We start from the raw sequence: 57,671 nt of genomic DNA, 5'->3' as shown, positions 1-57,671 counted from the left end.
TCAGCGCTAATTGTTTAATTGTCATTGGTGATGATACTGCCACCATACCTGCTGGCGAGTCTGTGTTTATTCAACCCTTTGCTGATTTACTGTAAGTGCTGATATGAGCCAACTTATCGACAGTTTTCAGCGAAAAGTAGATTATTTACGCTTATCGGTAACCGATCGTTGCGATTTTCGCTGTGTATATTGCATGAGCGAAGATCCGACTTTTTTACCTAAGTCACATGTACTTAGTTTGGAAGAGTTGTCGTGGATAGCCCAAGCTTTTACTGAGCTTGGGGTAAAAAAAATACGCCTCACCGGTGGTGAGCCACTAGTGCAATCCGACTGTGACAAACTGGTCAAATTATTGAGAAAATTGCCTCAATTGGAAGAACTCTCAATGACCACTAATGGGTCTCGATTATCTAAGCTAGCGCAGCCACTGTTTGATAATGGCCTTAGCCGATTGAATATCAGCCTTGATACCTTAAACCCCGATGTATTTGCGCAGCTAACCCGTAACGGAAAACTAGCGCGTGTCATCGCTGGCATTGATGCCGCAATAGCGGCTGGCTTTCGTAACATCAAAATTAATGCGGTCATTCTGCGTGGACGAAACGATCATGAAGTATTAGATTTAGTTGAGTTCTGCCGCCAACGTCAACTCGATATTGCTTTTATTGAAGAAATGCCAATTGGACTCATGGATGATCGCCATCGTCACCGTCATTGCTCAAGTGACGAAGTCCGAAACATTATAGAAACGCGCTATCCCTTAATCGCTTCATCTAAACGCACAGGCGGCCCCTCTCGATATGTAAAGATGGCCGACAGCACGATTCGTATCGGATTTATATCGCCACACAGCAATGACTTTTGTCATGAATGTAATCGCGTAAGAGTAACCGTTGAAGGGCAATTACTGTTGTGCTTAGGTAATGAGAATGCCATTGATTTAAAATCAATTGTGCGACAATTCCCCGCCGACATTGAACGTCTTAAACAAGCCATTACCGATGGAATGCAATACAAGCCGCAGTCTCACCACTTTAACCTCAACGCTGCGCCACAAATACTACGCTTTATGAATGCCACTGGCGGCTAATTGTTTTTGCTATCGTCAATGGTACACTTATGCCATGATTTGCCACTTCAAACTTGCGCGTTACATTACCAGTTTGAGATAGTTTTTATCCACATGAAGGTGATTTATGGCTCTGTCACGTAAAAGTTGGAACTATATTATTATTGGTGCCAGTGTATTTATGATTGCGGTATTGTCTTTTATCAATGATAAAACCGCCGATGTCCCAGATGATACAGTGCCTTTATTTGATCCGCAGCTGCCGTTGAAACAATTACAACTTGATGGTATTTGGCTAAGCCAACAAGACGGACAGTGGCAGTGTCATTCGCAGGTGCTCAATTGTCAGCAATGGGCTTTATCATGGCAAAATATTAGTGTATCACCATTAAAAAATCAGCCTGAACATAGCCTTAAAGAGCAAACTCTGTCTATTGCCATCGATAATATGCAAACGACACAATTATGGCGCTATTTCCCAAATGAAGGTTTGTTGCATTCATCTAGTCAAAATTGGTATCTAGTACCGCCGAGTTTACGAGCTGGGTTACAACCTATATTAGCCATACCTCCTCAATCAAAATAATGAGTCATTATGCCCGAATTACCAGAAGTTGAAGTGACCCGTCTAGGGATCAGTCCATATCTTATTGAGCAAACGGTAAGTGAATTGATTGTGCGCAATGCCTCACTTCGTTGGCCTGTACCGGCCATAGCTCAAAACATTGTTGGTCAGCGTATTACCAATGTCCGCAGACGAGCTAAATACTTACTCATTGATACCGATGCAGGAATGACAATAGTGCATTTAGGCATGTCAGGCAGCTTACGTATTTTACCGCGCAATACCCCAATCGAAAAACATGACCATATTGATTTAGTACTCGAAAATGGGCGCATGTTACGTTTTAACGATCCACGTCGCTTTGGTGCTTGGTTATGGTATGAGTTACCAGAAGAAGCCCATCCACTGCTATCAAAGCTTGGCCCAGAGCCACTAAGTCCTCATTTTACGCCATTGCAATTGCAAGCAGCACTTGCGGGCAAGAAAAAGGCGATTAAACTGTGCTTAATGGATAATCACATCGTGGTTGGAGCCGGTAATATTTACGCCAACGAAGCTTTATTTGCTGCCGGGATCCATCCTGAAGCCGCGGCGGGAAGCATTGATTTAGAACGGTTAACGATTCTAGTCAGCGAGGTTAAGCAAATTTTGGCTCACGCCATTGAACAAGGTGGGACAACATTAAAAGATTTTACTAATGCCGATGGTAAGCCAGGATATTTTGCGCAAAAACTGCATGTTTATGGTCGTGGTGGCGAAACCTGTACAGCCTGTGGCAATTTATTAAGTGAGATAAAACTTGGCCAACGTACCACGGTTTTCTGTGGTTTATGCCAACAACGTTAGTCGGATAAATAACGCCTAAATTTACACATAAAAAAGGGAGCCATTTGGCTCCCTCATATCATCAACCTCAACTCGGGTTAATCAACCATAGCGCTTAAAACTTATATTCGTAAGTCGAAAACACAGTACCTTGAGTGTCATCATCTTGTACTTCGAACTCTGAATTAGCCACACTGCCACCTAAGGTCAACATGCCATTAAACATCGGCAAACGATACGACAATTCCAGCATCATGATATCTTCTTTTAATGGCTGTGGAGCCCATACACCACCGCGATTAGCACCGTCTTTATTCAGTTGAGCATAACGGAGTATTGAGGTAAAGCCATGACTATTATCGAACTGCCCAATTAAGCCTAATGCATAAACATTGGCATCACTGTCATAGGTACTGCCAAAAGCACGACCATAATAACGTGAGCCACTGAGGTAGGTGTCATGTTCATAAAAACAGTTAGAGCTAGTATCAGCTTCATTTTTAAGGCAATAAACCAGAGTGTCGCTGTATTCGAAAAATAACTTATATTGTTGTTTGGCAAGATTAAAACGCGTATCTACACCGACCATTTTAGCACAATCAGTTATCTCCCACGGTTGGCCTGTCGAATCCTCACAGGTTCGTTCCAGATATAAGCCCACAGGTACATCAAACCAGGTATCTGCATAACGGACATCAAAGCCCGCCATCTGGTTACCATAGTTTGAACAACCTTCACCTTGACCTGTATCCGCTCGACAATCACGCTGACCAGTAATGGATTTAACTGCGGTATTGAAGCTACATTCTTGGCCTTCACCGCAAAACTGTGTGGTCCACGATAAGCCAATTTCTAACTGCTTAAGTGGCTTAATTGCCCCTCGTAGACTCCACAGCAGCACATTAGGAATATACCGATCTTTCTCCGTCATACTCACACCAGCAGTTAAATTCCAATCACCAAACCATGATAACCAAGGCGTTTCAAATGCTTGAGAATTATTACGACTGACCATTAAAGATGGCATTGGGCGAGCATTATTTGATTTATGGAGTGAGGAATCAAATCCAGGTCCCCACCATTGGCCGACGCTGCCAGCTGTGACAATCCAATTGCCTAGCACTACCGCAATATAAGAATCATCTAAACGGATTTCCTCGTCGTCCGCAGGGTTATAATTTGCCGATGCAGAAATCTTATAAGAAAATCGCTCTCCAGTGTATTCATGTGAGCCTTGTAACTGGCCCTTTTCACGATAATCTGAGCCAAAATGTTGAAAGCGTGCCTCATCAGATGCGGCAGCCACTTTTATACTGGTGTTACCACGATTACCAACAGCATTTTGGTAGTAAAAATTAACTCGTGCAAAAGCATCAACTAAATCAAGCGTTAACAAAGCAGGTTCAGTTTGAGCCAAATCAGTCCCAATACCAGACCACATTAATGGGAATGTATTAATAGGTGCACTAATCACTCCGGCATCAGCTAACGCTTGAATATCTGCACGCAAATAGATATCGGAGGTATCGACCCATGGTGCGGCTTGAGCACTATCCGCTGTGATAATCATAGTACTTAAGCCAAGCGTGACGGCAACCTTGATCAAACTAAATCCCTTTATCATACGACTACTTACCTTTATTTTCGGCTTGAATTTGTGCCACTTTCTGTTTCAATGCAGCTGCAATCTGTGGATGAACGAATTGACTTACATCCCCTCCATGTAATGCGACCTCCTTGACTAACGTTGACGAAATAAATGAATTTTCTTCCGCTGGGGTTAAAAACACACTTTCAAGATCAGGGCTCAAACGGCGATTCATATTTGCCAACTGAAACTCGTATTCGAAATCAGATACCGCTCGCAATCCACGCACCAAGACACTAGCATGTTGCTCTTTAGCAAAATCAACTAATAGACCAGTAAAGCCAACAACTTCAACATTATCTAAATGTGCAGTAACTAAATTGACTTGAGCGACGCGCTCCTCGAGAGTGAAACGAGGTTGCTTAGAAGGATTTGAAGCAATACCGATAATCACATGCTTAAATAAGCGTGCAGCACGTTCAATTAAATCGGCATGACCATTGGTCACTGGGTCAAACGTACCAGGATAAATCGCTCTTCTATGCATAAAACAAAGCCATGATGAAAAATTTATAACGATTTTAGCAGCTCATTGAGTATCAACACACTTGATATCGATATTAATTAAATATTTTTGCCAAAAACACCCATTAATAAACTGTCAACCTAATATTTATGAATAAATTTTAAACAATTATGTAGAATTTAAGATAGAAGTTAATAGATTCTATGCTAACCTATAATTAGTTTGTTTGGATATTTTACGGGAATACTTTGAATATGAAAAAATTAGCTATAGCGTTAACAACTGCTTTATTAATGGTTAGTTCAGCTCAAGCGGCTGAAGAAACTACAGGTACAGGTACTGGAGCTGGTGCTGGTGCTGGTGCTGGTGGCCTTGGTGCTGTAACTGTAGGTACTATTGCAGTTGCTACTGGGGTTCTTGTTAGCGTAGTCGCTGTGTCTGTGAATGATAGTAATTCTGAGAGTGGCGCAGGTACTGGTACTGGCACGGGTACAACTACAACGAGCACTGGAACAGGTACTACTACAACTTCAGTTACAAACTAAAGTTGTTAGTAAAATAAAAAAGCACATTTTTAATGTGCTTTTTTTATTTCCCATAAATATTATAAAGCTTAAGGAATTGAGCTAGTATGCCTTTTATTTTAAATAGCAAAACTCTATTTATTATCTCTTTGATCACCTTATCTGGTTGCAGTAACACTTCATCCCAAATTTCTAATATGGTTAAAGACAGTATCATCGGGCCGCCTGATTCGGTTATTTCAGCAAGCAAAGTTAAAAGTAGTCCATATGCAAGTATCTACGTTAAAGTAAATAAGTCTTCGCAAGCCTATGTATTACTTGCTTTTGCAGAAGCACCACAGACAATTCCTGTTACGCCATTTTCAAAAAAAAATGCTGAATTAAAGTGGGTATCATCTGATGCTGCAATGCTGGTTACTCGTAATGGTCGCTTACTGAAAACAGTTAATCTGTTTGATGGCAATCTTGTCACTCTTAGTAGCGAACAAATCGATCCAATTTCATTAGGACTTCATTTAACCAGCACACCAATGCAATGGCAAAGTACTATTGATTGGCAACCCGGTTACCATTTTAGTTACAAACAGCAATCAACCTTTACCTTTATTGCTGATGAGACAGTTATCATCAATGAGAGTCCAGTGCTATTGAAAAAGTTTGATGAACATATATTCATTCCCAAATTAGGTATCGAATACAATAACCAGTTTTGGATTGATGCCACTTCTGGTGTGGTCTTTAAAAGCAACCAAAAAATTGCTCCCAATCTCCCTTATATTGATATCACGCTGTTAAAGCCTTATACATTTGAGGATATAAAATGACGCTGTTTATTAGATTTCTACCGCTTTTATTAATTTTTCTTACCTGGAGTGTCAACGCTGAAACAACAATTACCGTCACACAATCAGCATCAGCAACTAAAACATTAACGCTTGAATATCAAAAGCCTGTACGCTTAGTACAAGTTGTTGAAGACAGTTTGGCAAACATTAGTAAATTAGTTTCTCAAAATGACATCCAGCCACAACCTATCTATTGGTTATCTGCTGGACTTTATGATCTATCCACCGCCACGGCAGTAGAAAACCAGCAACAACAAGTTTTACATTTACTGAATATCCAAGATTCCAATAAAAATAAGCCACAAAATATTCAAGCAATAAAAGCATTATCAGATTGGATAACGGTTAATAAATTCGCAAAACGTGAAGCAATTGTTTTGGACTTTGATTCAGTAAGACTTAAAGAAGAACTAAATCCACTTATTTCAGAACATTATTTATTCTCATTACCAACCAAACCTGGGTATGTAATGGTATTAGGTGCAGTTGAGAAAAATGGTAAACAACCGTTTAGAGTCAGACAAAATGCAACAAAATACCTCGATTGGGCTTTACCAATAGATGATTCAAACAACAGTTTTGCATGGTTGATTCAACCTGATGGAAAAGTTGAACATTACCCTATTGCTTATTGGAATAATCATCAAATTGACATTGCGCCGGGGGCAATTATTTACCTTGAATTTCAAGGTGCTCAAGAAAATGAACAAGTATTAAATCAACAAGTGATTGAATTATTAAAATATTGGATACGTTAACCATGAGTAATGTCAAGCAGAATGTTAGTTACCTTTTCGCCATTCCTTTTATGTTTAGCAGTGTACTTGTATCCGAAAAAGCGCTAAGTGATGAGTTATCTAAACAAAAAGTTACTCCTTCACAATATGACTTTGGCGGTGTCGGTCTGATTCAAATGCCTACAGGTAGAATGGCCGCAGAAGGTGAATTTAGTGTTAACGCCACCTTTAACGAAGATTATTATCACGGTGCATTATCAATCCAACTTTTTCCTTGGTTAGAAACCACTATTCGCTACACTCAAGTTCCTGATGTGCTTTACAGTAATGATCCTGAATTTAGCGGTGATACCTATTACACCGACAAAGGCATTGATGTAAAACTGCGCTTATTAGAAGAAAGCTATTGGATACCAGAAACGTCTATCGGTGTACGTGATATTGGTGGTACCGGCTTATTTGATAGCGAATATATCGCCATGACTAAAGCTTTTGGGCCGTTCGATGCAACTATTGGTATGGGTTGGGGTTATATAGGTAACCGTGGTAATTTAACCGACGCTAACAAATCATCATCTGTCGATTGTAATCGGAATACCGGCTACAAAGGCAAAGGCGGCAATGTTGACTTTGAACGTTGGTTTAAAGGCTGTAGTGCAGTTTTCGCTGGTATTGAATATCAAACGCCTTGGGACCCTTTGCGCATAAAGGTTGAGTATGATGGTAATGATTATAAGTCTGACTTTGCCGCTTTGCGTACTGGTAATGAACTGAAACAAAGTAGCCCAATAAACTACGGCTTATTATATAAAGTCAGTAACTGGGGCGACTTTAAATTAAGTTATGAGCGTGGTAATACTTGGACATTAGGTTTTAGTTTAGCCACTAATTTTAATACCTTAAAATCGAACTGGCGTGACACTCCCAAGCAGGCAATTGAAGATAAGTCTGATAAGACCGACCGTAAAGTTGATCTACCAGAACTTAATAAGCAGCTTGCTTATGATGCCGGCTATAAGGGCGCTAAGATTTATATCAAAAATGATGAAGTCACCGTTGTTGCAACCCAAACTAAATATCGTGATAGAAAGTTCGCTCATGATCAAGCAGGACGCATTTTATCTAATCAGTTTCCGAATGTGAGTACCTTCAAAATTATTGAAAATACTGCGCACCTTCCAACAACTGAAACTCACATTGATACTAAACAGTTTAAAGATGCTGTGCAGCATAATTACCTCAATGCGAAAATTGAAGATAGCACTAAAGTAATCGAACCAACACTGCCAACAGAAAAGCCCGATTGGGAGGTTTCTGACCAATGGAGTTATGGCTTTGCACCTAAGCTTGCCCAATCATTTGGCGGATCAGAAAATTTTTACCTCTTTAATGTAGGTATTAATGGTTCAGCAGGCCGTTGGTTAACCGATAATCTTGAGATTAGTGGTGCGATGTATATCAACTTGTTTGATAACTATGATCAATTTAAATACAAAACACCACCAGACGGTACCGACTTAAAACGTGTTCGAACTCTGGTTAGGCAATATGTGTCAGACAATCCTGTTCGTATTGATAACCTGCAGCTCACTTGGTTAGATAAGCTCAGTGAAAATATCTATGCTCAAGCCTATGTAGGCTATCTAGAAATGATGTTTGGTGGTGTTGGCGCAGAAGTGCTTTACCGCCCAATGAATAGCGAATGGGCATTTGGTGTTGATGCTAACTACGTTAAGCAGCGCGACCCAGATAACCTTGTGGGTTTCTTTGATCAAGAACTAAATTTTGATCCTGATTCAGGCCGTTATTTCCGAGCTCAAACTGGTACATTCACAGGCCATGCTAGCGTATATTATCAACCAAGCTGGTTCGATGATGTACTGCTTAAGGTCAGCTATGGTCAATACTTAGCAGAAGATCGCGGTGTTACTGTGGACTTTTCTAAGCAATTTGATAGTGGTGTAATTGTGGGTGCTTTCGCCTCCAAGACAAACTTATCTGCCGACCAATTTGGTGAGGGTAGTTTTACTAAAGGGTTTTATATTTCAATCCCGTTTGATGCAATACTACCAACGCCAGTAACTAATCGCGGTAACCTTGCTTGGCAACCACTGACTCGTGATGGTGGTCAGAAGTTAGGTCGTAAATTTGAACTGTATGGCGGTACCGATGCAAGAGCACCTTGGCTAAACAAACCTTCAACAACAAAATAAATACAAATGGCGGGACGATATGAATAACTTCACATCGTCCCCATTAAAATAGAAAAAGCAATCATTACTCGTTATTTCACCAGAGCTAAGAATACAAGATGAAAAATCATTCCGCATTCTCAAGTTCAATATTACAGTAAAAAATCACATGCGATTCCGAATGCTGATAAACAAAAGAAATTAACACTGCTCCCTCAGTGGTGAATCAATTACCATTGAATGAAACCAACTGAGCTAGTGCTATAAAACAACCTTATGGAGGGTCACTTATCTAAAGTTCGGTTACTTATCTTGAAAAAGCATTATGGCTTGTTACTGTTGAATCGTGGAAGTGATGGCAATTGTTGTTTATATTTCAATAAATTCAATTCGAACTTCACTTTTTGCCAAATACGCAATAAATGATGACGTTCAACATTAGTACGTCTACCTTGTCGATTAATATCACTGTCTAAATCGGTTCCAATCACAGGAAAAGGTCTTACAACAAAGCAACGTAATTGTTTTTCGAACCAAAATTGAATATCGATATCAACAGGACGGGCAATAGGGTATGCCGTTGCTAATAATTTTTGTGCTCCAGCCAATGACACGCATTGGCCGCGGGTAGAAGCTGGCAATTTTAAACACGTCGATAAGCTAAAGCGATCATCAAGCATTATCGATTTAACAATACCTTTTTGCTTACGTCCATGACACAGTTTGATGTAATCCCAATCAGCAGAAAGATTATTAATATGTTGTATCACCGTCATTAACGCAGGATCTAGGATTGAGTCATCCTCAAGAATTAAAGCGTAATCTAACTGTTGTTCAATAATCATTTGCCAACATTGGACATGGCTTAGGTAGCAGCCAATTTCACCCAAATTAAGCTTTTTGTCGTATTTTTGAAGGTTTGTTTGCGGATCATACACTTTCGCAATCTCGGTATCGTGCAAATCTTTACCGTAAACGGCGGAAATACGTTGGTATTCGACACCTAATTGTTTTAGTTGTTCATCCATGAACGTAAATCGTTCAGTACTGTTATCTAAATTAATGAGAAAAACTTTAAATTTCATATATTACTAACCCAAACACCCAATTTAATCATGTTCAACTACTGATATTTAACCCTAGAATATTCAGTAATGGCGACATCTGCTGAATAAAATGGTTGATGCTACAGTTAGGTTACTTTTACTAGTGACATTTGATTTAATCCATTGAATAAATTTAAAACAACCCTTATGAAAACCGTGGTTGTTTTGCGTCCTTTCACTCACATGCATTTCACCATTTTTACAGTGAGAGGTTTGGGAGTATATCATTAATATTCTGGCTTTAGCTTGTTGTCAAAAAATTCATAACAATGGCTAGATTAGTTAACAATAGCAACCGATATTTGTTAACCCTTGACACAATTCCGCATGCAAACGATGAACAAACGGTCTTGAGTTGATATACTCTGTGACAGCTCTTGCGCCAATCATCATGGTCGTTGAGAAAATCGTTAAAAGTCACAATACAATAAGCCCCATCATCTGATGGAATTAAGTTAATATTTTATCTTTCAGACAGTCATATGAAAAAAATCTTAGTCATCAAACACGATAAAATTGGCGATTTTGTACTGACATGGCCAGCACTTTACTTACTCAGAAAAGCAATGCCCGAAGCGACTATTGATGTATTTGTCGCACCGGTTGTTAAGTCCTTTGCTGAAGCCTGTCCATATGTAGACAACACTATTATCGACTCAAAAGATGATGCAGACATTGCTGAGCAAATTACGAAGCAAAATTACGATGCAGTGATCGTGCTGTTATCAGAATTTCGAATTTATAAAATCCTTAGCAAAAGCAATATTCCATATAAATTAGTACCTAAACATAATTGGTATCAATATTTATATAAACATCGGGCAAGCAATGAATACTTAAACAGTGAAGGTTGCTGGCGAGGTGCATGTATGCTGGTAGAGCACTTCTTAACTCATCACGGTTATGCCATCCCTAAACTACCTGATAGATTTTGGGATATGAGTGATCGCAAAGAATATTGGCAACAACACTACCAAAAGTTAACCAACGAAAAGCTAATTTTTATTCATCCAGGTACCGGCGGCTCTTCTGGTTGCGTACCTGTAGAAAAGTTAGTTCAGTTAATGATAAATGTTGATAAACTGACTCAATCACCATGTCATTTTATTTTAACATTTAACGGAAGTGAACTGGAGCTAGCAAAAGAAATTCAAACTTTGCTGGCCAATACCTCAATTAAAATATCGCTGGCTAAGCCGTTAGACCGTTTGATTGATTTTTCCGAATCATTGGTTGCAGCAGACATGTTTATTGCAGGTTCAACAGGGCCTCTGCATATCGCGGGCTTACATAATGTGCCTACTGTTGGATTTTACGCAGGAAGACGCTCAACACCCCATATTAGATGGGGAACATTATCTGAACCAAGCAAACGATTTGCTTATACGCCTCCAGTAGGAAAAAGAACGGGTCGTAATATGGCGTTAATCAATTTTGATCAGGTATCGAATGAAATAACCGACTTTTTGAACAAACAATCTTAGATTGTCGCAGTGTGTTAAATTAGCTCATCGCGAGCAACAATAATGGAAATACAAATATGATAGTTGTGACAGGCGCAGCCGGGTTTATTGGTAGTAATTTAGTAAAACAACTTAATGCCATGGGCCGAAATGACATTATTGCGGTAGACGACTTAACCGACGGCACCCAGATGTTCAATTTAGCCGATTGTGAAATTGCTGATTATCTTGATAAAGATGATTTCATTAAGCAAATCAAAGCGGGCGATTTTGATAACAAACTTGAAGTCATTTTCCATCAAGGCGCTTGCTCATCGACCACCGAGTGGGATGGCAAGTTTATGATGGCCAATAACTTCGAGTATTCAAAAACATTATTGCATTACAGCCAAGCTAATAACTGCCAATTTATTTATGCTTCTTCTGCATCTGTCTATGGTGGCAGCGAAAAGTTTATTGAGCAACGTGAACTTGAAAAGCCACTCAATGTCTACGCTTACTCTAAGTTCTTATTCGATCAGTATGTAAGACAGCAAAAACTCACTGGTCAAGTGGCAGGATTACGTTATTTCAACGTCTATGGTCCGCGTGAACAACACAAAGGCGGCATGGCCAGTGTGGCTTTCCACTTTAACAATCAAATTAACACTAATGGCGTGTGTCGTTTGTTTGAAGGTGTTGATGGTTATGAAAATGGTCAGCAACTTCGTGATTTTGTGTTTGTCGAAGATGTGGTTAAAGTCAATTTATGGCTATGGCAGAATCCATCTGTATCGGGCATATATAACTGCGGAACAGGCCAAGCGCAAAGCTTTAATGATGTTGCCAATGCTGTGATTGCTTATCATGGTAAAGGGCATATTGAATACATTCCTTTCCCAGACAAATTGAAAGGCGCTTATCAAAGTTATACCCAAGCAGATTTAACTCAATTAAGATCGGCTGGTTATCAAGCTGAGTTTAAAACGGTTGAGCAAGCTGTACCTGAATATTTAGATTGGCTTAAAACCCAACATTTTATTGGTCAATAACGGTTTATAGCTCTTACGAAGCGAAAACTAGCTTAACAGGAACATGCTATGGCGTTTTTTATCCATAGCATGTTCCTGTTTCATAGAAATGATTAACTCACTATCTAATTTCTTTAACGATCTCAATTAACATTGTTGTTGAAATCGCGGGGGTTCTTGGTAAATATACTACTTTACATAGATGAGATAGATGATCAAAACGTCCCTCCCAATCATCCCCCATCACTAAATAATCAGCTTGATACTTTTGAATGTACTCTGCTTTAAGCTCTAATGACTCTTCAAGAAAAACTTGATCTACACAGGATAGAGCCGCGACAATTCTCATTCGATCGATTTCATCGCAAATAGGGTTTCGTTGTTTTTTACTAAAATTAAGAGCATCAGATGACACCCCAACAACCAGCTTACCGCCTAACTCTTTCGCTCTTTCTAAAATATTTAAATGACCAATATGAAACATGTCAAAAGTACCGAATGTAATAATGTTCATCTAAATCCTTATTCTAATAAATAATCAGTAATTCTTTGGCTACAAAGGCCATCAACAACACCCACTAGCTCTGCCGTATATTGCGTCCGTTGAGGCGCAAACAACTCTGGATGTGTTATCTGTTGATCAACAACTTGCTTTAAATCTTTATATGTTCTGGCATGCGCAGCAATGTCTGCGTAGCGGTATAAATCTTGATCGACACGATTCTTAAACCTGAATTTAAAAATCCCACGATAAGACCAACGTAAGTGATAAAAATCACACCATACAACAGGTTTATTTAATGCGGCAAATTCAAATAAGGCAGATGAAGCATCACTAATTAATACATCGGCAGAGACCATAAAAGGTAATAAATTTGCTTCTTCAGCAGGCGCTAAATAAACATTGTCGAAACTAGCCCAGTGAGTTAGCAGCGCTTTTTGTTTTTTATAATTTGATTTACTCAATGAAAAATAATGTGGTTTGAGCAATATATTATATTCAGAAAATTGAGATGGCCAATTTTTAGCCATTTCTTCAATGCTGCTTGGATAAAATGTCGGCGCATATAACAAGGTTTTTTTATTAGTATCTAATCCTAGAGAGGCTAAATCTAAACCCTGTTCAACTCCTTGGATAATTGGATCTAGCTTGGCATAACCTGTATCAATGAACACTTTTTCAGGAAACATCTCCTGTAATCGCTTTAAACGATATTGGCCTTCCACAAAGCGAACTTCAATATCGCCTTTTGAAACAGTATAATATACCGACTTTGGCCCGACACCATGCTGCATCAAAGCAGTCTGACTGATCCCTTGTAATCGTGACGCTGAAGCAAATGCATTACCGAACACAACCCATTTAGGCTTGTTCAACAAATAAAATTCAAGCGCTTCTGATTCATCATTAACCCAGACAACATTTAGTTGATGCTTACTTACAAGCGCTTCCAATACCGACTGCTGATCAACACTCTTGTAGATAACATATGTCACAGGAACCGAACGCTTCTGTAGCTCTGCAGCGACAGGAAAGTATTGTGGTAAATAATAGGGATGTAAAACATCAAAACAAATCATCGCAAGTCAATTCCTATTAATAATTCCGCATCAGAATTTGCAAAGAGCACTAGTATAAATGATAACACGCCTCAATTTACATCTAATCCTCTCAACCGACCAATCTGATATCAAATGAAATCAATACATCTATTCGCTTTTCTCAAGGTATTGATTCAAAAAGCCCTCTTTTCAAGGTATTATTTCAAGTATAACTATCAACAAAGCTGTCTATTCATATGCCAATAGTGTCTATAAAGCAATTGCAAACATGTCAACGCTTACTGTTTATTTCGCCAGTTGCGTTAGGTGACTTTCTTTACTTAAAAACCTTTCTTATCGCTTTAAAAAAGCAATATGCTCATATTGAAATCGACATATGGTTAGATGATATTCGTTGTAATAGTGATAGCTGGCGCTTATCTAGAAGCAAAATTTTGCAACAATGGATGGATACAGAGGGTGCCTTTAAGCTCACTTACGGCTGCACTGATTCAAAATTAGCAATGCAAAGCCATGTGGAGCAAGCCAAACTGCGTAAGTATGACATTATTTTTTGTCATTCTGTCAGTAAAAGTCGACAATATTCACAAATCGCTCGCAGCATAAACGACAAAGCGTTTATCGTGTCGAGTATCCCTAAAAGTGCTTCATTTGGATGGTTAAACAAGATATTTTTTCGCCATTCAGACCATACTTTTATTTTAGATGAGAGTAACTTACCTAAGTCGCACCACATTACTGACAGATACAATATGATATTTAGTGAAGTTTTGGGGCTTACCTTAACTTCCGAGCAATTAATGCCGACGTTAAAGACCCCAGACGCAATTGAACCCATTACTCAGTCGTGGTTAAACTCCAAATTTAGTGACCCAGAAAAACAAGGGAAACTCATATTTTTAAATCACTTATCAACCAATGAGAAAAAAGATTGGAAATTATCACAATTATTCTCCCTCATTGAAAAAATATCAGCAATTGATTCTAGCCAACGTTTCATTATTAATGTCACTCAAGAAAACTTTGACGCTGTTAGTATTGAAACTGAAAAATTTACGGCTCGAACAAATACGCAAACGGCTGTTTTCACCGTTAACGAACATTTTTTTGAACTACCATCACTCATTGCACACTCCGATTTTGTGATAACAGTCGATACGGCAATATTGCACTTTGCTTTTGCTGCTCAACGTCCTTTATTAGCAATGATGCGTGAGAAAAAGCCTTATTGGGCACCACCAGAAAGTGAGGTATCGCATGTCATGTATGCAACAGAAGGTAGAGGCCACATTGAAGACATCAGCGTTGACCGAGTATTCCAACAATATAAAAAAATGAACTCTCTCGGTTAAAGACTTAACACCCAATACATAAATATACGCAAGGTGAACGGATGAAGAAGGCTATTTTTACACTCGCTATTGGCGATAACCCAATGTATCGCGCTGCCATTGCCAGCTTTAAAGCTTATGGTAAAAGAATTGGGGCTGATGTCATCGTTTCAGATCAACTGCATTATAAAATTCATGTCAGTAACCCTAAATTTGACTCAAGCCCGGCATGGTCTGAAAAGCTATATATTTCAGAGATACTCAAAGAATATGATCGAGTACTGTATCTAGACGCAGATATTATCGTGACACCATGGGCACGAGATATATTTGAACTATATTCAGACCTTGATACAGTTTATATGTTCAATGAGGGACGTCATCGCGATCGAAGTGAGCAAGCGGTGCAAATCAATAATATCTTAGGCGAAGTAGATTGGCCAAAAGAGGACGATCGGATAGTTTATTACAACTCTGGAATGTTTCTGCTATCGAAAGAAACCGGCCTATTTGATAAAGCAAATATTGAAGAAATGCAGGCCATTTGTAACAACGTTAAATTTTACGATCAAACCTATATTAACTATCTCATCAGGAGAGATAATATAAAAAACATAGGTGTAGAAGCTAACTTTAATCGTATGCAACTTTTAGGACATGATGATTATCAAAAAGCAGATTTCATTCATTATTCAGGTAGAGGTTATCGCCAAGATATCCCTATGAGAGAATTGAAATACATCATCGATTTCTGCGATATGTTCAACGATACATTAACAAATGAACAAATTCTTGAGTATAAAAAACAAGCTTGGAATTGGTACATACTCAAACAACATCGAAAAACAAAGCTACCTGTAGCACTTCTAAGTGCGATATTTGGTTTATTCCGCGGCAAGTATAAATATTAAACCCGAATTCAGATAATGACAGCTCGCTTAAAGGCGAGCTTTTTACTGCTTAATGAATTGATCAAGCTGAGCCTTTACCTGATCAACTTCTATCATCACCATTAAATGCTCACCTTTAGCACGCGTGCCCCATTTAACAGGTGCATCAAATTGCTTGGCGATCACTTGTGGGTAAACACTGACAGTGTACTGGCGATAAAGGTAAGGTCCAGTTCGCCCTGGGTTTGAGTGAGCATATAGACCAATCACTGGCGTACCTTGAGTAACAGCCATATGCAAGGGTCCGGTGTCAGGTGCGAGCACTAGCTTGGCTTGTTTTAACACTGCAAGTAGCTGAGTCAAAGATGTCTTGCCTACTTGGTTGTCCAATGGCTGTTGGCTATGAGATTGAATCACATCCGCTAGATTTTTTTCTAACGCGGTTGGGCCGCCGCACAACATTACTCTGAATCCCTGCGTAATAGCATAATCAGCAACGGCAGCGTAACGCTCTGGCAGCCAGTTGCGTTCGGCCTTACTGGCTGCTGCGCAAATCACCATGACTTTATCATCGCCCACCAGTTGTTTGGCAAAGTCGGTATCGGCTTGTGGTACAGGAATATTCCAGCTTGGCGTTAAGTCTTCTACACCAATGGCTTTAGCAAACCCCATAAAACCATCTAATACATGCGGTGTGGCCAATGGCTCAACGGCGTGATTGGTCACCAACCACTGGCCTTCTTTGGCTCTGGCCTTATCAAATCCGACCCGAATTCGCGCCTTGATCATTAATGAGGCTATGGTGGCACGAAGTGCAACTTGCATATGTAGCAGCACATCAAAACGTTGGCCTTGTAAATCACGACGTAACTGAATATAGCTACGCCAGCCCTTGGACTTGTCGAAAATAACAAACTGGATCCCAGGCAAATGCTTGAGTAATTGATATTCAACCTTACCAATAATCCACGTAATACTCAGGTCTGGATACTGTTTTTGAATAGCCTGCACCATTGCTACTGCGTGGCAAACATCACCAATGGCAGACAAACGCAGTAAACATAATGAACGTATCGCACTAAAGTCAGCTTTCATTGATTATCCAATATGCTTGAGTGAAGAATTAAGGCGGTGAAGGCAAGTTAGTGATCTTAAGGTATAATGTTATTTCGATCCACAATCTAACCAATGCTATTGATAATTAGATGCAAATAAAAAACACCCAACTTGGCCATATTGCATGGTGTGAAACCACTGCCCAACACATAGCACCGCAAGACTTCGCGGTTGATGGTTGGCGAGAAAAAAATGCAGTGGTGGGTCAGTCCAAAGGCCGTTACACCACATGGTTTGTCAAAACCGATAACTCGGACAGCCCGCAAACATGGGTGTTACGCCATTATTGGCGCGGTGGAATGATGGAAAAATTCAGCCGAGATGCCTACTTCTATACCGGCCTACAACGAACCCGTGCTGTGGCAGAGTTAGCGATCCTTGAAGTTTTGTATCAAGAAGGATTTGCGGTTCCACGCCCTATTGCGGCGAATGTTGAACGTTTTGGTTTATGGTATCGAGCCGATATAATTATTGAACATGTTGCTGGAGCAAATGATTTAGTGGCTTACTTAAGCCATAACCCAATGACAGAATCGCAATGGTATTTATTAGGCGAAACCATTGCCAAATTTCATCAGCGTGGGGTATATCACGCCGATTTAAATGCCAAAAACATCTTACTGGCACATGGGGAATTCTATTTGATTGATTTTGATCGAGGCGAATTACGTACACCACAGCCTACATGGCAACAAGCCAATTTAGACCGCTTGCTACGTTCTTTTAACAAAGAGCACGCTAAACTGACTACGCTGCAATTTAGTCAACAGCATTGGCTGCAATTACTTGCAGGTTATCAAAGCATCAACCCAATCTAAAGCTAACTCGGTATGGGGTAGTGATAAAAATAGACGCTAACTTGCGTCTATTTTTATACGTTTATGTTCAAATGACTAACAGTAAAAGGTTACACGATGAGTTCATTAATGAAGGTAAACTGCTTTAAAAGCGCGCCCCGATTTTGCTCAACTACAGCTAATCCAGCAAAGGACGCAGATTGATACATATGGCTATCGGTAAACTTATTTTGTAATTCTTGCGCCAATTCATCCGCAGAGCTAATACAGATCAATGCGCCGGCATCGGCAAGTAATTGGGTAATTTCAGCAAAATCCCAATGGTTGGGGCCAACATACACAGGTAGCCCCATAGCAGCAGGCTCTAGCGGATTATGACCACCATTATTAATCAATGTCCCACCAACAAATGCCTGATCCGCTGTACCGTATAGCATCACTAGCTCCCCCATAGTGTCGCCAAGTAATACCTGAGTCTGGCTATTAACCTCATCATTCATACTACGTCTCGCTAACACCAATCCAGATTGGGTAATGGTAATAGCGGCTAAATTAAATTGCTCAGGATGTCGAGGCGCCATAATCAATAATGCATTCGGGAAACAAGCTAATAGCTGTTTATGAGCACTCAAAATGGCCTCAAACTCGCCGGGGTGAACACTCCCTGCAACCCAAATAGGTGAATTAACCCGATCCCACTTGGCTCGAAGCGTGTTGGCTTGCTGTTCTTTGATGGGATCAATAGTGAGATCAAACTTCAAACTGCCACACACATGTATGCTCTGACTAGTCACTCCCAGGGTAATAAACCGTTCGGCTTCAGCTTTAGTTTGTACGGTAATCAAGTTGAGTTTGTTTAACATCGGCACAGCCAAACGACGCTTTTTAGCATATTTATCAGCGGACTTTTGCGATAAGCGTGCATTGGCTAAAATCAGAGTCACGTTTTGCTGCTCTGCAAAGTGGACTAAGTTTGGCCACAACTCGGTCTCCATGATAATGCACACTTTGGGCTGTAATTGGCGTAAAAAACGTTTAATTGCATATGAAAAATCAAACGGTAAATAGCAATGCTGGACTGTATCGCCAAATGCTTTAGTCACTTCAGCAGACCCTGTTGGACTGGTTGTAGTAACGGTAAATACGTAATCTGGGTGCGCAGTCATCAGCTGCTTAATCAACGGAATCGCCGCTAACGTTTCTCCCATCGACACACTGTGGATCAACACATCCGTTTTGGTTAACTTAGCAAAACCAAAACGTTCAGACCAACGGCTACGATAGTCGACACTTTTTATGGCACGAAATGCTAAATAAAGAATCACCAGCGGAAACAACAAATATAGGAACAAAGAATAAACAATACGGTTCATGTAAGATGGGTCATCGATTTTTGCTTGTCAGATAAGCACAATGTTAACATACTCATATTAAGTCGGCTTAACGAATTATTTGAGCGACAATAAGTCAATAATGAATATGGAAATCACATGAAAACCCGCGATAAAATCATTTTTGCCAGCTTAGAACTATTCAATGAACACGGTGAGCGTAGCATTACCACCAACCATATTGCAGCGCATTTAGGCATTAGTCCGGGCAATTTGTACTATCACTTCCGCAATAAAGAAGACATCATCAATTCAATTTTCAGTCTATATGAAAGTCATTTAGAGTCAGGCTTTAAGCCTTATGATGATGTGCCTATTACGATTGAATTATTAATGGGTTATTTTGACGCCATGTTCTATACCTTATGGCAGTTTAGGTTTATGTATGCCAACTTAGCCGATATTTTAAGCCGTGATGATGCGCTAAAGAAACGCTACTTACATGCTCAACAACAAGTACTGACTCGCTCAAGCGATGTACTGCGCAAACTCAAAAAAGACGGTTTCCTAGACGTCGATGATAATAAAGTAACCGCGCTTGCCGACACCATTAAAATGATGGTCAGTTTCTGGATTAGCTACCAATTAACTCAATCTAGTACATCAACCATCACTAAAGCCACGCTATACGATGGGTTATTAAGAGTATTGATGATTTTTCAGGCTTACTCGACTCCCACTTCAACCGCAACATTTTGTCGTTTAGAGCAACACTACTTAGACATAGCCAGCCAAGAACGCCATAGCATCGCACAAATATAAGCGAAGTATTTCGTTTTCCTCGCAGCGATTACAGAATTTCCAATCCACTAATAACCAACTACAATTGAATTGGTTATTAGCGGATTAATTTAGGGTTATCACCCGCCTTTCAAATCCCGCCACCTACATGTTAATGATTAGTTTTTTTAATGTGAATAAGTCGATACCCCTAATCTAACTCATGTTGGTCTGACGACTAAAAAAAACGCTGTAGAGCGGCAAAAATAAAGGTTAGAATGCCAATAACTCCAAAACACCCTGTCATTTATCGCGGTGTTTTACTGCGTGATTTGGATAAGCATAATAACCATATTTAGGAGAACACAGGTGGCATCTACCTCTTTTTACGACCGAATTAATCAGCAAATTATCGATGTGAAAGCCGATGGTTTATATAAAAGTGAGCGCGTCATCGCTTCCGCTCAACAAACGGCTATTCAAGTTAACAGTGAAGAAGTGATTAACTTCTGCGCCAATAACTATTTAGGTTTAGCGAATCATCCTGAACTTATCAAAGCAGCAAAAGCCGGTTTAGACAGTCACGGTTTTGGTATGGCATCGGTACGATTCATTTGTGGTACTCAAGACATACATAAGCAATTAGAAGCTAGCCTAAGTGCTTTTTTAGGTATGGAAGACACCATTTTGTACTCGTCTTGCTTCGACGCTAATGCCGGTCTTTTTGAAACGTTATTAGATGCAGAGGACGCTATTGTGTCCGACGCGCTTAACCATGCTTCAATTATTGATGGCGTGCGTTTATGTAAAGCTAAGCGTTTTCGTTATGCCAACAATGACATGGCCGACTTGGAAACTCAGCTCATTGCAGCCCAAGCTGCTGGTGCACGTAACATTTTGATCGCCACTGACGGTGTATTCTCAATGGATGGTGTAATCGCTAACCTTCAAGGTGTATGTGATCTAGCAGATAAGTACGGCGCATTAGTGATGGTCGATGACTCTCACGCAGTTGGCTTTATCGGTCAAAATGGTCGTGGAACCCATGAATACTGTAATGTCATGGATCGTGTCGATATTATTACCGGTACATTAGGTAAAGCGTTAGGTGGCGCCTCGGGTGGTTTTACTGCAGCGAAAAAAGAAGTCGTTGAATGGTTACGTCAGCGCTCTCGCCCTTACCTGTTTTCAAACTCATTAGCGCCTTCTATTGTTAGTGCGTCTATCCGTGTGCTTGAAATGCTAAAAACGGGTCAAGACTTGCGTGAAGCAGTATGGGAAAACAGTCGTTATTTCCGTGAGCAAATGTCTGCTGTTGGTTTCACCTTAGGTGGTGCAGACCATGCCATTATCCCTGTCATGATTGGCGATGCTAAATTGGCCGGCGATTTTGCTAACCGTTTATTACAAGAGCATATTTACGTGGTCGGTTTTTCGTTCCCAGTGGTACCAAAAGGCCAAGCGCGTATTCGTACCCAAATGTCTGCTGCGCACACTCGCGAGCAACTTGATCATGCTATTGGTGCCTTTACCCGTATTGGTAAAGATATGGGCATTATCTAATCTAACTTGGTTAATGAAAGCATAGATTAATAACAGCATCGCGTAGTAATCGCTAAAGATAGCTCAGACTAAAATAGGTCATCAACATGAAAGCATTAAGTAAGTTAAAGCCTGAAGAAGGCATCTGGATGGTCGATGCACCAAAACCGGAAATGGGTCACAACGACCTGCTAATTAAAATTCGTAAAACAGCTATTTGTGGTACTGACGTGCATATCTATAACTGGGACGAATGGTCGCAAAAAACCATTCCAGTTCCGATGATTGCCGGTCATGAATATGTCGGTGAAGTAGTCGATGTTGGCCAGGAAGTACGTGGATTTAGTATTGGTGATCGTGTATCTGGAGAAGGTCACATCACCTGTGGTCACTGCCGTAACTGTCGTGCTGGCCGTACCCACTTATGCCGTAATACTTCAGGCGTTGGTGTGAATCGTGACGGTGCGTTCGCCGAATATTTAGTGCTACCAGCGTTTAACGCCTTTAAAATCCCTGCGGATATTCCAGATGATTTAGCGGCTATATTCGATCCATTCGGTAATGCAGTACATACTGCATTGTCGTTTGATTTAGTCGGTGAAGACGTGTTAATTACCGGTGCAGGCCCTATTGGTATTATGGCTGCTGCGGTTTGTAAACACGTTGGGGCTCGTCATGTTGTAATTACTGACGTAAACGAATACCGACTTGATCTTGCCCGTAAAATGGGTGCGACTCGCGCAGTAAATGTTGCAACAGAAAACCTTAAAGATGTCATGAAAGAACTTGGCATGACAGAAGGCTTTGACGTCGGTTTAGAAATGTCAGGCGTACCATCGGCATTCCACGCGATGTTAGACACCATGAACCACGGTGGTAAAATTGCCATGCTAGGTATTCCTGGTGGCGAAATGGCCATTGATTGGAGCAAAATCATTTTTAAAGGGTTGATCATCAAAGGTATTTATGGCCGTGAAATGTTCGAAACTTGGTACAAAATGGCAAGCTTAATCCAATCTGGCTTAGACTTGTCACCCATCATTACTCATCACTTTAGTATTGATGATTTCCAGAAAGGCTTCGATGCAATGCGTTCAGGTCAGTCAGGTAAAGTTATATTGAACTGGGATTAAGCTTTACTGTCTCAGTATTGTGGCTTAATGAGTCAGTACACCAACAAGGGGTTGTATTTATACAACCCCTTGTTGCAAACTGGCGCTAAGCACATCGCTATTTGTACATTTTTATAGGTAATATCATGTCTGGTTTTAAACATTTGTCTATCAATGAGCTTATCCATATGTCGACTGAATCTAACGACATACAAGTTGTTGATATTCGCGACGCAGCGAGTTTTGCTGCTGGCCATATTGAAGGTGCGACCCATTTAACCAACGAAAATCTAGCTGACTTTATTGGTGATGCTGATATGGACAAGCCTGTCGTTGTTGTCTGCTACCATGGAATGAGCAGCCAAAGCGCAGCCAGTTATTTAAACGAACAAGGTTTTGACGACATCTACAGTTTAGATGGTGGTTATAGTGCCTGGAGCTTGGCTCACGCATGATAGAAATCGGCCAATTACCTAATGCACGTGCAGCACAGGCATTTATTGACTACCTAAAAGGGTTAAATATTCAATGCCATGCCGTGACTCATTCTCAAGGTGTTGGCCTAATAATTACTAACCCCGCCGATGAAAACCAAGCTCGCGCCGAGTTAATTGAGTTTGCTAAAAACCCATACGATAGTAAATACTTGCAAGCCTCTTGGGACAACGGTGCAACGGATACCAAATTTGACTATGGCCCAGGAACTAAAGGCTTAATTCAACAGTTTATGACAGGTGCAGGCCCACTGACATTAGTGTGCTTTTTTGCTTGTGTTGCCGTTTTCGCGGGCATGAACCTTGGTTTTGCCGATGCCATCTTCACTAAGTTATCTTTTTTTAGCGCCGTTGCGGACAGTGATGTAAACCAAGTGTGGCGGGTATTCACCCCAAGCTTAATGCACTTTTCTGCTATGCATATTATCTTTAATTTGCTGTGGTGGTGGTACTTAGGCGGTAAAATTGAAACAAATTTGGGGACTAGACCGTTACTGTTTTTATTAGTTGTCGCGGGCACTTTGCCTAATATTGTGCAGTTTTACATGACAGGACCTAATTTTGGTGGCTTGTCTGGCGTCGTGTACGCTGTGGTAGGTTACACTTGGCTAATGGGTATTCGTAAACCTAGCTGCGGTATTAGTTTGCCGCAATCTTATATGGGATTTATGCTCGTTTGGTTGGTTCTCGGCTTTACTGATGTGTTAGGCATGCCAATTGCGAATGGCGCCCACATTGCAGGGCTTTGTGTTGGGTTAGCTCAAGCATTATTTGATAGTAGAACCTCACCAACAACTAAAACCAGCTAACCATAAATAAAAATGCCACTTTAAGTGGCACTCTTTTTATCATTAATCCGCTTATAGTCACAATACAGCTCAGCACAAATCACTAAGCCATTTCGAGTACTTTATTAACCAGCTTCTCAATACCAATATGTGCCTCTAAAATCGACGTTGCTAGCATATACGCAGGTGTACTGACGATTTTATTGACCTCATCCACAACAATATCTTCAACTTGCACATTTTTATGCTTACCGCCCATTTCAGTAAATGCATGAGCCGTTTCAGAATCGGTTCCAATTGTACCTATAGCGCCTGCGCCGTAAATATTCGGGATCATCACCGGTGAAATACACACAAAGCCGACAGGTTTATGCGCTAAAGCAAACTCACGAATAAAGTTTTCTACAATTGGCTGAATATGGCAATTACTGCCTGTAGTTGCAAAATTAGATAAGTTTTTAGCCGCACCAAAACCGCCAGGGATCACCAAACCATCAAATTGACTTACCTCTAATGTACTTGCATTAAGTACTTCACCACGAGCGATCCGCGCAGACTCAACCAATACATTACGGGTTTCGTCGGTGTTGACCTCACCGGTTAAATGATTCACCACATGCATTTGAGTTATATCTGGAGCAAAACATTGATATTGCGCCCCCGCTCGCGTTATCGCCAGTAGGGTTAATACAGCCTCGTGAATTTCAGTTCCATCAAATACCCCACAGCCACTCAGTAAAACAGCAATCTTTTTCATGACATCTTCCTTCAACTTTTAATTGATAATGTAAAATTTACAACAAAAAACCAACAAAACGATTGATCTGATTAAAAATCGTGCTAACTTAGAACGTCGAATTTGCTAGATGCCTTTTTTTTAGTCATAAAACATCACTGAATTCGATTGTGACTTAACTGACATCAATAAAAAAGTCCACAAATTAGTAATATTTATTAGAAATAATATTTAGCTCACAAAAATAAAAAAAGAACATATAAATCAACTAGTTACTGATTTCGTTTCAAGCCGTAAGAAAATCTATCCAACAACGTTGATTAATTCACTCACAGACTTATCCACAGGCTGAGAGTCTTTTGGTGTGGCTGATTGTTGGCTTTTCTCTATAAAATTGCCCACAAAACCTCACTAGATGCACAACGAGTCAAACGTTACGGTTATTGATCACTATCTTGGGTAAATAACTGACAATCTCACAAGCATCTTGAGGTGCTGTGGGTATAATGTCATCCTATTAGTCTCGCAAAATACTGAACACGAATATTAATTATGCCAACGATTCCCAATAACCCGCTCATCTTAGTTGATGGTTCATCTTATCTTTATCGCGCTTATTATGCGCCGCCTCATTTAACCAATTCAAAAGGTGAAGCAACAGGCGCGGTTTACGGTGTTGTTAACATGCTTCGTAGTTTATTAAGCCGTTACAGCCCTAGCCATATCGCTGTTGTTTTTGATGCTAAAGGCAAAACTTTCCGCAACGATATGTACGGTGAATACAAAGCCCAGCGCCCACCTATGCCCGATGATCTGCGTAATCAAATAGAACCATTACACAGAATCATTCACGCAATGGGTTTACCTTTGATCAGTATTTCTGGTGTGGAAGCCGATGATGTGATCGGAACCATCGCTCTTCAAGCCAGTAAAGAAGGCCGGGCGACATTAATCAGTACCGGCGATAAAGACATGGCACAGCTAGTGAATGAGCATGTCACGTTAATCAATACCATGACAGATACCATTATGGGCCCTGAAGAGGTCAAAACGAAATATGGTGTCGGTCCCGATAGAATAATCGATTTCTTAGCTCTCATGGGCGACAAGTCAGATAACATTCCAGGTTTACCTGGGGTTGGTGAGAAAACCGCGCTGGCGATGTTGCTTGGCATGGGAAGTGTAGAAAATATTTTAGCTGACCCACAAAGCGTCGTTGAAGTTGGCTTTAGAGGCTCAAAAACCATGCCGGCTAAAATCATCGAAAACGCCGACATGTTAAAGCTGTCATATGAACTGGCGACCATTAAAACCGATGTCGAGTTAGCACAAGACTGGCATCAAATGACAGTCAAGCCTCAAGACCGTGATGAACTCATTAAATCCTTCGGTGAAATGGAATTCAAACGTTGGTTAGCAGAAGTACTCGATAATAAGCAACCCCGCGGTACCATCAGCGAAGAAGAAGTCATCGTATCGCCAACCATTGAAGCTGAGTATGAAACGATTCTGACCATGGAATCGCTTGATAAATGGATTGAAAAGCTTAACAGAGCCGAACTGATAGCGATTGATACCGAAACCACCAGTCTCAACTACATGGAAGCGGAACTTGTTGGTTTATCATTTGCTACCGAAGCAGGCAAAGCAGCCTATTTACCTTTAGCGCATGATTACCTTGATGCGCCGCAGCAAATTAATAAAGCCAGCGCGCTTGAAAAACTACGTCCGATCCTTGAAGGCGATACACCGCAAAAAGTAGGTCAAAACCTCAAGTATGATATGAGTATTTTAGCCAACGCAGGTATTAGCCTCAAAGGTATACGCTTTGACACTATGCTCGAATCCTATGTGTTTAATTCAATCGCATCGCGTCACGACATGGACGGTTTAGCGTTAAAATACCTTGGCCATAAAAATATTAGTTTTGAAGAAGTCGCTGGCAAAGGCGCAAAGCAACTGACTTTTAATCAAGTTCATTTGGATATTGCTGGGCCATACGCCGCTGAAGATGCCGATATCACTCTGCGTTTACATCAACATCTATGGCCAAGGCTTGAAAAAGAACCAGAACTGGCTAGTGTATTTAATGAGCTAGAATTACCATTAATTCAAGTATTGTCTGATGTAGAACGTCAAGGCGTATTGATTGATTCAATGCTACTTAGCCAGCAAAGTGGTGAGTTAGCCAAAAAGCTTGATGACCTAGAAAATAAAGCCTACGAAATTGCCGAGGAAAAATTTAACCTAGCTTCACCGAAGCAACTACAAACGCTATTTTTTGAAAAACTAGGTTATCCAATAAAGAAGAAAACCCCTAAAGGTGCACCATCAACAGCAGAAGATGTGTTAATCGAACTAGCTCTTGATTACCCTTTACCTAAAGTTATTCTTGAACATCGTAGCCTAGCCAAATTAAAGAGCACTTATACTGACAAACTGCCACTTATGGTTAATGCCACAACTGGCAGAGTGCATACCAGTTATCACCAAGCAAATGCTGCAACGGGTCGGTTGTCATCAAGTGAGCCAAACTTACAGAATATTCCGATCCGTACTGAAGAAGGCCGTCGTATTCGCCAAGCCTTTATTGCCCCTGCCGGTCGTAAAATTTTAGCTGCCGATTACTCGCAAATAGAACTGCGGATCATGGCTCATTTGTCTCAAGATACAGGCTTGCTAACCGCATTCGCAGAAGGCAAAGACATTCATAAAGCTACCGCAGCGGAAGTCTTTGGAGTGCATTTTGAAGAAGTCACCACCGAGCAACGTCGCCGCGCTAAAGCGGTTAACTTTGGCTTAATTTATGGAATGTCTGCGTTTGGTTTAGCCAAACAGCTAGATATTCCACGCAATGAAGCACAAAAGTATATCGACACGTATTTTGCTCGCTATCCAGGTGTGCTCAAATACATGGAAGAAACCCGAGCCATCGCAGCTGAATTAGGTTATGTATCTACATTATTCGGACGTCGTTTATACTTGCCTGAAATCAACGACCGTAATGCAATGCGTCGTCAGGCAGCTGAACGTGCAGCGATTAACGCTCCCATGCAAGGAACAGCAGCAGACATCATCAAAAAAGCCATGATCGCCATTCACCAGTGGATTAACCAAGACACTCAAGGTGAAATTACCCTGATAATGCAAGTACACGATGAATTAGTATTTGAAGTCGATGAGGCCCAGGCTGAAACCCTCAAAACCAAAGTGTGCGATTTAATGGCGCAAGCAGCATCATTAGATGTGACCTTATTAGCAGAGGCTGGCATTGGCGACAATTGGGATGAAGCCCACTAGTCATTGACTTAGGTTATGTTGGTAAAATAAACGTCAGTAGCTAAAACATAAATACCGTATTCATTAGAATGCGGTATTTTTATTTGGACATTGTAACTATGGCTAAACTGAACAAAAATGGACTCAAATGAACGTTTAGCGCAATAAACCCCCTATCCTCTAAGCCGCCAACTATGACTCAATCGATGTATCAATGACTGATGTAACGATAAATAATGACGCAGTTTCATCGTTCTAAGCGGCAAATAAAGACTATTTTGGGTTTGTAGTCACAGTTATTGTATCTTTTTATGAAAAACAGTTTTTCATTTTAAGGCGAATAAGCTATTATATTCGTCGTAGGGTACAGAGGTTAAGATGTTCAATCTTTCAAACCTTTATTTCACTAGCGATAGTGACTAGCCAAATTCGGCGCCCCAGCAACTTAGGTTGCTGGGGCTTTTTTTTGATTTTTTTTCATCATTAAAAATATTTAGAGTAAATACTTTAATATTGATTAAAAAACAGTTATTATGTCGTCATTGAGCGTCATCAAATTGAGTTGATGGCACTTGAGTCTTGTTGAATTTAGCTTCTCCCCAAAAGAGCTAATTTATTTGTACCGATGGCCGTTTGGTTATCGGTTTTTTTTTGCTTAAAAATCACCATTGTTACAATATAGAAAACACAGACGCAAAAAAGCCGACATCGCTGCCGGCTCTTAGTTTTGCTAATCTATATCATACTACTCGACCACTACTCTGGTGCTAACTCCGACGCTGACGCTTTCTCAGCCTTCTGTTCAGCTAACCATTCAGGATGACACCAATCGTTTAAGATGCTCAGCACTTTGGGTTTACCGGTGCCTTTTAGCGATGACAACGTCTCAACTTGCACTTTATCACCAAACTCTTTTAAGGCTGCACGCACATCATTAACGGTTTTCATTTTGACGCTTTGAGTCAATTTATCCGATTTGGTTAATAATGCTAAAACTGGAATGTTGCTTAATACTGCCCATTCAATCATTTGCATATCGAGATCTTTCAATGGATGACGGATATCCATCAATACCACCACGCCACTTAAACAAGCGCGCTTTTGTAGGTACTCGCCAAGCGCCTCTTGCCACTTATGTTTTAATGCTAAAGGGACTTGCGCAAAACCATAGCCAGGTAAATCGACTAAACGGCGATCATCATCTAGCTGAAACACGTTGATCAATTGGGTTCGACCCGGTGTTTTACTGGTTCGAGCTAAACTTTTTTGCTCAGTAAGCGCATTTAACGCGCTGGACTTACCGGCATTAGAGCGCCCAGCGAATGCAATCTCCACCCCGATATCCCCAGGAAGATACTGATCTAAATGCGCAATATCTGGCGCACTGATTAAAAACTTAGCCCTACGGAAATCGATACGAGAATCTGTCACTCTTAACTCCAATTAAATTACTTCTAGTAAACGCATTACCATAAATTTTTAACAATTGCTTACTTTTGCACGTTTTCGTGTAAAATATTAGCCTGATCACATTATATACCCAAGCAACGCTAATATGTGTGATGTAGTCATAAATGATCTAGCTCTTCACGAGCATCGTAAACTACATCAAAGCGCTTGGAAAAACATTTTACCACGCTTGCGGGTCTTCCTAGTAAGCTCAGGACAATAAATTAACTAGAAGTTGGAACGCCATGAAAAAGTTAGCTCTTGCGCTGTCTGTAGTCGCCGCTATGTCATCACCAGTTATGGCTGAAGGTAATGCTGAAGTAGGCAAAACTAAAGCAATCGTATGTTCTGCCTGTCACGGTGTTGACGGCAATAGCATGATTGATATGTATCCTAAATTAGCAGGCCAACACCCTGCATATCTTGAAAAACAATTAACTGAATTCCGATTAGCAGCTAAAACCGGTGGTGCTGAAGGTCGTATGGACCCAATCATGATCGGGATGTCAATGGGTCTAAGCGATGAAGACATTGCTGACATCTCAGCATTCTTCGCTAGCCAAGTAAAAGTTGTCGCCGACGTTGCCGATGTACCTGCCGCAGGTGAAAAACTGTACAAAGGCGGTGATGCTGCCCGTGGTATTACTGCATGTGTTGCATGTCATGGACCTGAAGGTGAGGGCGCAGAAGCTGCTGGTTTCCCTGCTGTTGGTGGTCAACATGCTAACTATATCAAAATTCAGCTAACAAAATTCCGTGATGCTAGTCGTCACAATGATTTAAACGGCATGATGCAAGATGTAGCTAAAAAGCTATCAGATGCCGATATCGATGCATTATCTAAATATATTTCAAGCATTAAGAACTAATACTACGGAATATGAGACAATAAAAAATGGGCTTTCGAGCCCATTTTTTACACTTCAAAGTTTACGTTGACGTCAACTTCATCGATTATTACTTGACAGCGTTCACACTTTTAGCGTTAAATACACCCCGTACCGAGGTAAACCCAGCTGTTTGTAATATAAATTTAATAACATCAAGCAGGTTTCGGACAGATACATTTAAGATATAAGAATAAAGATAATTCATAATAATAATAATTTAAGACCACTCACTAATAATAAAAATATGAGTCGAGATTTCATTTTGAAATACAGGTCGTAAAATTTGTAAGGAATAGACCGATTGGTCGACATGCTATTTAGCACTGCCTTACACAACAGAGTGACTGATAGCCCAGAGTATTATTTGAAGGATTCAAATAATAGCAAACAAAGCTTATTGCTGAGGATGCACCCGCTGGAAGCTTTATCGCTCGAAGGTATAAAGTAACAAGGATGGTTAACTAATGTCATTGAAGGCAATTAGGATAATGATGCGTCATTGAAGACCATCTACGGAAGCTGTAGTCAGGACGGCAACAGAATATAAAAAAGCGTCATTGATGACCAATAACAATTAAAAACGGCATGGAAAGCAAAATAAATAAAGATCTGACCGGGATAGTCACATAGCAAGTACGGATACTTGGAATCAGAATAAAGTGCGTTAAGCACTATTTTACGAGGCGGCAGTTTATACTGCCGCCTTTTTTTATGCTTAAATGGCCTCAATATCAACTTCATTTCAAATACTTACTTTAAATTAACCGTATACGCTATATAATCGTTTATTAAGTCAATACTTAGGTACTGCTGTATTTGATGAATGTATGCCCGCTCTGTAATCATTGTGCTCAATTTTTTGTTCAAGACAAAAAAAGAGCTTTCTACATCTGCGAACGCTGTGGCTTAGTCTTTGCTAACCCAAAATCACATCTTATGCCCGATATTGAGCGTCAGCGTTACGGTCGAGCACAAAAGTCATCGAATCAAAAGCCATTATCGCAATTTATACTGCCACTATTAGGCCAAATATCTCAGCAACAGAGCGGCGCGTTAACTGGCCTTAATTTTGGCCGCTTACTTGACGAACAGAGCAGGCAATCCATTGTTGATGCTGGTCATCTTGTTAATCAGTACGACCCGTTTTTTGCTGCAGATCAGTCGGTACTGAAACATAGCTATGATTTTGTATGTTGTTACCGGGTATTCGAACACTTTCGTCATCCACACCGTGAATGGAAGTTACTCAATCAGCTGGTTAAGCCCAATGGCTGGTTAGCAATAAGTACACCTTTATTGACCGATCAAGACCATTTTGCTAAATGGCATTACAAAAACAATCCAACTCATGTAAGCTTTTATCAGCAGCAGACATTCGAATATTTAGCATTAAATAGTGATTTTGAGCTATTATTTGCATCGAAAGATCTGGTTTTGATGCAAAAATCATCAAAATCTGATATAAAGCGCATCCTTATTTAGTGCCTTGTAGAAATTGCTCTGCAAGGACGTGTTTAGAAAACCTAACGAGAACATCATGGCTCGCAGTAAAAAAACTCGCAAAGGCGGCGAAAACGGCGCTAAGTTTGCACCTAGAGTAAAAAAAGTTGATCGCAACGCGGTCGATGGTAAAAAATCTGAAACCGGCCGTAAATCAGGCAGCCGTCACAATGAAACGTTGCTTAAACAAGCATCTGGTAACACTTCGGTTAAGAGTAAAGATGTACGTCATGGCAGCAAAAAGCCGGTGGCACTCACTTTACCAACAGCGGTTACTGCGCCATTAGTAGTTAAGCCTAAGCAGCCTAAACTGACTGACGAACAGAAGTTATTGAAACTTGAAGACGATCCAAGACTAAATCAGTTACTTGACCAACTTGAAGAAGGTCGTGATTTATCTGACACTGATCAAAAGTGGTTGAATGTTCAGTTAGACAAAATTGAGCAACTGATGTTGAGCTTAGGCCTTACTGAAAGCGATGATACACCAACACAAAGCCCTAAAAAGCAACTGAGCGATGATGAACTATTAAATCGTTTTGAATCAGGTGCCGATCTGCTTAAAGATTATCAGCAGAAAGATTAATCTGCTCGATGAAAGTAATACCAAGCTATTTCTTGGTTTGATATCAGAAAACTGGCGCATATCGCGCCAGTTTTGTATTCAAAAAAGGATAAATTGTGTCTACAACCGCCATCGTTATTGCTTTACTCATTATTGTTGCCCTTGCTACCTACGCAGCACACTTACTGTTAACGCTTAAACGTAAAACACAAGCTAACCAACAAGCACTTTCTGAACGTAAGGCTAAAGCCGACGAGCGTAGACAGCAAATACTGACTGATATCCGTTACATTGCAGCAGCAATGCTAGAAGACCGTTGTGAACTGTCTGAAGGCGTTATGCGCATAGGTAAACTATTTGATGCATTATCCTTATCAGAACAAGTTATGGCAGACTTCCCTAACCTGTTTACCCATTATGAACTAATTAGAAACCATCCCATCATGGAAGCACGTAAAGAGTTACCGAAACAACAACGGATGAAGTTTGATTTTGAACGGATGAAATCAGAAGCAGAGTTAGAGCAGGTTATTCTAGACGAAGCAAAACACATCGCTGAGTTTGATAAGCCCATCACTCACTAGACAACATATTAGTTAACTTTAGAACGACATAGAAAACGATGCACCTGCGACCTTTTGCTCTGCATTCATTGATGATAATTAACTACTGCTGCATACGTTTACCTTACTCGCAAAGCCAATGGCAAGTTTAAACAAAGTAACTAACAACATTTATCTCATACCTTAGCCAAATTGAGGTTAAGCATGAAATTAGCACGATTACAGACTATGCTGATAATGCATATCACAAACGAATCAACGTCGATTAACCACATCAAATAGCTGATAAATCGAATAATAACAACAAGAAGCTTTATAAAGCTCAATGATTGGGGTCACACTATGTTCAGTTCACTTTGCTTAGGATTACTCAAAATACTGGGTTGGAAATTTGATGGCCAACTCGACAAAACTAAGCCATGCGTCATTATTGTTGGCCCACATACCAGTAACTGGGATTTCATCATTGGTATTATCGCTCGCAGTGCCTTAGGCACCAAAATCCACTTTTTAGGTAAGCATCAGCTGTTTATTCCACCTTGGGGATGGCTTTTTCGCGCCATGGGCGGCAGCCCTGTCGATAGACGTAAATACAATAACTTAGTTGACGGTGTGGTGCTGTTATTCCAACAAGATCCACTGTATAAACTGGCCTTAGCACCTGAAGGGACACGTAGCCCAGTAACCCGCTGGAAAAGTGGTTTTTACCATATTGCAGCCAAAGCGGATGTTGATATAGTGCCAATCGGATTAGATTTTGGCCGCAAAGCGGTTGTGATTGCCAAACCGTTAAGACCGACGGGAGATATTGAACACGAAATAAATCAGTTAATGGATTTTTACCGTTCAATCAAAGGTTATCATCCAAAAATGGTTCCTGATTATCAGCAGAAATAGCACTGAAATAATTAACGCTCAATTAGCTTATATTGATTAATCAGAAGTGCGACAGTGTTGGATATACAAGAAGTGTCTTACACAGTATTCAGCGTTTTTTATAACACGCTTTCTAAACTCTCAGCGGCTAACACGTAGCTGCCGCCTAAACGTATAACGTGCGTTGGCGTATGGATCCGCACTAAAGATAGCACTAGCCGAGTCGACTCTTGCGAGATGAACACCGGAGACTCACCCCAAAAGGTTACCCCAGCTAAATCAAACCTACTGCGAGTACTGTTAATCTCACCCAAAAAGTCAGTGTCTGTGGCGCTAATAGTACTGCGGGTGATCTTCATCTTTTTCTGCTGCACGCCTATGCGACTAGACTTGATTGTTACAATCGAATCACTCATCGTGAGTTGGTTGACATCAACATTGTCAATGAACACCAATTTACAGTCTTCAATAAAGAGCTGATCATAATGCCCAGAAAAATATTGTTGGCTATCTTGATAGCATTTGCCAATACGCTGACTGCTATTTTCTGAATGTTGATCACGAGCCAAAGCTTTAGCATTAGAAGGAGAAGTCGATGCTAGACCCGTTAATAACATTTGATTAAAGATGTGTTGGTGAGACTTCATCGGTACATGCCCTGCACCAGCAATAACCTTTAGCTGTGCAGTAGGTAATACATGCAGCAGTGCTTCAGCGGTCCGCAGTGGCGCAACTTGATCATCGGCGCCCCAAATTAACTGCGTAGCAGGCATCTGTTGGTAATTAAGCACAGAGAAGTTTTGTTCCATTAATGCTAATGCCGCATTAGTGTTGGTTTGTTCGCCAATGGTCATATTACGAATAGACTCATTGTGACTTAACCATTTCGTTGGATCTAACCCGGTTCCAGTTTTCTCAAGCATCTTATCTGCAAAATTATCAACCCGCGCTAACACTCGGCGTAAGCCTTGTGGTAATTCGCTATTAGCCATATCTCGCTTCGAAATCTGTTTTAAGTAGGCAGTCCGGTCCAAAATACCAGCGGCATCTACCAGCACAAGCTGTTCAATTTTGCTGGGGTACTGACTAGCATAGTATAAGCTAATCGCTGCCCCCATCGAATGTCCTACAAGATGTACCTGAGCATTGGGATGGCGATAATGGCTAATAACCCAATCGATCACCTTGGCATATTCTTTAGGTGAATAGGTAAATACAGCACCTTGCGATAGACCAAAACCAGGTAAATCGATAGCAACTACATGATACCGCTTTGCTAACGCAGGAATCACCGTTAACCAGTCTTTAGAAGCCAACTCACCTAAGCCGTGAATAAGAACAACGGTGTCACGGTGCTCAAGCCCTGCTTGTAGCACAAACAGCGGGGTTTGATGGCTTGGTACTATTACACGTTCAAAGTGATAGCTTGTTGGGTAATAAGCTAACTCTGCGGCGGTTAACGGTTCGGCGGTCAGTGGTTTTGCAGCGCCTATTGAGCGAACTTGCCTATTGATGTCATTAAACCAATTAGCTTGCACGGGCATCGCCGACCACAGCAACAGCAATGATACTAATACCAATAATTTAACCACTGCAGATATCGCCTATCAGACAGCTTATCAATGCTGTTCGGTCCATTGCTTTATACTGCGAAGGTCTGTACCTGTCGGGTTTTGGAATGCACGTAAACCAAACTCAGGTAGCACGGCAAAAATGTGGTCAAAAATGTCTGCCTGAATTGCTTCATAGTAGGTCCAGCGAATATCATTGGTAAAAATATACAGCTCTATCGGCAAGCCTTCAGTGGTTGGTGCTAGCTGCCTAACCATTAAGGTCATGTCTTTATGTACTTTGTCATGACGACGTAAATACTCTTGTAAGTATGCTCTGAATGTTCCGATATTAGTTAAGCGGCGGCCATTCACCTTCATATCAATATCGCTCACGTTGGCATTGGCAACACTGATTTCACTGAACACTTGTGGTAAATACTCTTTCAAATAATTGACTTTGCCTAAGCGAATACGTTCGTCATCGGTCAAAAACTGAATGCTATTTACGTCGATATTGATTGATCGCTTAATCCGTCGACCACCCGACTCGGACATGCCGCGCCAGTTCTTAAATGCATCTGACACCAATGCATAAGCTGGGATCATGGTGATGGTATTGTCCCAGTTTCGTACTTTAACGGTGGTCAACGTTACATCTTCAACTGCGCCATCTGCAGCGTATTTATCCATTTGGATCCAATCGCCTTTACTCACCATGCGGTTAGCAGCAAGCTGAATCCCAGCAACGAAGCCCAAAATGGTGTCTCGAAACACCAACATGACCAAACCGGTAGCAACACCTAAACCACTAAAGAAATAAATAGGCGACTGGTCGGCTAGAATGGCAAAAACAACAATTAACCCAATAAAAAATAGGAATAACTTAGTCAACTGAACAAAACTTTTTACCGGTAAACGGCGATTAACATGATTAATATCAGCAATTTCATCAATCGCATTTAACCCGCTATACACAGCTCGAATCATAAAAAACACTAACAACGCGCTAAGGAAACGATCAATAAAAGCGCTGATCAACTCATGCTCGGTGAGCACAATAGGGATCAATAAATCGAGGATTAAAATGGGGATCAAAATAGCGAGACGTTCAAACACATTAAAGCGCATGAAAATATCGTCCCAAGTGACCGAAGACCGGCGGATCACGGCATTCACACCGTGAACTACAAATCGATGGGTAATGTAATAACTTAAACCTGCCACAATCACACAAGCCAAAATTAATATCGATGTCGCGACACCATCCGATGGTTGGCTATTAATACCCAAACGGGTTAACCAAGCCGCAATTTCAATCCGCACTTCTGTATTCACAAACAAATCCTTAGCCACGTTTGCCCTTTACTCAATCAAAAGACTTAAATTAAACCGCATAAATGCAAGCAAACATTCACAGGCTTATCAGTGTGCTCATTATGCATGGTGTTGATGTATAACGTTACCGAAACATCGACTCTATCGGTCAAGATGATAAATTTAATGCAAGTTACTATTTTCATGATTATGTTAACAGTTGCAATGAATGTGAGTATACCCACACAAGATTAAACAAAAATTAGCTTTGACGAGGGGGCAATAAAAGACAATAAAAAAGGACCTTGCGGTCCTTTGTCAAATTACTCTAAACATATCCTATTCATGACATGTAGTTCCGCTCAATTAAAAACTCGGTAACATGCCCTGTGGTAGCAATCGGTTATAACTGGCGCTATACAACAAGTCGACCGAGTTCTCGATATCAGGTGAAAAATAACGATCCTTATCATAAAACGTCACTATTTCACGAAGCTCGGCTTTGGCTATTGCTACGGCGGCGCTTGGTTGCAAAGGCTTTCTAAAATCTAACCCTTGCGCAGCAGCTAACAACTCAATAGCTAATACTCCACGGGTATTTTCGCTCATGTAGCGTAAACGTCGTGCAGCAAACGTCGCCATCGACACGTGATCTTCTTGGTTTGCCGATGTCGGCAAACTGTCTACCGAGGCAGGATGTGCATAGGTTTTGTTTTCCGATGCAAGTGCAGCCGCGGTGACCTGAGCAATCATAAAGCCAGAATTTACCCCACCGTTATCCACTAAAAATGGCGGTAGCTTAGACAAACTAGAATCAATCAACAACGCCATTCTACGTTCCGAAATAGAGCCCATTTCAGCAATCGCAATGGCGAGGTTATCAGCCGCCATCGCAACGGGTTCGGCATGGAAGTTACCGCCCGAAATAATATCGCCCGTATCTTGGAACACCAATGGATTATCAGTAACGCCGTTTGCCTCAGCGCCAAGCACTTCTGCTGCTTGACGAATTTGGGTTAAGCACGCTCCTAATACCTGTGGCTGACAGCGCAGTGAATATGGATCTTGCACTTTTTCGCAATTGGTATGGCTTAGGCTAATTTCCGATTCGTTAGTGAGCAAATGACGGAAAATGGCTGCTGAATCAATTTGGCCTTTTTGTCCACGCGCAGCATGAATGCGCGCATCAAACGGACTACGACTGCCCATAGCGGCTTCAACACTCATGGCGCCAATAATTGAACTGGCGGCAAACAAGTCTTCTGCATTAAACAAACCTTCAAGCGCCAGCGCTGTTGAGGCTTGCGTACCATTCAGTAACGCTAACCCTTCTTTGGCTGCTAATTCAATAGGTTTTAGCCCAGCAATCTCAAGACCTTCCACTGCTGAGATAATCAGCCCCTGATAGCTCATTTCGCCTTCACCTAACAAAGGTAAACACATGTGAGCTAATGGCGCTAAGTCACCCGATGCCCCGACTGAGCCTTTTTCTGGCACACACGGATACACTCCGGCATTCACTAGCTGAATGAGAAACTCGATAACCTCTAAACGAATACCTGAAAAACCGCGGCTTAATGAGTTAATTTTTAACACCATCATTAAGCGCACGGTAGCATCTTGCATGTATTTACCAATGCCAGCTGCGTGGGACAATACAATAGAGCGTTGCAATAATTGCAGATCTTCTGGAACAATTTTAGTGTTGGCTAACAAGCCAAAGCCAGTATTGATACCGTAAACAGTACGGCCTTCACGTAATACTTGCTGGACGATTTCAGCACTTTGATTAATGTCTTTAATCGCTTCTTTCGCAAGGGTCAGCTTGACACTATTACGGCTGATCGCACGAGTCTGCGCTAATGTCAGCGTACCTGGAATAAGTTCAAATGAATAAGTCGACATGGATTAAGCTCCTAACATTGGCAGGTCTAAGCCTTGCTCTTTGGCACAATTTTTTGCAATGTCATAGCCAGCATCTGCATGACGCATTACCCCAGTAGCAGGGTCGTTCCACAATACTCTGCCTAAACGTACCGCAGCTTCATCGGTTCCGTCGGCCACTATCACCACCCCAGAATGTTGACTAAAGCCCATACCAACGCCGCCACCATGATGCAATGACACCCAAGTTGCACCACTAGCCGTATTGAGTAAGGCATTCATTAATGGCCAATCTGACACCGCATCAGAGCCGTCTAACATGGCTTCTGTTTCACGATTTGGGCTGGCAACTGAGCCAGAATCTAAGTGATCACGACCGATAACAATTGGTGCCGATAACTCACCGTTTTTGACCATTTCATTAAACGCTAACGCTAAGCGGGCACGATCTTTAAGCCCTACCCAGCAAATGCGTGCAGGTAAGCCTTGAAACGCAATACGCTCACGCGCCATGTCTAACCAATTGTGTAACTGCGGATTATCTGGAATAAGCTCTTTGACTTTGGCATCTGTTTTGTAGATATCTTCCGGATCGCCAGACAAGGCTACCCAACGGAATGGTCCAATGCCTTCACAAAATAACGGCCGCACATATGCTGGTACAAACCCAGGGAAATCGAACGCATTCGTTACGCCTTCTTCAAAGGCCATTTGGCGAATATTGTTACCATAATCTGTGGTTGCTGCACCAGCTGCCTGCAATGCCAGCATTGCTCTAACTTGCACCGCCATTGATTGCTTCGCCGCTTTAACGACTGCCGCTTCGTCAGTTTTACGCATTTTAGCTGCGTATTCTAAGCTCCAGCCTTGAGGTAAATAGCCGTTTAATGGGTCGTGCGCGGAGGTTTGATCGGTTACCACATCAGGCACAATGCCGCGGGTCACTAGCTCAGTAAACACATCGGCAGCATTGGCTAATAAGCCGACTGAAACAGGCTTGCCGCTTTGGTTTGCTTCGTAAATCATCGCTAATGCTTGATCTAATGAAGTGGCTTTTTTGTCGACGTAACCAGTACGCATGCGAAAATCGATACGGGTTTCATCTACTTCACAGGTTAATACCGAATAACCCGCCATAGTACCAGCCAGTGGTTGTGCACCGCCCATGCCGCCTAGACCGCCGGTTAAAATCCACTTACCCGCTGACGAGCCATTAAAGTGCTGTTTAGCCATGGCGACAAACGTTTCGTAAGTACCTTGCACAATGCCTTGCGAACCAATATAAATCCACGAACCCGCAGTCATTTGGCCATACATGGCCAAACCTTTCTTATCCAGTTCGTTAAAGTGTTCCCAGTTAGCCCAATGTGGCACTAGGTTTGAATTAGCAATAATGACCCGTGGCGCATTGCTATGAGTGGTAAACACCCCAACAGGTTTACCCGACTGCACCAATAAGGTTTGATCGTCTTCAAGGCGTTTAAGCACCTCAATAATTTTGTCGTAGCTTTGCCAGTCGCGCGCGGCGCGGCCAATGCCGCCGTACACCACTAAATCTTCTGGGCGTTCGGCAACATCAGGGTGTAAGTTGTTCATTAACATGCGCATTGCGGCTTCGGTTAGCCAACTTTTACACTGTAATTGAGTACCGTGCGGCGCAATAATGTGACGGCTTGGATCATGTCTTTTATCCATATTTCCCTCTTCAACCGATTAATTCGATTTGGTTTTTTATTGGTCTTGTTGTTTATGTTTAATGTCTTACAGTTTTCAATTTCGAGACCACCATTTAACGAGCAAACGTTAAATGGCCGCCTAGTTTAAATTTGCTACCCGGATGAACTAAACGAGCAAAACTGACCACTCCTTGGCGTGACCAAGTACGACGTAAAATTTGTAAACAGGGTTCAGTCGCTGCAATGGCTAAACGTTGTTGTAACAGCTCGTTAGCCATAATGGCTTCAACGGTATGTTTAGCCTCTGTCAGTGGCGCTACAGCCGACAAATATTCATGGGGAGTATGCGAGCTAAAATCTTGTTGTAGGTAATCAGGCACAAGCTGTGGGTTCACATAACGCTCTTCCACTTGTAATGGCAAACCTTGTTCGCAATGCACCAACACCGAATAAAATACAGGGCTGCCCAATTCCAGCCCCAGTGCATTAGCCACCGCAGTGCTGGCCTCAATTTGTGTCAATTCAAGCTGGTTAACACTGTAGCCATGGCCACGGTCTTTTATCTCGTCGGCAATATTACGAATAGCCAGCAATGACGATTGCGACTTTAATCCTGCAACAAACGTACCCACTCCCTGAGTGCGCTCTAACACGCCCGAGTCCACCAGCTCAGTTAACGCCCGCCTTGCTGTCATACGGCTACAGGCGAACAATTCAGTTAACTGATTTTCAGACGGCACTCGGTCGTTTTCTTGCCATTCGCCCGTTTCAATACGGCTCAAAATGAATTGTTTTATCTGGGCAAACTTTGCTTGGGCCATATCAGCAGCTCTCGGTTTTTTAGACAATAATGTCATTGCTGTTTAAAAACACATCATTCATCCTACCTTGTATATACAAGTTAAAACAAGTATTGTTTAGCAATCAATAATTAATGCATTTTTAGGGGTTTTTATGTCGTGGGATCAAGTGTGGATTGATGTAAACGTGGCCACCATGGATACCAATATCCAAGGTGCTTACGGCGTAATACCTCAAGCAGCTATTGCAGTAAAAGATGGCAAAATTGCTTGGGTTGGCCCGCGCAGTGAACTACCTGAATTTGATGTACTGGCAACCCCAGTTTACAGAGGCAAAGGCGGCTGGATAACACCAGGGCTTATCGATGCACACACCCACTTAGTCTTTGCTGGTAATCGCGCTAACGAATTTGAACAACGTTTACAAGGCGCGACTTACGCCGAAATAGCTCGCGCAGGTGGCGGTATTATCTCAACGGTTAATGCTTGTCGCGATGCCGATGAAGCTGAACTATTTGAACTAGGCCGACAACGCTTAAATGCCCTAGCCAGAGAAGGCGTCACCACGGTTGAAATTAAATCCGGTTACGGTTTAAACACTGAAACAGAACTTAAATTATTGCGCGTTGCGCGTGAGCTAGGTGAGCATCATCATATTGATGTAAGCACCACCTTCTTGGGCGCCCATGCTATTCCTCCAGAATATAAAGACAATGCAGATGCCTATATCGACCTCGTCGTTAATGACATGCTCCCTGCGGTAATCGCCGAAAACCTTGCTGATGCCGTTGATGTATTTTGTGAAAATATCGCCTTTAATCTTGAACAAACTGAGCGAGTATTAACTGCGGCTAAACAGGCCGGTCTGCAGATTAAACTGCATGCTGAGCAATTAACCAATATGGGCGGCAGCGCCTTAGCAGCCAAGCTTGGGGCTAAATCGGTCGATCATATTGAGTTTCTAGATGAAGCAGGTATTAAAGCCATAAGCGAAAGCGGTACCTGTGCAACCTTGTTACCCGGCGCATTTTACTTTTTACGTGAAACCCAATTACCACCAATCGACTTACTGCGCCAATACAAGGTGCCAATGGTTATTGCCAGCGATTTTAATCCGGGGTCATCGCCTATTTGCTCCACCTTATTAATGCTCAATATGGCTTGCACCTTATTCAGACTCACCCCAGAAGAAGCCTTACAAGGTGTGACCATTAATGCCGCAAAAGCACTTGGTATCGACAATAATGTCGGCAGTATTACCGTAGGTAAACAAGCTGATTTTTGTTTATGGGATATCACCACTCCTGCACAATTAGCTTATGCTTACGGGGTAAACCTGTGTAAAACCGTTGTCAAAAATGGTCAGGTAGTTGCGCTACCCAATTAAACGTTAAACCGTTAAATAATTGGGCTCAACTTTTCTCAATCAAATAACCCACAACTTCAGTTCAAACTCATAACTGATAGCAGTTCCACTGGCGATAATGTCTATCTCCAGTGGTGCTGCTATGTACGTCACCTCAAATCCCAACTTCAGATTTATTAAACTATTAGGCAATAAAACCGTGATTTTAAGGTCAGTTTCATTTAGGTTGACTAAATTAATGAACAATCGTTCAACTTATTGATGTCAGTGTCACTGGCAACAACAGTGAGATGAATACTCGATAAGTTCTTTTAACCAACATCACATTGCCAGAGGTTTTATGAAAATCCGTGTTTTAATATCGCTTGCGACAGCTTTTTTTATGCTTAATACCAGTAGCGCTTTTGCTAAAGATCTAGCAGATACTGCGGTGCAGCCACTATTGGTTAAGCCTAAAGTGATTATTTTTGATGTGAATGAAACCTTGTTAGATCTTGAAAATATGCGCGCCTCTGTGGGTAAAGCGCTTAATGGCCGTGAAGATTTATTGCCATTGTGGTTCTCAACCATGCTGCACCATTCTTTAGTGGTTTCAGCGACAGGTGATTACCAAACGTTTGGTAGTATTGGCGTTGCGTCATTGCAAATGGTCGCCGAAATCAACGGTATTGCCATCACACCAGAACAAGCTAAAACCGCCATTCTAACGCCACTTCGTTCATTACCCGCTCACCCAGATGTTGCAGAAGGTTTAGCTAAATTGAAGGCCCAAGGCTACAAACTAGTCACCTTAACCAACTCATCATTAGAAGGCGTAACCTTACAGCTTAAAAATGCTAATTTAAGCCAGTATTTTGATGCCAACTTAAGCATAGAATCTGTTGGGGTATTTAAGCCGCATTTAAAAACGTACCAATGGGCCATTAAAGATTTAGGCGTTAATGCAGATGAAGCGTTAATGGTTGCCGCACACGGTTGGGATATTGCCGGTGCAGATAAAGCAGGCTTACAAACCGCCTTTATTCGTCGCCAAGGTAAAGTGTTGTTCCCGCTAGCAGCGCAACCAGACTACAACGTACTGGATGTAAACGAATTAGCTAGCACCCTAGCTAAGTTCAACTAGCCTTAACGATTATCGCCCAGTATTAGCTGGGCGATAAATTTGCGCAGTAATGAGTCTTTCCTCTATATAGCCACATCAATCTCCCCCCCCTCAAGACGACTTGCACGGCCCCTTGCCATTAACCATTAATTAACATTTAATGGATGCTGATTAATCGTCGTCATAAAAAGGGAAAACAGATGAGAAAGGAATATTTAGCGCTATCAGTGGCATTAAGTTTGGCTAGTTTAAGCGTAAACTGCATGGCACAAACCACACTGATGCATCACGTTAATGGCTACACGCTCGTTGACGGAAAACTGCAAACCTTCAATGCTATCCAATTTACTGACGACAAAATTGATCGACTATTTACCTTAAACCAAGCCTTACCGAGTGTAACTGATATCACCTCAATTGATGGCAAAGGTAAAACCTTACTACCTGGATTAATCGACGCCCACGGTCATGTGCTAGGTTATGGTTTGAGCTTATTAACCGCAGACTTAACCAACACCAGTAGCGAACAACAAGCCGTTGAACGCGCGCAAGCATTTAGTAAAAACAACCCAACTGACGGATGGCTAATGGGCCGAGGTTGGAACCAAGAATTATGGAACAGCAAACAATTTCCGACTAAAGAAAGCCTAGATAAAGCCTTTAAAGCTAATCCAGTGTCATTTGGCCGAGTTGACGGTCATGCCATTTGGGTTAATAGCAAAGCGTTAGCACTCGCGGGAATTTCGTCAACCACAGTGGCACCAGAAGGCGGTGAAATTGTCAAAGACGAGCAAGATAACCCTACCGGTGTATTAATCGACAATGCGATGAACTTAGTGTTTAACATCATCCCCGATCTCAATCAGCAGCAATTACAATCAACCTTAACTCTAGCGATGGATAGCCTAGCATCATATGGGCTAACCAGTGTGCACGATGCCGGCATCAACATCGACAACATCAAGGCATACCAACAATTAGCAGCGAACAATGCCATGAGCGTGCGGGTTAATGGCATGCTATCGGTTGAAGACCCTCGCTTTACCACCATCTTAAAGCAAGGCCATATCACCACTGCTAATGACATGTTTAAAGTCGACAGTGTAAAAATATCGGCAGATGGCGCGCTTGGCAGCCGCGGCGCAGCGTTAATCAAAGAATATTCAGATCAACCCGGCCATAAAGGCTTAATGCTGTATTCAGACGAGCAACTCGGCAAACTGATTTTACAGTCGATGAAAGCAGGCTTTCAGGTTAATACCCACGCCATTGGCGACAACGCCAATCAAGTGGTACTCGATAAATACCAAACCGCCATTACAGCAACAGACTCAAAAGCATTACGCCATCGTATTGAACATGCACAAATTCTCGATTTAGCCGACATACCGCGTTTTGCCCAACTTGGGGTTATCGCATCGATTCAAGCAACCCACGCCACCAGCGACAAAAACATGGCAGAAAACCGTTTAGGTAAAGCCCGCTTGGCCGGTGCTTATGCGTGGCGCAAACTGTTAAACGCTAATGCCGTCATAGCCAATGGTTCAGACTTCCCTATTGAATCGCCAAACCCATTTTTTGGATTGCACTCATCCGTAACCCGCCAAGACCATGTTAACCAACCACTCGACGGCTGGCTCGCTACTGAAAAACTATCACGCATCGAAGCACTCAAAAGCTTCACCATCGACGCCGCCTACGCTGGCCATCAAGAACAGCTGTTAGGCTCATTAGAACCTGGTAAAAAAGCAGACTTTATCCTAGTCGAAGATGACTATTTTACAATCGACCCACAACAGATCTGGCAAAACAAAGTCATCTCCACTTGGGTCAACGGCCGCAAGGTATTTGCAAAAGAGTAAGCTGCCTTGAGTATGGTTTATTGGTAAATAAGATAAGTAGAATTGGTTTTAATAACGTTTTAGCCTGTGTGCCAAAGTGACACAGGCATTGCTTGTTGTACGTTTTAACACCATAATAGCCATGTGACACTTTGGCACATATGGAGATTATATTATGGCGACTACTTTACCTCGCATCACCGCTAGAGTTGATGTCGACACCCAAGATTTACTGACAAAGGCAGCAGCAATCGCTGGTATGTCGAGTATTAATTCATTTGTGCTAAGTGCCGCAATCGAAAAAGCCAAACAAATCATTGAGCGTGAACAAGTACTAAAATTAAGTCAAACAGATGCGATGTTGCTTATGGAAGCACTAGACAGTCCAGCAACATCAAACTCAAAACTCAAAACGGCTTCGGAACGTTACGAAAGCAAAACCCAATAATGAATACGGTACTTTTAGATAAAGCTAAACACGATAGAAACCGATTCAACTGTGGTATTGAAGCTCTTAATAATTACTTAAAAGTCATGGCGAGTCAGCAAGCAAAGAAAGACAACAGCAGAACTTTCATTTTAGAAGATGATAACGATAACTCGCATATCATTGGCTTTTATACCTTAACAATGACACCAATTGACCTAAAGGCTCTGCCGGATAAGCTACAGAAAAAATACCAATCATCTACGTCTGGCGGCCTTATAGCCCGCTTAGCAATCGATGACCGCTATAAAGGCCAAGGCTTTGGCGAATGGTTACTTATTGATGCACTACGAAAACTGTTAGCGGCAAGTGATAGCGTAGCATTCCCCGTCGTCATTGTTGACGCAAAAGATGGCGCAACACACTTCTACGAACGCTATGGATTTCAGGCTTTTCAAGACGCAGAAAACAAACTGTTCATCACCATTGCAGATGTAAGAGCAAGTTTAAGCTAATTAACTAAAAGCCTTTGATGCACTAACCAAAATCCGATTAACAGCTTGTTAAAATATGAAGCTAAGCGGAACCAAGTCGAAGATGACTATTTTAAGCCGACCCACAACTGATCGGGCAAAACGCGTTAAAGCTAATGCATATTGTCATTAGAAAAATATGAAGATGAGAGTTGTTGACACCTCAAGCTCAGGCACCATCTTCGATTGACTTGTTAGCTTCTTCATTAGCTCTAAATGAAAAGCTTGACGGCTCGAGTTTAAACAGGGTATCCGATATTTTCAGGTTAAACATATCGTGTTTTTTGTGGCCTAAGCTTGAGCGTATTAGCTGTGTAAGATTTTTATATGCCAAAATTTCTTGCTCTCTTTCTAGAGTTCCGCCCTTATCCCAAAAGTGTATCAAAGCTTCAACTACCTCTACGTTTCCGCAAGTAATAATTCGGCTTTTAGCATCATTCAATGCAACTAAATCTACGTTTTCATTCGTAGAGCTGCCAAGCCGCCTCGAGACAGCAAGCCTTGATGCTGCGGATAAAAAATCAGAATATGATTGGATCTGAAACTTCAAAAGCTCACTTTTCTTACTTCTCGTAGTTGCTAAAAAATGTGCCAAAAAAGCAGCAATAATAGAGCTTACAAATGATATGAGTATTGTCATAATCTCTCCCGTACAGCTAACACGTGAAGCGGACTAAAATCGTTAGTTATAATATTTAATACAATCTAATAAACTGTTTTAGCTATGTTTAAAACATCTTGTTAGTTGCATTTTTGTATTCGCTGAATAATGTATTCTTGTAGGGCTACACCTTGTAATTTTTGTTTACATCCATTTACCCTAACCCAAGTATTGCCAGAAGAATTAAAAAACAGACCTACAGAATTTGATTTGGGAATATTAATTTCTAAGACATATCCATTTTCAGCATTGGAAACCTTATGAAAGTTCACTGCGATTTGAGTTGGATCTATGGAAGGCTCAATAGTATTTATTTTAGAATTAACGACCTTTCTAATTTGATCTTTTTGAGTTAAATCTAATCTAAGACTTTTTATTACTCCGTTATCACAAATTCCCCAAAAAATGCTACCACCAGAACTATTTAAAAAGGCCAGAATGTATTCATCGGCTGAATTTTGTATTGATTTAGCTGGGTTATTTCCTTTAACCTCTTTGAACTCATGATTTAAATCTTCCTCTAGCGAACACAACTCTCCCTCAGTAAAATTATACTTTTTCATGAAATTAATATGTTCTAATTCACTTGGTAAGGATTCAAAATAAGTTCGAAGAAGCTTTATCGTTTTAGGGGCCATGTGAACAGATTTTGACATTTTATTCATTGAGCCATGCTGCTCAATAAGGCATTCCAATTCCTCTATCGCACGAGATCTACCAACTAACTGCCCCCAAGCTTCAATTAATCTGTTACGTTGAGGTCCACTTGATTCTCCACCAGGACGATATTCTTCATTAATTACATCAAATGCACTTTGAAGATTCCAACTTATATTTATTAACAATAACTCCTCCTATTAGATTACGACTTACCTAAGGCTGCTAACATTTTAGTATTGATGATTTGTGCCGTTTGTAAGGCATAAATCACTTGTTGAACTTGATCAATGCCGATAGCATATTATTCAGTAATTCTTACTTAAAATAAGATGCTATCGGACTTCCCTTATAAACGATAGTTATTTTTTGTACAAAACCGTAGCTAATCTATTATTATAATTACATGTTTTAAATAGTGATTATTTGATTCCTGTTGTCTTTACTACTAATTTGACCTCATTCGCTGATCTAAAACCATCAGGATTCAATAACATTGAGGACGTTGAAGAAAATAGCGTGAGTCCAGACATGGATGTCTGGCTAGCTTTCGAGGTACAGGATGTACCACCGAAAGCGTTAGCATTTTCGAATAAGGCCGAAGAACACTAAAACGAAGTTAAAAGCTGGATTCAACCACGTCGCGAAATTATCGCTTTTCAGATAATTTTGATGTGGCGGCTGGGAGTTCCAAGAGGGAACAGCCGTTGGTTTCCTCTTGGTCTGGTGTGGGCGAAGCGCCACGACCTTAGTGGCCGCAGGCCATAAATCAAAGATAATAAAAACAAATAAGAATTACTGAGATAACAGCAAGAAATTGACCATGTCATCACAACCTAAATGCTAACATAGCCAAAACAAACGCGGAATAAACGAATTAAGCTTGGGTAAACAACTGATACAACTTATCTTTTAATACCAAACGGTCAAGCTTTGCTTGCTCAATAAAGTCATCACTTGTTGGAGTATTGCGTAACTCCAGCTTACGAATTTCAGTATCTAATTTATGATACAGCTTCGCATCTTCAGCAAACTCAGTATCATTGGCAGTTAACAATGAAATCTTGTCTTGATACTCAGGGAAATCAACTAATAACGCATGGCTTTCACCTAACATACTTCTCTCCTTTTCATGTCAATGTCTAATAATGTTAGACCATATTTACACCTTATCGTCAAACTTACTCTCATGTTTTCCAATAACAAGCATATAAAAACTGCAACAGCTTAACCGCTATAACTGTTAGGATATGCTTATATTCGTACTTGAATACCGCTATTAACTTAATGAGTAATCAATGAAAAAACTTCTCAATGTCTTAATCATCAGTCTGCTCGTCAGCGCATGTTCAGATCCAGCAACACCTGAAAATAATTCCAACTCTATCACCGCAACAGCGGGAAAGTCTGCTATTAAGCTCAGTCTTAAGCAGCAAGTAGAGTCGATCACTAAAGACTATTTTGTACTCAGACCTGAAATTGCCACTTATTATGGCGTGAGCGACGCAAGCATCAATGCCAAAGTGATGTCTAAACTCACCGACTACAGCCCATCGGGTGAAACCCATCGTCGCAAAGGGCTTAAGGCAATACTGAGTCAACTCAACGATATTGATGCAACAAGCTTAACTCCTTCAGAAACGATCAGCTTAAACGCGATAAAGTCTGAAGTGAAAGGCGCTTTATTACCTGCTCAAACAGTGAATTATGGCACGGTATTAGGCGAGTATGGCGTGTGGTTTTTACCCTATGCCGTAAACCATTTATCGGGTTTGCAAATTGAATTCCCCGGTTACATGGAAGACAAGTTTGCCGTTACCAATACCGATGAAGCGAACGCTTATTTAAACCGTTTAAGCATATACCCTGCAGCGATGGGGACGCTTATCGATAAGCTTAACCATGATGCCGACATAGGCGTCATTCCACCGGACTTTGTCATTGATAACACTCTGCGTGGGTTACAGGCCCAAATCAGCGGGCCTGCAAACAGCCATCCTTTAGTAACCAGCTTTAACGCTAAACTTAACGCAGCCAAAGTGGCCGATAGCGATACATTGGTAAAGTCTGCAGTTGAGTTAGTTGATACTAAATACTATGCCGCCACCCGCCAATTGATTGCAGCTTTAGAAGCGGTAAGTCCAAAAGCAACTCATGAAGCAGGCATTGGGCGTTTACCCCAAGGGGCGAAGTTATATCAAACGCTTATCCAGCATTTAGGCAATTCGACCAAAACTGCTGATGAAATTCATCAACTCGGTTTAGCTGAAGTAGCCCGGATTACTGCCGAGATGGACGGGCTACTCAAAGAAGTCGGTTATGTTAATGGCACCGTCGGTGAGCGCATGCAGGTGTTACTCAACGACCCACAATATCTTTACCCTAATACCCCTGAAGGTAAGCAACAGCTAATGGCCGATATTGATGCCGACTTAGCCTTGGTTGATGCAAAATTACCAGACTGGTTTGGTCGCTTGCCTAATCAAGATGTGGCTATTGAAGCGGTACCAGACAGCCGTGCAGCTTCTACTAGCGGCGCATTTTACGATGCCCCTTCGCAAGATGGTTCGCGTAAAGGCACCTTCTGGATCAGCTTGTATGACACTGCATCACTGCCATCTTATTCATTACAAACCTTGACCTACCACGAGACTAATCCTGGTCATCATTTACAAACCATTATTGGCTTATCTGATGAATTACCACTGCTAAGCACAGTGTTTTACTCCAATGCGGCTGGCGAAGGTTGGGCTTTATATGCCGAACGTTTAGCGGCCGAAATGGGCATTTATGCTAATGACCCTATCGACAACATTGGCCGTTTGCAGTCAGAGTTACATCGTGCAGTTCGCCTGGTGGTTGATACAGGCATGCACGCCAAAGGCTGGAGCCGTGAACAAGCCATTGACTACGCGGTGGCAACTGAAGGGATTCATTTGTCGGAAGCCACCGGCGAAATTGAACGCTATGCCGTTTGGCCAGGCCAAGCACTCGGCTATAAGTTAGGTGAGCTGAAAATTATCGAACTACGTGCCAAAGCCAAACAAGTCTTAGGTGACAAGTTTGACATTAAAGTATTCCACGACCGCTTATTAGAAAATGGCGCATTGCCATTAGATTTAATGGAGCAAAAAATTAATCAGTGGTTAGCCAGCGAAACGGCTGCGTAATCAACCTCAGCTCGAAATAATAAGCTTCCGCTCAGAATAATATTGTTTGAGCAGGTTACACAATAAAGCCACAGGGCGAATACTCGTGCTGTGGCTTTATTGTCATTTATCGTTTTGCAGCTTGGTTTAACTTAGATCAGTTTTATTTAGCTTGGTTTTGAAACGCTGCTAATTGCTTAGTGTATTTGTTTTGATAAAACGGATGGTCGGTACTCGCTAACGCTTGTTGTTCAGCTTCAATAGCCTGAGTCATTTTACCTGTTGCAGCATAAACACTGGCTAACTCATGGTAAGCCGAATGTGCTTTAGGATAGGCTTTCAGCGTATCTTGATAAACCCCAATCGCTTGTTGTGGTGCTGCTTTAACTAAGCTATTACCTAAGGCTAACAGCGAATCAATTGCTGGCACATCAAAGCCATAAACCTCATCAGACAGTCGCTTATAATAGGCTAGAATCGCTTTAGTCCCTTGTTGCGATACTTCTGAATCCGCCGCTAGAACAGTGTGAACATCGTTAAATATCTTCTCGATACCTAATGCCGTCGCCAAGATAGGCTGAGTCATATAATAGCTGCCGTCAAAACGCTTTATTTGATAGTTCAATTTACCATTGGCATTGGTTTGAATAATATCTTCAAGCCTAGCAAACGAATCCAGCTGCCTTTGCTCAAAGTCGCTATCACTGGTGCTAACAAATAGAAATCTTGGTTTGCCTTGCATGTTTTTGAGTTTTTTAGGCGCATTATTGAGCACATAAGCAAAGTCTGTTGATAATACTGGGCTGGCAGCAATATAGGCATTAAATAAGCTAGGGCGATTAATTAAGCTGTATAGCACTAAACCTGCATTGCCAGTAAAGCCGTTAAAAATACGAAAGTCATTGGTGCGATAGCGTTTATCAATTGCAGGCAGTAAATCGTGCTCAAAAAAGTCCAATAGCGCTTGATCGCCTTGCTGCTCTATCGCACGCTTTTTTAGCTTCCCCAAGCCTTGATGTCCATCGGGAGCAGTAACAATAATGGTTTCTAACCACGGCCAACCACCGTTATGGCTCATCCAGTCGTGCATACCCGTTAAATACAAATGGCTGCGCGGATGTAGGTCAAATAACACCACGTAGCGCTTATCGGTTTGCTTGGTATAACTGTTTGGTAAGGTCACCAAAAAGTCGGCTTGCTCGCTAAATAAAGCAGACTTCACACTCAAGGTTTCGGTCGTTGGCGGCAACATTTCAGTAGCAAACACCACACTAGCATGAAAAAAGCTCAGTAATAATGCGCATATAGACAGGCTTTTAGCCCATAAGCTCGGCCATTTGAAATAACGTTTTTTCCCTATTGTAAGCATGGTACCTTCCTGGTGAAACGTGACAGTTAAGTTAACCCGAAGCTACCAGACCACATCACACAAGGCAATTTAGCAATATCTAAACTTAGCTCACATCTTGCATTCAAAGTCATCTAACTAGGGTGCAATATCACGAATAGCACTAGCCTTAATCGCCAATAAAGCTTAGGATCATCATTACGTTAATTTATTGTTTTGGAGTAACAAATCTTATGAGTATTAGAGCTATTATCGTTGATACCGCCGGTACCACTACCGATCTTAACTTTATTCAGGATGTGTTATTTCCTTACTCAAGAAAAGCGATGGCTGAATTTCTTGAGCAAAACCAACATAACGTTGTGGTTGATTACTGTATCAGCGATGTTAAAGATATTGCCTTAGAACCAGACGCGACACTCGAACGAGTCACTGAGATTTTACAGCAATGGATCGATGAAGACCGTAAACTAACACCACTTAAAACCCTACAAGGATTAATCTGGAAACAAGGTTATAACCGCGTAGAGTTTACTGGCCACATTTACCCTGACTTTATTGATAGCATTGAGCGCATTAAAGAAAAAGGCATTCGTATTTACAGCTTCTCTTCTGGCTCTGTCGAAGCGCAAAAGCTGTTATTTAGCCACACCGAAGCAGGTGATTTAACCGGTTCGTTCAATGGTCACTTTGATACCCGCACGGGCAATAAGTTAGACAAACAAGCCTACTGCAATATTTGCAACACCATTAGCTTGAAACCAAAGCAGATTTTATTTGTGTCAGATGTCGCAGAAGAGCTCAAAGCTGCTGAAGCCGCCGGCATGACAACTTGCCAAATGATCCGCTTTGCTGACCAACGCCAAGCTAAGTGCAAAAAAATAAGCAGCTTTAGTGAGTTAGTGTTCGATTAAGACTGACTGATTAGGTATAAAAAACGACCATCCAGGTCGTTTTTTTATGCCTGCAAAGTGCCTGTTAACTGGGAAATGCAGGTGAAATACATTTTTTCACTTCAAAATGATAACCATATTCCGCATTGATATCGGGTGTTATCTCAAGGATCTCATAATCATTAAGCTCGACCACATGCGACAACGGTAGTTTTTGACAACGGGATTTGGCATTCGCCTCCAACTGAAACGCAAACAACGCAATTGCTTTTCGCACACTGGTAAAATACTGGCTACGTAAATGACTGTAAGGCTGCTTGGCGATTTCATCAATGGCGTCCAGTTCTTGCTCGCGTTCAACTTGTTTCGCTGTTTTGGGTTCAGACTTGGGTGGTTCTTTCTTAGCAGGGTCTGTTTTGACAATGATCGACAAGCCATCATCAGCAAGTATTCCCTCTTCGGTTTCTGCTTCAACTAGTTGCACCACTTGTGGATCATCCAACGCTTTTTCAACCTGACCATAAAGGTCCATCAGCATGGCAAGGTGATACAACACCACTGCAGCAAGAATAACTCGCACCCAAAAAGTTGTACGATGAAAATGCACATGATTAATCAAGCGAAAGTTGGTCACACCAAAGGGACGGAGTATAAAAGACACACCAAACATTAGCGGAAAAATAAGCTGTAGTAATAACAGCACAATACAGCTCATCACCACACTCCATGCCGGAATGTAGAGCAAAATGGCGAAGTTATGGGTGTAATTAAAGCTACTGGCTGCAACGCCAACCACATCGTTAACCACTGAACTTGAACTAGCCAAGGCAAAATTGGCCACTATCGCATAAAACAATAACAACACAGCTTTGCCAGCCAAGCTGTGCCACATACGTTCAAATAAATGCCAGAACTCAATCGACATCGCCATCACGCTGATAATGGCCACCCACGCTACCGAGTCAGTAGCAAACAGTAAGACTATCGCCACCAGATACAATTTTTGCGGCAAACTCAGTTTGGTTTGTAATTCAGTAAATCGACTGCAAAACACCGTCCAGCAAGACGATATCCATAAATTCGATGTTGTTAAAAAAGTCTCTTTTCGCAAGGTAAAAATCCTTATGAGCTCACTGGATATACTTAAAGTAATAGCCACTGTCCCTTGTTGTTCATCGTCCGGACTGTTAAATTAACAGTTGAAATTTAAACAAGCGTTTAATTTATTAATTCATAACGAGAACCGCCATGAATGACTTTTTAGCTCAACATTCTATCAGCACAGACATTCAAGTAGCATGGGGTGAAATGGATGCACTACAACATGTTAATAATTCGGTGTATTTTAAGTATTTTGAAACCGCTCGTCTCGATTTCTTTAACCAAATTAACCTACTCGACGATCTAAAAACAACGGGTGTCGGCCCAGTGCTAAGTGAAACAAATGCCCGCTTTAAGCGCCCAGTAACCTTTCCGGACTCAATTGTTGTAGGGGTAAAGATCAGCGATATCAATGAAGACCGCTTTGTGATGCATTACACCGTGTTCAGTAAAGCACAGCAAGCGGTGACGACTATCGGCTGGGCAAAAGTGGTGATGTTTAACTTTAAAACCGGCAAAAAAGCCAAACTCACTCCAGAATTACTCAGCGCCTTGTTGGAACATGAGTAACAGCATCAGCCATAACATAAATAGCCACATCAACAAGCGGCATTACAAGTAATAGGACAACACACTATGAGCAATCAAAACGCAGTAACCGTGCAACACCAAGCTAGCCAACATCGTTTTGTGGTTATCACTCAAGGTGTTGAGGCGGTACTTGAATATCACTTAGATGGTCAAAATATTGATTTTAGTCGCACCTTCGTACCACCCGCTTTACGCGGCCAAGGTATTGCTGAAAAGCTAGTCCGAACTGGACTGACTTGGGCGAAAACAGAAAAACTTAACATCAGTGCCAGTTGCAGTTACGTAGCCAAGTTTTTACGTTAACACCTTCTTTTGTGTTAGCCCTAAGCTGCACCGGTTAATGCAGCCAATTGCTGACGAACAAGCTCAGCAAGCGGTTCGCTTTTTTCAGCTTGGTAATTGTAATGCACCATAGTGGTGGTCGCTTCAGCGGTTTTTTTACCGTGCTGCCAACAGCTTTGTAATATATCAAAGCTGCTATTGCCTAAACGACTAATGTGCGTTTTAACGATAACGTCTTCGCCATAATACGTTGGTGCAGTAAAGGCGATAGTAAAACCAGCAATGATCATGTTCCACTTGGTTAAATCTTGCCCTGGATTTACGATTTCAAAAATCGGCTCACGAGCCGCTTCAAACCACACTGGGATAACCGTGTTATTAATGTGTCCTAACGCATCAGTTTCACAAAAGCGCGGTTTGAGGGGCATGCTAAATTGAGTATCTGTCACAAAGAATCCTTTATTATTATTTTTGAGTCCATTGACGTTTTGCTCTATGAACAAATGTCATTAACCCATTCTAACGACACATCTCACTCGAGGTCATTAAAAAAGTCTGTATTACGAAGGAATTATGGGGGGGGGTATGTTAGGGGAGAAAACGGTAATCATCTTAAAAAATTAAATAAAATTATTTTATCGGTTGGGTATCGTACCCATCTATAATGGCCAAAATCAACTAAACAGGCACAAATGTCATCAAATCTCGGCTTAAAATATTGTCGCTCTGAAGCCAAACAACTAGAACTTATTTCCATGTTTAGCTTTGTCTGCAGCAACTTCAGCCGCTATTTCAGCACGAACCTCTTTGATATCTTCTAAAGCATCAAATTGATACTCAACAAAAATTTGATAATATTTACTCTGTAACAGGTAAAGTGACATGAACAAAACAATGACGGCTAACAGATATGCATAAATAAATGTTGCCTGTTCTGCGATTAAAAACACTGTCGGCAAAAATATAATAAATAAAATACAGAAATACCATTTTAAGGCTTTTACAGCAAAGAAAGATCCTCTAACAATTGCATAATTGAAGCCACTGAAAATAATTACTAATGCCGCAAAATATAAAAACAGAAGCTTGCTTCCTATACCAGCTATACCAAAATAAAACTCTAAAATGAGAAAATTTAAAACCGACATGGAGATTATCATGAATAGTGTCGCAGCCAAAAAAGCCGCTATGGACTTCATAGGTGGAAATAATCCGACAATATCGTCATCACTTTTCTTTTTAGTTTGTCTTTTCATCAATCAGCTAGCTCTTCATATATACCAATAGCCATTGTTCCAATTGTTCCATTGAATAGCCTACCAGAAACGCTCATTGAAGCTCCAACGGCATCCATTAAATGTAAACGAAATTCATGGATAATTTTTATGTTGCCTTTTCGAGCCATTAATTTTATTAACTCACCTGAAATAACTAGGTAAATTAAGGCGGATAACGTCCAAGGACTGATTACACTTTTTGACCAATAAAACAGATCTACAAGTGAGTTTAATCAACGAAGAGCGGTTTTAATATTTAGCGCCTTCTTCAGCAGCTATCTCCGCAAGAACAGATTTATAGTCTTCAACACTATTTAATCGATGTTGAACAAAAATTCGATATTTTTTACTGTCTAAAATAAAAATTGAGCTCATCGCTAAAACTGCTGAAACCAATTTAACAATAAATAATTCCACGGAAAAGTCTTCTATTATCACAATAGGGATCAGTAAAACTAAGAGAGCATATTGGAATAGCTTTAGAACCTTGACGGCAAAAAATGAACCTAGAATAACTTGGTAATTCACCAAGAAAAAAATGATAGATAAAACGGCTAACACGCCTAAAATCGCTTCTGGTGAAGGGTCAAAATAAAAACTCAATGCAACAGATGCCCCTACACCTAATGATATAGTCATCAGCACAGAAGCAATTAAAAAGGTTATAAATGACAACAAGGGCGGAAATACCCCAACGGTAACATACTCACTCTGCGTATTTTTCATCTTTCAACACTCATATCTTCAAAAATACCACTAGCAATTTTCTAGCTAAATGATTGTCATAAAACGACTGAGTGCTAGATCTAAAAACAGGCTTTCCATTTACCGTGATAATGTCCATAGTTCCCTCTATGTTGCCTAATTTTAAAATAGAGTATTGTACCGCTACTGAAAATACAGGCAATTATCACTAAGTATTACTAAAAAGGACGCTAATGCGTCCTTTGGTATAAAGATTGATGGTTAATTACTTGCCATACATGGCATTAATTTCACTGTGATATTTGCTGTAAATCATTTTACGACGCAGCTTTAATGTCGGCGTGATGAGTCCAGATTCCATCGAAAATGCTTCATGTAATAAGGTGAATTTTTTGATTTTTTCAAACCCAGCTAGCTCATGTTGCAACTCGATTAATCGCTGCTCGAAATGAGCCACCA

General features: G+C 41.2%; 56 protein-coding genes (2 of these 56 cut by a window edge). 33 read left to right on the top strand and 23 right to left on the bottom strand.

The window, feature by feature from the left end:
* The 4 genes from H5181_RS02035 to mutM all read left to right on the top strand — a co-directional run.
* Window positions 1-95 carry the final stretch of a bifunctional molybdopterin-guanine dinucleotide biosynthesis adaptor protein MobB/molybdopterin molybdotransferase MoeA gene (locus tag H5181_RS02035; RefSeq protein WP_182750078.1) on the top strand. The gene continues 1,723 nt to the left of window position 1, outside the view, so only the last 95 of its 1,818 coding nucleotides appear in the window; its start codon lies off the left edge, out of view; it ends in the stop codon at window positions 93-95.
* An 8-nt stretch (window positions 96-103) separates the two neighbouring features.
* Window positions 104-1,090: a GTP 3',8-cyclase MoaA gene (gene moaA, locus H5181_RS02030; RefSeq protein WP_182750077.1), complete on the top strand. Its 987-nt coding sequence runs from the start codon at window positions 104-106 to the stop codon at window positions 1,088-1,090.
* A gap of 106 nt (window positions 1,091-1,196) precedes the next feature.
* On the top strand, window positions 1,197-1,655 hold the full coding sequence (locus H5181_RS02025; RefSeq protein ID WP_182750076.1) for a hypothetical protein: 459 nt from the start codon (window positions 1,197-1,199) through the stop codon (window positions 1,653-1,655).
* Window positions 1,656-1,664: 9 nt separating this feature from the next.
* Entirely contained in the window at window positions 1,665-2,480 is an 816-nt protein-coding gene (gene mutM, locus H5181_RS02020) for a bifunctional DNA-formamidopyrimidine glycosylase/DNA-(apurinic or apyrimidinic site) lyase (protein ID WP_011639333.1), read from the top strand.
* Window positions 2,481-2,574: 94 nt separating this feature from the next.
* On the opposite strand, the gene H5181_RS02015 is transcribed toward mutM, so the two are convergent.
* Window positions 2,575-4,083 carry a capsule assembly Wzi family protein gene (locus H5181_RS02015; protein ID WP_182750075.1) on the bottom strand — a complete coding sequence of 503 codons (1,509 nt, stop codon included), beginning with the start codon at window positions 4,081-4,083 and terminating at the stop codon, window positions 2,575-2,577.
* Window positions 4,084-4,087: 4 nt separating this feature from the next.
* Window positions 4,088-4,594, bottom strand: a complete 507-nt coding sequence (gene coaD / locus H5181_RS02010) for a pantetheine-phosphate adenylyltransferase (RefSeq protein ID WP_123882443.1) — start codon at window positions 4,592-4,594, stop codon at window positions 4,088-4,090.
* Window positions 4,595-4,827: 233 nt separating this feature from the next.
* Here coaD and H5181_RS02005 point away from each other — a divergent pair, with 233 nt between their 5' ends.
* The 4 genes from H5181_RS02005 to H5181_RS01990 all read left to right on the top strand — a co-directional run bounded on the left by H5181_RS02005 (window position 4,828) and on the right by H5181_RS01990 (window position 8,892).
* Window positions 4,828-5,118, top strand: coding sequence for a hypothetical protein (locus H5181_RS02005; RefSeq protein WP_102036260.1), 291 nt, complete (start codon window positions 4,828-4,830; stop codon window positions 5,116-5,118).
* 86 nt (window positions 5,119-5,204) lie between these two features.
* Window positions 5,205-5,921: a YjbF family lipoprotein gene (locus tag H5181_RS02000; RefSeq protein ID WP_102036259.1), complete on the top strand. Its 717-nt coding sequence runs from the start codon at window positions 5,205-5,207 to the stop codon at window positions 5,919-5,921.
* On the top strand, window positions 5,918-6,700 hold the full coding sequence (locus tag H5181_RS01995) for a capsule biosynthesis GfcC family protein (protein WP_182750074.1): 783 nt from the start codon (window positions 5,918-5,920) through the stop codon (window positions 6,698-6,700). The genes H5181_RS02000 and H5181_RS01995 overlap by 4 nt, the downstream gene beginning before the upstream one ends.
* 2 nt (window positions 6,701-6,702) lie before the next feature.
* Window positions 6,703-8,892, top strand: coding sequence for a YjbH domain-containing protein (locus tag H5181_RS01990; RefSeq protein ID WP_182750073.1), 2,190 nt, complete (start codon window positions 6,703-6,705; stop codon window positions 8,890-8,892).
* Window positions 8,893-9,194: 302 nt separating this feature from the next.
* Here the strand turns inward: H5181_RS01990 and H5181_RS01985 are convergent, their stop codons facing one another.
* The gene (locus H5181_RS01985) at window positions 9,195-9,956 is read right to left on the bottom strand and encodes a glycosyltransferase family 25 protein (protein ID WP_102037508.1); all 762 of its coding nucleotides are present in this window, start codon (window positions 9,954-9,956) and stop codon (window positions 9,195-9,197) included.
* 503 nt (window positions 9,957-10,459) lie between these two features.
* Between H5181_RS01985 and H5181_RS01980 the strand changes: the two genes are divergently transcribed.
* Together H5181_RS01980 and rfaD are read left to right on the top strand one after the other, a co-directional pair.
* A complete protein-coding gene (locus H5181_RS01980) occupies window positions 10,460-11,461 on the top strand; it encodes a glycosyltransferase family 9 protein (protein ID WP_011639337.1) in 1,002 nt (333 codons plus the stop codon).
* Window positions 11,462-11,517: 56 nt separating this feature from the next.
* Entirely contained in the window at window positions 11,518-12,471 is a 954-nt protein-coding gene (gene rfaD, locus H5181_RS01975) for an ADP-glyceromanno-heptose 6-epimerase (RefSeq protein ID WP_182750072.1), read from the top strand.
* A 100-nt stretch (window positions 12,472-12,571) separates the two neighbouring features.
* Here the strand turns inward: rfaD and H5181_RS01970 are convergent, their stop codons facing one another.
* Together H5181_RS01970 and H5181_RS01965 are read right to left on the bottom strand one after the other, a co-directional pair.
* Entirely contained in the window at window positions 12,572-12,964 is a 393-nt protein-coding gene (locus H5181_RS01970; RefSeq protein ID WP_011639339.1) for an adenylyltransferase/cytidyltransferase family protein, read from the bottom strand.
* Window positions 12,965-12,972: 8 nt separating this feature from the next.
* Window positions 12,973-14,031 (bottom strand): CDP-glycerol glycerophosphotransferase family protein, encoded by a 1,059-nt coding sequence (locus H5181_RS01965; RefSeq protein WP_182750071.1) that lies wholly within the window; start codon window positions 14,029-14,031, stop codon window positions 12,973-12,975.
* Window positions 14,032-14,249: 218 nt separating this feature from the next.
* Here H5181_RS01965 and H5181_RS01960 point away from each other — a divergent pair, with 218 nt between their 5' ends.
* A complete protein-coding gene (locus H5181_RS01960; protein WP_182750070.1) occupies window positions 14,250-15,365 on the top strand; it encodes a glycosyltransferase family 9 protein in 1,116 nt (371 codons plus the stop codon).
* Between the two features lie 41 nt (window positions 15,366-15,406).
* On the top strand, window positions 15,407-16,255 hold the full coding sequence (locus H5181_RS01955) for a glycosyltransferase (protein WP_182750069.1): 849 nt from the start codon (window positions 15,407-15,409) through the stop codon (window positions 16,253-16,255).
* A gap of 42 nt (window positions 16,256-16,297) precedes the next feature.
* On the opposite strand, the gene H5181_RS01950 is transcribed toward H5181_RS01955, so the two are convergent.
* Entirely contained in the window at window positions 16,298-17,329 is a 1,032-nt protein-coding gene (locus H5181_RS01950) for a glycosyltransferase family 9 protein (protein WP_011639343.1), read from the bottom strand.
* A gap of 110 nt (window positions 17,330-17,439) precedes the next feature.
* Between H5181_RS01950 and H5181_RS01945 the strand changes: the two genes are divergently transcribed.
* Entirely contained in the window at window positions 17,440-18,168 is a 729-nt protein-coding gene (locus tag H5181_RS01945; protein WP_011639344.1) for a 3-deoxy-D-manno-octulosonic acid kinase, read from the top strand.
* A gap of 89 nt (window positions 18,169-18,257) precedes the next feature.
* Here H5181_RS01945 and waaA read toward each other — a convergent pair whose 3' ends face one another.
* Window positions 18,258-19,520, bottom strand: coding sequence for a lipid IV(A) 3-deoxy-D-manno-octulosonic acid transferase (waaA, locus tag H5181_RS01940; protein ID WP_011639345.1), 1,263 nt, complete (start codon window positions 19,518-19,520; stop codon window positions 18,258-18,260).
* A gap of 117 nt (window positions 19,521-19,637) precedes the next feature.
* Between waaA and H5181_RS01935 the strand changes: the two genes are divergently transcribed.
* The 5 genes from H5181_RS01935 (at window position 19,638) to glpG (ending at window position 24,215) form a co-directional block, all read left to right on the top strand.
* Window positions 19,638-20,300 (top strand): TetR/AcrR family transcriptional regulator, encoded by a 663-nt coding sequence (locus tag H5181_RS01935; RefSeq protein WP_011639346.1) that lies wholly within the window; start codon window positions 19,638-19,640, stop codon window positions 20,298-20,300.
* A 327-nt stretch (window positions 20,301-20,627) separates the two neighbouring features.
* Complete coding sequence (locus H5181_RS01930; RefSeq protein ID WP_011639347.1) at window positions 20,628-21,821, top strand: glycine C-acetyltransferase; 1,194 nt, start codon at window positions 20,628-20,630, stop codon at window positions 21,819-21,821.
* A gap of 86 nt (window positions 21,822-21,907) precedes the next feature.
* A complete protein-coding gene (gene tdh / locus H5181_RS01925) occupies window positions 21,908-22,933 on the top strand; it encodes an L-threonine 3-dehydrogenase (protein ID WP_011639348.1) in 1,026 nt (341 codons plus the stop codon).
* A 125-nt stretch (window positions 22,934-23,058) separates the two neighbouring features.
* Window positions 23,059-23,367, top strand: a complete 309-nt coding sequence (gene glpE, locus H5181_RS01920) for a thiosulfate sulfurtransferase GlpE (protein WP_011639349.1) — start codon at window positions 23,059-23,061, stop codon at window positions 23,365-23,367.
* Window positions 23,364-24,215, top strand: a complete 852-nt coding sequence (gene glpG / locus H5181_RS01915; RefSeq protein ID WP_011639350.1) for a rhomboid family intramembrane serine protease GlpG — start codon at window positions 23,364-23,366, stop codon at window positions 24,213-24,215. Before glpE ends, glpG begins: the two co-directional genes overlap by 4 nt.
* An 82-nt stretch (window positions 24,216-24,297) precedes the next feature.
* Here the strand turns inward: glpG and elbB are convergent, their stop codons facing one another.
* Window positions 24,298-24,951: an isoprenoid biosynthesis glyoxalase ElbB gene (elbB, locus tag H5181_RS01910; protein ID WP_011639351.1), complete on the bottom strand. Its 654-nt coding sequence runs from the start codon at window positions 24,949-24,951 to the stop codon at window positions 24,298-24,300.
* Window positions 24,952-25,482: 531 nt separating this feature from the next.
* Here elbB and polA point away from each other — a divergent pair.
* Window positions 25,483-28,230 carry a DNA polymerase I gene (gene polA, locus H5181_RS01905; protein WP_182750068.1) on the top strand — a complete coding sequence of 916 codons (2,748 nt, stop codon included), beginning with the start codon at window positions 25,483-25,485 and terminating at the stop codon, window positions 28,228-28,230.
* Window positions 28,231-28,965: 735 nt separating this feature from the next.
* Here the strand turns inward: polA and yihA are convergent.
* Complete coding sequence (gene yihA / locus H5181_RS01900; protein WP_182750067.1) at window positions 28,966-29,640, bottom strand: ribosome biogenesis GTP-binding protein YihA/YsxC; 675 nt, start codon at window positions 29,638-29,640, stop codon at window positions 28,966-28,968.
* Between the two features lie 263 nt (window positions 29,641-29,903).
* Between yihA and H5181_RS01895 the strand changes: the two genes are divergently transcribed.
* The 5 genes from H5181_RS01895 (at window position 29,904) to H5181_RS01875 (ending at window position 34,073) form a co-directional block, all read left to right on the top strand.
* Window positions 29,904-30,527: a cytochrome c gene (locus H5181_RS01895; RefSeq protein ID WP_011639354.1), complete on the top strand. Its 624-nt coding sequence runs from the start codon at window positions 29,904-29,906 to the stop codon at window positions 30,525-30,527.
* Window positions 30,528-31,367: 840 nt separating this feature from the next.
* Window positions 31,368-32,030 carry a methyltransferase domain-containing protein gene (locus tag H5181_RS01890; RefSeq protein ID WP_011639355.1) on the top strand — a complete coding sequence of 221 codons (663 nt, stop codon included), beginning with the start codon at window positions 31,368-31,370 and terminating at the stop codon, window positions 32,028-32,030.
* A gap of 55 nt (window positions 32,031-32,085) precedes the next feature.
* Window positions 32,086-32,634, top strand: coding sequence for a Der GTPase-activating protein YihI (yihI, locus tag H5181_RS01885; RefSeq protein ID WP_182750066.1), 549 nt, complete (start codon window positions 32,086-32,088; stop codon window positions 32,632-32,634).
* A 95-nt stretch (window positions 32,635-32,729) separates the two neighbouring features.
* Window positions 32,730-33,197 carry a DUF2489 domain-containing protein gene (locus H5181_RS01880; RefSeq protein ID WP_059746073.1) on the top strand — a complete coding sequence of 156 codons (468 nt, stop codon included), beginning with the start codon at window positions 32,730-32,732 and terminating at the stop codon, window positions 33,195-33,197.
* Window positions 33,198-33,518: 321 nt separating this feature from the next.
* Window positions 33,519-34,073 carry a lysophospholipid acyltransferase family protein gene (locus H5181_RS01875; protein WP_182750065.1) on the top strand — a complete coding sequence of 185 codons (555 nt, stop codon included), beginning with the start codon at window positions 33,519-33,521 and terminating at the stop codon, window positions 34,071-34,073.
* A 98-nt stretch (window positions 34,074-34,171) separates the two neighbouring features.
* Here the strand turns inward: H5181_RS01875 and H5181_RS01870 are convergent, their stop codons facing one another.
* The 5 genes from H5181_RS01870 to hutC form a co-directional block, all read right to left on the bottom strand.
* Window positions 34,172-35,644 (bottom strand): alpha/beta fold hydrolase, encoded by a 1,473-nt coding sequence (locus tag H5181_RS01870; protein ID WP_182750064.1) that lies wholly within the window; start codon window positions 35,642-35,644, stop codon window positions 34,172-34,174.
* A gap of 27 nt (window positions 35,645-35,671) precedes the next feature.
* Window positions 35,672-36,940 (bottom strand): mechanosensitive ion channel family protein, encoded by a 1,269-nt coding sequence (locus H5181_RS01865; RefSeq protein ID WP_123882412.1) that lies wholly within the window; start codon window positions 36,938-36,940, stop codon window positions 35,672-35,674.
* Between the two features lie 345 nt (window positions 36,941-37,285).
* A complete protein-coding gene (hutH, locus tag H5181_RS01860) occupies window positions 37,286-38,824 on the bottom strand; it encodes a histidine ammonia-lyase (protein WP_182750063.1) in 1,539 nt (512 codons plus the stop codon).
* Between the two features lie 3 nt (window positions 38,825-38,827).
* Window positions 38,828-40,498 (bottom strand): urocanate hydratase, encoded by a 1,671-nt coding sequence (gene hutU, locus H5181_RS01855; protein WP_182750062.1) that lies wholly within the window; start codon window positions 40,496-40,498, stop codon window positions 38,828-38,830.
* Window positions 40,499-40,592: 94 nt separating this feature from the next.
* A complete protein-coding gene (hutC, locus tag H5181_RS01850) occupies window positions 40,593-41,300 on the bottom strand; it encodes a histidine utilization repressor (RefSeq protein ID WP_182750061.1) in 708 nt (235 codons plus the stop codon).
* A 133-nt stretch (window positions 41,301-41,433) separates the two neighbouring features.
* Between hutC and hutI the strand changes: the two genes are divergently transcribed.
* The 5 genes from hutI (at window position 41,434) to H5181_RS01825 (ending at window position 46,530) form a co-directional block, all read left to right on the top strand.
* The gene (gene hutI, locus H5181_RS01845) at window positions 41,434-42,666 is read left to right on the top strand and encodes an imidazolonepropionase (protein WP_011639364.1); all 1,233 of its coding nucleotides are present in this window, start codon (window positions 41,434-41,436) and stop codon (window positions 42,664-42,666) included.
* 325 nt (window positions 42,667-42,991) lie between these two features.
* A complete protein-coding gene (locus tag H5181_RS01840; protein WP_404948480.1) occupies window positions 42,992-43,768 on the top strand; it encodes a haloacid dehalogenase type II in 777 nt (258 codons plus the stop codon).
* A gap of 179 nt (window positions 43,769-43,947) precedes the next feature.
* Window positions 43,948-45,609, top strand: a complete 1,662-nt coding sequence (locus tag H5181_RS01835) for an amidohydrolase (RefSeq protein ID WP_182750059.1) — start codon at window positions 43,948-43,950, stop codon at window positions 45,607-45,609.
* 154 nt (window positions 45,610-45,763) lie between these two features.
* Entirely contained in the window at window positions 45,764-46,036 is a 273-nt protein-coding gene (locus tag H5181_RS01830; protein ID WP_182750058.1) for a DUF1778 domain-containing protein, read from the top strand.
* Entirely contained in the window at window positions 46,033-46,530 is a 498-nt protein-coding gene (locus tag H5181_RS01825) for a GNAT family N-acetyltransferase (protein ID WP_182750161.1), read from the top strand. The genes H5181_RS01830 and H5181_RS01825 overlap by 4 nt, the downstream gene beginning before the upstream one ends.
* 187 nt (window positions 46,531-46,717) lie before the next feature.
* On the opposite strand, the gene H5181_RS01820 is transcribed toward H5181_RS01825, so the two are convergent.
* The 3 genes from H5181_RS01820 to H5181_RS01810 form a co-directional block, all read right to left on the bottom strand.
* Window positions 46,718-47,188, bottom strand: a complete 471-nt coding sequence (locus tag H5181_RS01820; protein ID WP_182750057.1) for a hypothetical protein — start codon at window positions 47,186-47,188, stop codon at window positions 46,718-46,720.
* Window positions 47,189-47,289: 101 nt separating this feature from the next.
* On the bottom strand, window positions 47,290-48,054 hold the full coding sequence (locus tag H5181_RS01815) for an ATP-binding protein (RefSeq protein WP_182750056.1): 765 nt from the start codon (window positions 48,052-48,054) through the stop codon (window positions 47,290-47,292).
* Window positions 48,055-48,743: 689 nt separating this feature from the next.
* On the bottom strand, window positions 48,744-48,983 hold the full coding sequence (locus tag H5181_RS01810; RefSeq protein WP_101088629.1) for a YdcH family protein: 240 nt from the start codon (window positions 48,981-48,983) through the stop codon (window positions 48,744-48,746).
* Between the two features lie 181 nt (window positions 48,984-49,164).
* Here H5181_RS01810 and H5181_RS01805 point away from each other — a divergent pair, with 181 nt between their 5' ends.
* Window positions 49,165-51,036, top strand: a complete 1,872-nt coding sequence (locus tag H5181_RS01805; protein ID WP_182750055.1) for a DUF885 family protein — start codon at window positions 49,165-49,167, stop codon at window positions 51,034-51,036.
* A 142-nt stretch (window positions 51,037-51,178) separates the two neighbouring features.
* Here H5181_RS01805 and H5181_RS01800 read toward each other — a convergent pair whose 3' ends face one another.
* Window positions 51,179-52,384 carry an alpha/beta hydrolase-fold protein gene (locus H5181_RS01800; protein ID WP_182750054.1) on the bottom strand — a complete coding sequence of 402 codons (1,206 nt, stop codon included), beginning with the start codon at window positions 52,382-52,384 and terminating at the stop codon, window positions 51,179-51,181.
* A gap of 212 nt (window positions 52,385-52,596) precedes the next feature.
* Here H5181_RS01800 and mtnC point away from each other — a divergent pair, with 212 nt between their 5' ends.
* A complete protein-coding gene (gene mtnC, locus H5181_RS01795) occupies window positions 52,597-53,277 on the top strand; it encodes an acireductone synthase (protein ID WP_011639373.1) in 681 nt (226 codons plus the stop codon).
* Between the two features lie 64 nt (window positions 53,278-53,341).
* Here mtnC and H5181_RS01790 read toward each other — a convergent pair whose 3' ends face one another.
* Complete coding sequence (locus tag H5181_RS01790) at window positions 53,342-54,367, bottom strand: hypothetical protein (protein WP_182750053.1); 1,026 nt, start codon at window positions 54,365-54,367, stop codon at window positions 53,342-53,344.
* Between the two features lie 137 nt (window positions 54,368-54,504).
* Between H5181_RS01790 and H5181_RS01785 the strand changes: the two genes are divergently transcribed.
* Window positions 54,505-54,927, top strand: a complete 423-nt coding sequence (locus tag H5181_RS01785) for a thioesterase family protein (protein WP_011639375.1) — start codon at window positions 54,505-54,507, stop codon at window positions 54,925-54,927.
* A gap of 66 nt (window positions 54,928-54,993) precedes the next feature.
* Window positions 54,994-55,251, top strand: a complete 258-nt coding sequence (locus H5181_RS01780) for a GNAT family N-acetyltransferase (protein WP_182750052.1) — start codon at window positions 54,994-54,996, stop codon at window positions 55,249-55,251.
* A 20-nt stretch (window positions 55,252-55,271) separates the two neighbouring features.
* On the opposite strand, the gene H5181_RS01775 is transcribed toward H5181_RS01780, so the two are convergent.
* The 4 genes from H5181_RS01775 to H5181_RS01760 all read right to left on the bottom strand — a co-directional run.
* Window positions 55,272-55,658, bottom strand: a complete 387-nt coding sequence (locus H5181_RS01775) for an acyl-CoA thioesterase (protein WP_220491635.1) — start codon at window positions 55,656-55,658, stop codon at window positions 55,272-55,274.
* 312 nt (window positions 55,659-55,970) lie between these two features.
* Complete coding sequence (locus tag H5181_RS01770; protein ID WP_182750050.1) at window positions 55,971-56,486, bottom strand: hypothetical protein; 516 nt, start codon at window positions 56,484-56,486, stop codon at window positions 55,971-55,973.
* 270 nt (window positions 56,487-56,756) lie between these two features.
* Window positions 56,757-57,233, bottom strand: a complete 477-nt coding sequence (locus tag H5181_RS01765; RefSeq protein WP_123882379.1) for a hypothetical protein — start codon at window positions 57,231-57,233, stop codon at window positions 56,757-56,759.
* Window positions 57,234-57,477: 244 nt separating this feature from the next.
* Window positions 57,478-57,671 carry the 3' end of a long-chain fatty acid--CoA ligase gene (locus H5181_RS01760; RefSeq protein WP_182750049.1) on the bottom strand. It continues 1,600 nt past the right edge of the window, so the window shows 194 of its 1,794 coding nt (coding positions 1,601-1,794); its start codon lies off the right edge, out of view; its stop codon occupies window positions 57,478-57,480.

Source organism: Shewanella sp. SG44-2 (genome assembly GCF_014164215.1).
Taxonomy (GTDB): domain Bacteria; phylum Pseudomonadota; class Gammaproteobacteria; order Enterobacterales; family Shewanellaceae; genus Shewanella; species Shewanella frigidimarina.
This window is presented reverse-complemented; position numbering and strand designations above follow the sequence as displayed.

Excerpts from the sequence above, each read along its gene's own strand:
- moaA (WP_182750077.1), top strand. The coding sequence starts at position 104 with ATGAGCCAACTTATCGACAGTTTTCAGCGAAAAGTAGATTATTTACGC.
- H5181_RS02025 (WP_182750076.1), top strand. The coding sequence starts at position 1,197 with ATGGCTCTGTCACGTAAAAGTTGGAACTATATTATTATTGGTGCCAGT.
- mutM (WP_011639333.1), top strand. The coding sequence starts at position 1,665 with ATGCCCGAATTACCAGAAGTTGAAGTGACCCGTCTAGGGATCAGTCCA.
- H5181_RS02015 (WP_182750075.1), bottom strand. The coding sequence starts at position 4,083 with ATGATAAAGGGATTTAGTTTGATCAAGGTTGCCGTCACGCTTGGCTTA.
- coaD (WP_123882443.1), bottom strand. The coding sequence starts at position 4,594 with ATGCATAGAAGAGCGATTTATCCTGGTACGTTTGACCCAGTGACCAAT.
- H5181_RS02005 (WP_102036260.1), top strand. The coding sequence starts at position 4,828 with ATGAAAAAATTAGCTATAGCGTTAACAACTGCTTTATTAATGGTTAGT.
- H5181_RS02000 (WP_102036259.1), top strand. The coding sequence starts at position 5,205 with ATGCCTTTTATTTTAAATAGCAAAACTCTATTTATTATCTCTTTGATC.
- H5181_RS01995 (WP_182750074.1), top strand. The coding sequence starts at position 5,918 with ATGACGCTGTTTATTAGATTTCTACCGCTTTTATTAATTTTTCTTACC.
- H5181_RS01990 (WP_182750073.1), top strand. The coding sequence starts at position 6,703 with ATGAGTAATGTCAAGCAGAATGTTAGTTACCTTTTCGCCATTCCTTTT.
- H5181_RS01985 (WP_102037508.1), bottom strand. The coding sequence starts at position 9,956 with ATGAAATTTAAAGTTTTTCTCATTAATTTAGATAACAGTACTGAACGA.
- H5181_RS01980 (WP_011639337.1), top strand. The coding sequence starts at position 10,460 with ATGAAAAAAATCTTAGTCATCAAACACGATAAAATTGGCGATTTTGTA.
- rfaD (WP_182750072.1), top strand. The coding sequence starts at position 11,518 with ATGATAGTTGTGACAGGCGCAGCCGGGTTTATTGGTAGTAATTTAGTA.
- H5181_RS01970 (WP_011639339.1), bottom strand. The coding sequence starts at position 12,964 with ATGAACATTATTACATTCGGTACTTTTGACATGTTTCATATTGGTCAT.
- H5181_RS01965 (WP_182750071.1), bottom strand. The coding sequence starts at position 14,031 with ATGATTTGTTTTGATGTTTTACATCCCTATTATTTACCACAATACTTT.
- H5181_RS01960 (WP_182750070.1), top strand. The coding sequence starts at position 14,250 with ATGCCAATAGTGTCTATAAAGCAATTGCAAACATGTCAACGCTTACTG.
- H5181_RS01955 (WP_182750069.1), top strand. The coding sequence starts at position 15,407 with ATGAAGAAGGCTATTTTTACACTCGCTATTGGCGATAACCCAATGTAT.
- H5181_RS01950 (WP_011639343.1), bottom strand. The coding sequence starts at position 17,329 with ATGAAAGCTGACTTTAGTGCGATACGTTCATTATGTTTACTGCGTTTG.
- H5181_RS01945 (WP_011639344.1), top strand. The coding sequence starts at position 17,440 with ATGCAAATAAAAAACACCCAACTTGGCCATATTGCATGGTGTGAAACC.
- waaA (WP_011639345.1), bottom strand. The coding sequence starts at position 19,520 with ATGAACCGTATTGTTTATTCTTTGTTCCTATATTTGTTGTTTCCGCTG.
- H5181_RS01935 (WP_011639346.1), top strand. The coding sequence starts at position 19,638 with ATGAAAACCCGCGATAAAATCATTTTTGCCAGCTTAGAACTATTCAAT.
- tdh (WP_011639348.1), top strand. The coding sequence starts at position 21,908 with ATGAAAGCATTAAGTAAGTTAAAGCCTGAAGAAGGCATCTGGATGGTC.
- glpE (WP_011639349.1), top strand. The coding sequence starts at position 23,059 with ATGTCTGGTTTTAAACATTTGTCTATCAATGAGCTTATCCATATGTCG.
- glpG (WP_011639350.1), top strand. The coding sequence starts at position 23,364 with ATGATAGAAATCGGCCAATTACCTAATGCACGTGCAGCACAGGCATTT.
- elbB (WP_011639351.1), bottom strand. The coding sequence starts at position 24,951 with ATGAAAAAGATTGCTGTTTTACTGAGTGGCTGTGGGGTATTTGATGGA.
- polA (WP_182750068.1), top strand. The coding sequence starts at position 25,483 with ATGCCAACGATTCCCAATAACCCGCTCATCTTAGTTGATGGTTCATCT.
- H5181_RS01895 (WP_011639354.1), top strand. The coding sequence starts at position 29,904 with ATGAAAAAGTTAGCTCTTGCGCTGTCTGTAGTCGCCGCTATGTCATCA.
- H5181_RS01890 (WP_011639355.1), top strand. The coding sequence starts at position 31,368 with ATGAATGTATGCCCGCTCTGTAATCATTGTGCTCAATTTTTTGTTCAA.
- yihI (WP_182750066.1), top strand. The coding sequence starts at position 32,086 with ATGGCTCGCAGTAAAAAAACTCGCAAAGGCGGCGAAAACGGCGCTAAG.
- H5181_RS01875 (WP_182750065.1), top strand. The coding sequence starts at position 33,519 with ATGTTCAGTTCACTTTGCTTAGGATTACTCAAAATACTGGGTTGGAAA.
- hutH (WP_182750063.1), bottom strand. The coding sequence starts at position 38,824 with ATGTCGACTTATTCATTTGAACTTATTCCAGGTACGCTGACATTAGCG.
- hutU (WP_182750062.1), bottom strand. The coding sequence starts at position 40,498 with ATGGATAAAAGACATGATCCAAGCCGTCACATTATTGCGCCGCACGGT.
- hutC (WP_182750061.1), bottom strand. The coding sequence starts at position 41,300 with ATGGCCCAAGCAAAGTTTGCCCAGATAAAACAATTCATTTTGAGCCGT.
- hutI (WP_011639364.1), top strand. The coding sequence starts at position 41,434 with ATGTCGTGGGATCAAGTGTGGATTGATGTAAACGTGGCCACCATGGAT.
- H5181_RS01835 (WP_182750059.1), top strand. The coding sequence starts at position 43,948 with ATGAGAAAGGAATATTTAGCGCTATCAGTGGCATTAAGTTTGGCTAGT.
- H5181_RS01830 (WP_182750058.1), top strand. The coding sequence starts at position 45,764 with ATGGCGACTACTTTACCTCGCATCACCGCTAGAGTTGATGTCGACACC.
- H5181_RS01820 (WP_182750057.1), bottom strand. The coding sequence starts at position 47,188 with ATGACAATACTCATATCATTTGTAAGCTCTATTATTGCTGCTTTTTTG.
- H5181_RS01810 (WP_101088629.1), bottom strand. The coding sequence starts at position 48,983 with ATGTTAGGTGAAAGCCATGCGTTATTAGTTGATTTCCCTGAGTATCAA.
- H5181_RS01805 (WP_182750055.1), top strand. The coding sequence starts at position 49,165 with ATGAAAAAACTTCTCAATGTCTTAATCATCAGTCTGCTCGTCAGCGCA.
- H5181_RS01800 (WP_182750054.1), bottom strand. The coding sequence starts at position 52,384 with ATGCTTACAATAGGGAAAAAACGTTATTTCAAATGGCCGAGCTTATGG.
- mtnC (WP_011639373.1), top strand. The coding sequence starts at position 52,597 with ATGAGTATTAGAGCTATTATCGTTGATACCGCCGGTACCACTACCGAT.
- H5181_RS01785 (WP_011639375.1), top strand. The coding sequence starts at position 54,505 with ATGAATGACTTTTTAGCTCAACATTCTATCAGCACAGACATTCAAGTA.
- H5181_RS01780 (WP_182750052.1), top strand. The coding sequence starts at position 54,994 with ATGAGCAATCAAAACGCAGTAACCGTGCAACACCAAGCTAGCCAACAT.
- H5181_RS01775 (WP_220491635.1), bottom strand. The coding sequence starts at position 55,658 with ATGCCCCTCAAACCGCGCTTTTGTGAAACTGATGCGTTAGGACACATT.
- H5181_RS01770 (WP_182750050.1), bottom strand. The coding sequence starts at position 56,486 with ATGAAAAGACAAACTAAAAAGAAAAGTGATGACGATATTGTCGGATTA.
- H5181_RS01765 (WP_123882379.1), bottom strand. The coding sequence starts at position 57,233 with ATGAAAAATACGCAGAGTGAGTATGTTACCGTTGGGGTATTTCCGCCC.